Source organism: Kitasatospora sp. NPDC058218 (genome assembly GCF_042882445.1).
Lineage (GTDB): Bacteria > Actinomycetota > Actinomycetes > Streptomycetales > Streptomycetaceae > Kitasatospora.
This window is the reverse complement of record NZ_JBHVWC010000010.1, coordinates 84265-140785: the sequence shown is the minus strand read 5'-3', so window position 1 is coordinate 140785 and position 56521 is coordinate 84265. Positions and strand designations below refer to the sequence as shown.

Annotated in this window: 49 protein-coding genes and 1 pseudogene (1 of these 50 cut by a window edge); 22 read left to right on the top strand and 28 right to left on the bottom strand. The window is 72.1% G+C overall.

Annotation, left to right across the window (positions count from 1 at the left end; all coding sequences use genetic code 11):
• A protein-coding gene (locus ACFVYI_RS08955; RefSeq protein ID WP_387882518.1) for an alpha/beta hydrolase crosses the window boundary here: on the bottom strand, positions 1–545 show its 5' portion. 199 nt of this gene lie to the left of the window's left edge; the window shows 545 of its 744 coding nt (coding positions 1–545); the start codon lies at positions 543–545; its stop codon lies off the left edge, out of view.
• A 253-nt stretch (positions 546–798) separates the two neighbouring features.
• Between ACFVYI_RS08955 and ACFVYI_RS08950 the strand changes: the two genes are divergently transcribed.
• The 3 genes from ACFVYI_RS08950 (at position 799) to ACFVYI_RS08940 (ending at position 2395) form a co-directional block, all read left to right on the top strand.
• Positions 799–1332: a hypothetical protein gene (locus tag ACFVYI_RS08950; protein WP_387882516.1), complete on the top strand. Its 534-nt coding sequence runs from the start codon at positions 799–801 to the stop codon at positions 1330–1332.
• Between the two features lie 90 nt (positions 1333–1422).
• Complete coding sequence (locus ACFVYI_RS08945; RefSeq protein ID WP_387882514.1) at positions 1423–2115, top strand: hypothetical protein; 693 nt, start codon at positions 1423–1425, stop codon at positions 2113–2115.
• A 52-nt stretch (positions 2116–2167) separates the two neighbouring features.
• Positions 2168–2395 carry a DUF6458 family protein gene (locus ACFVYI_RS08940; RefSeq protein WP_387882512.1) on the top strand — a complete coding sequence of 76 codons (228 nt, stop codon included), beginning with the start codon at positions 2168–2170 and terminating at the stop codon, positions 2393–2395.
• Between the two features lie 99 nt (positions 2396–2494).
• Here the strand turns inward: ACFVYI_RS08940 and ACFVYI_RS08935 are convergent, their stop codons facing one another.
• The 4 genes and pseudogenes from ACFVYI_RS08935 to ACFVYI_RS08920 form a co-directional block, all read right to left on the bottom strand.
• Entirely contained in the window at positions 2495–2848 is a 354-nt protein-coding gene (locus ACFVYI_RS08935) for a cupin domain-containing protein (RefSeq protein ID WP_387882573.1), read from the bottom strand.
• Positions 2849–2981: 133 nt separating this feature from the next.
• The gene (locus ACFVYI_RS08930; protein ID WP_387882510.1) at positions 2982–3947 is read right to left on the bottom strand and encodes a DUF4331 family protein; all 966 of its coding nucleotides are present in this window, start codon (positions 3945–3947) and stop codon (positions 2982–2984) included.
• A gap of 143 nt (positions 3948–4090) precedes the next feature.
• Complete coding sequence (locus tag ACFVYI_RS08925; protein WP_387882509.1) at positions 4091–4324, bottom strand: DUF397 domain-containing protein; 234 nt, start codon at positions 4322–4324, stop codon at positions 4091–4093.
• Positions 4325–4326: 2 nt separating this feature from the next.
• Positions 4327–5063 (bottom strand): annotated as a pseudogene (locus tag ACFVYI_RS08920) (DUF5753 domain-containing protein).
• A 281-nt stretch (positions 5064–5344) separates the two neighbouring features.
• On the opposite strand from ACFVYI_RS08920, the gene ACFVYI_RS08915 reads away from it, so the two are divergent.
• Positions 5345–5803 carry an ATP-binding protein gene (locus ACFVYI_RS08915; protein WP_387882507.1) on the top strand — a complete coding sequence of 153 codons (459 nt, stop codon included), beginning with the start codon at positions 5345–5347 and terminating at the stop codon, positions 5801–5803.
• The gene (locus ACFVYI_RS08910) at positions 5793–5945 is read left to right on the top strand and encodes a hypothetical protein (protein WP_387882505.1); all 153 of its coding nucleotides are present in this window, start codon (positions 5793–5795) and stop codon (positions 5943–5945) included. The genes ACFVYI_RS08915 and ACFVYI_RS08910 overlap by 11 nt, the downstream gene beginning before the upstream one ends.
• Positions 5946–6002: 57 nt before the next feature.
• Here the strand turns inward: ACFVYI_RS08910 and ACFVYI_RS08905 are convergent, their stop codons facing one another.
• Entirely contained in the window at positions 6003–6992 is a 990-nt protein-coding gene (locus tag ACFVYI_RS08905; RefSeq protein WP_387882504.1) for a helix-turn-helix domain-containing protein, read from the bottom strand.
• A 72-nt stretch (positions 6993–7064) separates the two neighbouring features.
• On the opposite strand from ACFVYI_RS08905, the gene ACFVYI_RS08900 reads away from it, so the two are divergent.
• On the top strand, positions 7065–8456 hold the full coding sequence (locus ACFVYI_RS08900; protein WP_387882502.1) for an MFS transporter: 1392 nt from the start codon (positions 7065–7067) through the stop codon (positions 8454–8456).
• Positions 8457–8507: 51 nt separating this feature from the next.
• Here ACFVYI_RS08900 and ACFVYI_RS08895 read toward each other — a convergent pair whose 3' ends face one another.
• Positions 8508–9116 carry a TetR/AcrR family transcriptional regulator gene (locus ACFVYI_RS08895; RefSeq protein WP_387882501.1) on the bottom strand — a complete coding sequence of 203 codons (609 nt, stop codon included), beginning with the start codon at positions 9114–9116 and terminating at the stop codon, positions 8508–8510.
• A gap of 120 nt (positions 9117–9236) precedes the next feature.
• Between ACFVYI_RS08895 and ACFVYI_RS08890 the strand changes: the two genes are divergently transcribed.
• Positions 9237–10805: an APC family permease gene (locus tag ACFVYI_RS08890; protein ID WP_387882500.1), complete on the top strand. Its 1569-nt coding sequence runs from the start codon at positions 9237–9239 to the stop codon at positions 10803–10805.
• Positions 10806–10811: 6 nt separating this feature from the next.
• Positions 10812–11693: a carbon-nitrogen hydrolase family protein gene (locus ACFVYI_RS08885; protein WP_387882498.1), complete on the top strand. Its 882-nt coding sequence runs from the start codon at positions 10812–10814 to the stop codon at positions 11691–11693.
• Positions 11694–11826: 133 nt separating this feature from the next.
• Here ACFVYI_RS08885 and ACFVYI_RS08880 read toward each other — a convergent pair whose 3' ends face one another.
• The 3 genes from ACFVYI_RS08880 to ACFVYI_RS08870 all read right to left on the bottom strand — a co-directional run bounded on the left by ACFVYI_RS08880 (position 11827) and on the right by ACFVYI_RS08870 (position 15986).
• A complete protein-coding gene (locus ACFVYI_RS08880) occupies positions 11827–12516 on the bottom strand; it encodes an SDR family NAD(P)-dependent oxidoreductase (RefSeq protein WP_387882496.1) in 690 nt (229 codons plus the stop codon).
• Between the two features lie 105 nt (positions 12517–12621).
• Positions 12622–14259: an amidohydrolase gene (locus ACFVYI_RS08875; RefSeq protein ID WP_387882494.1), complete on the bottom strand. Its 1638-nt coding sequence runs from the start codon at positions 14257–14259 to the stop codon at positions 12622–12624.
• 179 nt (positions 14260–14438) lie between these two features.
• Positions 14439–15986: an APC family permease gene (locus ACFVYI_RS08870; protein ID WP_387882492.1), complete on the bottom strand. Its 1548-nt coding sequence runs from the start codon at positions 15984–15986 to the stop codon at positions 14439–14441.
• A gap of 201 nt (positions 15987–16187) precedes the next feature.
• Here ACFVYI_RS08870 and ACFVYI_RS08865 point away from each other — a divergent pair, with 201 nt between their 5' ends.
• On the top strand, positions 16188–16922 hold the full coding sequence (locus tag ACFVYI_RS08865; protein ID WP_387882490.1) for a TetR/AcrR family transcriptional regulator: 735 nt from the start codon (positions 16188–16190) through the stop codon (positions 16920–16922).
• A gap of 171 nt (positions 16923–17093) precedes the next feature.
• Here ACFVYI_RS08865 and ACFVYI_RS08860 read toward each other — a convergent pair whose 3' ends face one another.
• Positions 17094–18314: an MFS transporter gene (locus tag ACFVYI_RS08860; RefSeq protein WP_387882488.1), complete on the bottom strand. Its 1221-nt coding sequence runs from the start codon at positions 18312–18314 to the stop codon at positions 17094–17096.
• Between the two features lie 35 nt (positions 18315–18349).
• The gene (locus ACFVYI_RS08855; protein WP_387882486.1) at positions 18350–18727 is read right to left on the bottom strand and encodes a MerR family transcriptional regulator; all 378 of its coding nucleotides are present in this window, start codon (positions 18725–18727) and stop codon (positions 18350–18352) included.
• Between the two features lie 92 nt (positions 18728–18819).
• On the opposite strand from ACFVYI_RS08855, the gene ACFVYI_RS08850 reads away from it, so the two are divergent.
• On the top strand, positions 18820–19872 hold the full coding sequence (locus tag ACFVYI_RS08850) for an alpha/beta hydrolase (RefSeq protein WP_387882484.1): 1053 nt from the start codon (positions 18820–18822) through the stop codon (positions 19870–19872).
• Positions 19873–20004: 132 nt separating this feature from the next.
• Here the strand turns inward: ACFVYI_RS08850 and ACFVYI_RS08845 are convergent, their stop codons facing one another.
• A complete protein-coding gene (locus ACFVYI_RS08845; protein ID WP_387882483.1) occupies positions 20005–20376 on the bottom strand; it encodes a winged helix-turn-helix transcriptional regulator in 372 nt (123 codons plus the stop codon).
• A 51-nt stretch (positions 20377–20427) separates the two neighbouring features.
• Here ACFVYI_RS08845 and ACFVYI_RS08840 point away from each other — a divergent pair, with 51 nt between their 5' ends.
• Complete coding sequence (locus ACFVYI_RS08840) at positions 20428–20862, top strand: YybH family protein (protein WP_387882481.1); 435 nt, start codon at positions 20428–20430, stop codon at positions 20860–20862.
• 319 nt (positions 20863–21181) lie between these two features.
• Here the strand turns inward: ACFVYI_RS08840 and ACFVYI_RS08835 are convergent, their stop codons facing one another.
• Both ACFVYI_RS08835 and ACFVYI_RS08830 read right to left on the bottom strand, forming a co-directional pair.
• Positions 21182–21547 carry a hypothetical protein gene (locus ACFVYI_RS08835; protein ID WP_387882480.1) on the bottom strand — a complete coding sequence of 122 codons (366 nt, stop codon included), beginning with the start codon at positions 21545–21547 and terminating at the stop codon, positions 21182–21184.
• A 13-nt stretch (positions 21548–21560) separates the two neighbouring features.
• Positions 21561–28655: an RHS repeat-associated core domain-containing protein gene (locus ACFVYI_RS08830; protein ID WP_387882478.1), complete on the bottom strand. Its 7095-nt coding sequence runs from the start codon at positions 28653–28655 to the stop codon at positions 21561–21563.
• Between the two features lie 516 nt (positions 28656–29171).
• Between ACFVYI_RS08830 and ACFVYI_RS08825 the strand changes: the two genes are divergently transcribed.
• Positions 29172–33539, top strand: a complete 4368-nt coding sequence (locus ACFVYI_RS08825; RefSeq protein WP_387882572.1) for a LamG-like jellyroll fold domain-containing protein — start codon at positions 29172–29174, stop codon at positions 33537–33539.
• A gap of 66 nt (positions 33540–33605) precedes the next feature.
• On the opposite strand, the gene ACFVYI_RS08820 is transcribed toward ACFVYI_RS08825, so the two are convergent.
• Both ACFVYI_RS08820 and ACFVYI_RS08815 read right to left on the bottom strand, forming a co-directional pair.
• Positions 33606–34352, bottom strand: a complete 747-nt coding sequence (locus ACFVYI_RS08820) for a hypothetical protein (protein ID WP_387882476.1) — start codon at positions 34350–34352, stop codon at positions 33606–33608.
• 89 nt (positions 34353–34441) lie between these two features.
• On the bottom strand, positions 34442–35017 hold the full coding sequence (locus tag ACFVYI_RS08815; RefSeq protein ID WP_387882474.1) for a PadR family transcriptional regulator: 576 nt from the start codon (positions 35015–35017) through the stop codon (positions 34442–34444).
• Positions 35018–35158: 141 nt separating this feature from the next.
• Between ACFVYI_RS08815 and ACFVYI_RS08810 the strand changes: the two genes are divergently transcribed.
• A complete protein-coding gene (locus ACFVYI_RS08810; protein ID WP_387882473.1) occupies positions 35159–35617 on the top strand; it encodes a pyridoxamine 5'-phosphate oxidase family protein in 459 nt (152 codons plus the stop codon).
• Positions 35618–35639: 22 nt separating this feature from the next.
• Here ACFVYI_RS08810 and ACFVYI_RS08805 read toward each other — a convergent pair whose 3' ends face one another.
• Positions 35640–37688 carry an FAD-dependent oxidoreductase gene (locus ACFVYI_RS08805; protein WP_387882471.1) on the bottom strand — a complete coding sequence of 683 codons (2049 nt, stop codon included), beginning with the start codon at positions 37686–37688 and terminating at the stop codon, positions 35640–35642.
• 299 nt (positions 37689–37987) lie between these two features.
• Here ACFVYI_RS08805 and ACFVYI_RS08800 point away from each other — a divergent pair, with 299 nt between their 5' ends.
• Positions 37988–39286, top strand: coding sequence for an FAD-dependent monooxygenase (locus tag ACFVYI_RS08800; RefSeq protein ID WP_387882470.1), 1299 nt, complete (start codon positions 37988–37990; stop codon positions 39284–39286).
• Between the two features lie 95 nt (positions 39287–39381).
• On the opposite strand, the gene ACFVYI_RS08795 is transcribed toward ACFVYI_RS08800, so the two are convergent.
• Both ACFVYI_RS08795 and ACFVYI_RS08790 read right to left on the bottom strand, forming a co-directional pair.
• Positions 39382–39957 (bottom strand): TerD family protein, encoded by a 576-nt coding sequence (locus ACFVYI_RS08795; RefSeq protein ID WP_387882469.1) that lies wholly within the window; start codon positions 39955–39957, stop codon positions 39382–39384.
• Between the two features lie 175 nt (positions 39958–40132).
• Positions 40133–41044: a LysR substrate-binding domain-containing protein gene (locus ACFVYI_RS08790; RefSeq protein WP_387882467.1), complete on the bottom strand. Its 912-nt coding sequence runs from the start codon at positions 41042–41044 to the stop codon at positions 40133–40135.
• Between the two features lie 123 nt (positions 41045–41167).
• On the opposite strand from ACFVYI_RS08790, the gene ACFVYI_RS08785 reads away from it, so the two are divergent.
• Positions 41168–41926, top strand: coding sequence for an SDR family oxidoreductase (locus tag ACFVYI_RS08785; protein ID WP_387882465.1), 759 nt, complete (start codon positions 41168–41170; stop codon positions 41924–41926).
• A gap of 90 nt (positions 41927–42016) precedes the next feature.
• On the opposite strand, the gene ACFVYI_RS08780 is transcribed toward ACFVYI_RS08785, so the two are convergent.
• Entirely contained in the window at positions 42017–42376 is a 360-nt protein-coding gene (locus tag ACFVYI_RS08780; RefSeq protein ID WP_387882463.1) for a hypothetical protein, read from the bottom strand.
• 139 nt (positions 42377–42515) lie between these two features.
• Here ACFVYI_RS08780 and ACFVYI_RS08775 point away from each other — a divergent pair, with 139 nt between their 5' ends.
• Complete coding sequence (locus ACFVYI_RS08775) at positions 42516–42809, top strand: hypothetical protein (RefSeq protein ID WP_387882462.1); 294 nt, start codon at positions 42516–42518, stop codon at positions 42807–42809.
• A gap of 62 nt (positions 42810–42871) precedes the next feature.
• Here ACFVYI_RS08775 and ACFVYI_RS08770 read toward each other — a convergent pair whose 3' ends face one another.
• On the bottom strand, positions 42872–44428 hold the full coding sequence (locus ACFVYI_RS08770) for a glycerol-3-phosphate dehydrogenase/oxidase (RefSeq protein ID WP_387882460.1): 1557 nt from the start codon (positions 44426–44428) through the stop codon (positions 42872–42874).
• A gap of 102 nt (positions 44429–44530) precedes the next feature.
• Positions 44531–45139 carry a TetR/AcrR family transcriptional regulator gene (locus tag ACFVYI_RS08765; RefSeq protein WP_387882459.1) on the bottom strand — a complete coding sequence of 203 codons (609 nt, stop codon included), beginning with the start codon at positions 45137–45139 and terminating at the stop codon, positions 44531–44533.
• A gap of 20 nt (positions 45140–45159) precedes the next feature.
• Here ACFVYI_RS08765 and ACFVYI_RS08760 point away from each other — a divergent pair, with 20 nt between their 5' ends.
• The 5 genes from ACFVYI_RS08760 to ACFVYI_RS08740 all read left to right on the top strand — a co-directional run bounded on the left by ACFVYI_RS08760 (position 45160) and on the right by ACFVYI_RS08740 (position 51254).
• Positions 45160–46782 carry an FAD-binding oxidoreductase gene (locus tag ACFVYI_RS08760; RefSeq protein WP_387882457.1) on the top strand — a complete coding sequence of 541 codons (1623 nt, stop codon included), beginning with the start codon at positions 45160–45162 and terminating at the stop codon, positions 46780–46782.
• A 73-nt stretch (positions 46783–46855) separates the two neighbouring features.
• Positions 46856–47770, top strand: a complete 915-nt coding sequence (locus tag ACFVYI_RS08755) for a diacylglycerol kinase (RefSeq protein ID WP_387882455.1) — start codon at positions 46856–46858, stop codon at positions 47768–47770.
• A 200-nt stretch (positions 47771–47970) separates the two neighbouring features.
• Positions 47971–48354, top strand: a complete 384-nt coding sequence (locus ACFVYI_RS08750; RefSeq protein WP_387882453.1) for a hypothetical protein — start codon at positions 47971–47973, stop codon at positions 48352–48354.
• Position 48355: 1 nt separating this feature from the next.
• On the top strand, positions 48356–49672 hold the full coding sequence (locus ACFVYI_RS08745; RefSeq protein WP_387882451.1) for a tetratricopeptide repeat protein: 1317 nt from the start codon (positions 48356–48358) through the stop codon (positions 49670–49672).
• Positions 49665–51254, top strand: coding sequence for a Clp protease N-terminal domain-containing protein (locus ACFVYI_RS08740; RefSeq protein ID WP_387882449.1), 1590 nt, complete (start codon positions 49665–49667; stop codon positions 51252–51254). The genes ACFVYI_RS08745 and ACFVYI_RS08740 overlap by 8 nt, the downstream gene beginning before the upstream one ends.
• 33 nt (positions 51255–51287) lie before the next feature.
• Here ACFVYI_RS08740 and ACFVYI_RS08735 read toward each other — a convergent pair whose 3' ends face one another.
• The 3 genes from ACFVYI_RS08735 to ACFVYI_RS08725 all read right to left on the bottom strand — a co-directional run bounded on the left by ACFVYI_RS08735 (position 51288) and on the right by ACFVYI_RS08725 (position 53346).
• On the bottom strand, positions 51288–51611 hold the full coding sequence (locus ACFVYI_RS08735) for a hypothetical protein (RefSeq protein WP_387882447.1): 324 nt from the start codon (positions 51609–51611) through the stop codon (positions 51288–51290).
• 87 nt (positions 51612–51698) lie between these two features.
• Positions 51699–52613 (bottom strand): DUF6891 domain-containing protein, encoded by a 915-nt coding sequence (locus ACFVYI_RS08730; RefSeq protein WP_387882445.1) that lies wholly within the window; start codon positions 52611–52613, stop codon positions 51699–51701.
• A 76-nt stretch (positions 52614–52689) separates the two neighbouring features.
• Entirely contained in the window at positions 52690–53346 is a 657-nt protein-coding gene (locus ACFVYI_RS08725; RefSeq protein WP_387882444.1) for an ATP-binding protein, read from the bottom strand.
• 333 nt (positions 53347–53679) lie between these two features.
• On the opposite strand from ACFVYI_RS08725, the gene ACFVYI_RS08720 reads away from it, so the two are divergent.
• Positions 53680–54540, top strand: a complete 861-nt coding sequence (locus tag ACFVYI_RS08720) for a helix-turn-helix domain-containing protein (RefSeq protein WP_387882442.1) — start codon at positions 53680–53682, stop codon at positions 54538–54540.
• A gap of 79 nt (positions 54541–54619) precedes the next feature.
• Here the strand turns inward: ACFVYI_RS08720 and ACFVYI_RS08715 are convergent, their stop codons facing one another.
• Together ACFVYI_RS08715 and ACFVYI_RS08710 are read right to left on the bottom strand one after the other, a co-directional pair.
• Positions 54620–55282: a response regulator gene (locus ACFVYI_RS08715; RefSeq protein ID WP_387882441.1), complete on the bottom strand. Its 663-nt coding sequence runs from the start codon at positions 55280–55282 to the stop codon at positions 54620–54622.
• Positions 55279–56439, bottom strand: coding sequence for a sensor histidine kinase (locus ACFVYI_RS08710; RefSeq protein WP_387882439.1), 1161 nt, complete (start codon positions 56437–56439; stop codon positions 55279–55281). Before ACFVYI_RS08710 ends, ACFVYI_RS08715 begins: the two co-directional genes overlap by 4 nt.
• Positions 56440–56521 lie beyond the last annotated feature (82 nt).

Below are 56521 nucleotides of genomic sequence, written 5' to 3'. Positions count from 1 at the left end.
CGGGCCGCCGCCCCGGCCAATGAGTCGTCGCCGGCCAGGCCCAACACGGCGGCGCGGATCCGCGGTTCGGCCGCGACGAGCGGAAGGCCGATCACGCTGCCCAGCGACAGGCCCCAGTAGCCCACCGGGTGCTCCGCGCCCACGTCGTCGAGTTCGCGGAGCGCGTCCAGCACCGCCCGCCACTCGGGCACCGCCCGCGCCGCGAGGTCGGCGGTGTGGCGGACGACCTCGGGGTTCAGCGGCTCCCCCGCCGCCAGCAACGCCCCGATCTCCGTCGTGAACCACTCGTCCCGCTCGGTTCGCGGCCGGTCCCCGTGCCCGGGCGCGTCGACCGCCGCGACCGCGAAGCCGTACGCCGTCACGCAACGGCGGGCGCGGGCCACCAGACTCGCGTGCCGCTTGTGCCCGCCGCCGCCGTGGCCCAGCAGCACCAGCGGGCGGCCGCCGACCGCGCCGGCGGGCGACCAGAGCACGCCGGGAACCCCGTCGAGGGTGAAGAGGCGTTCCGAGACGCCGTCCGAGGTCGTCTCCGCGAGGAAGCGCATGGGTCGTGGCCTTTCGGGATCCCGTCGGACGCTCCCCCGGCCGCCCCGCCGGGCGAACCGGACGGCTGCGCGGAGGGGAGCAGGATCATGTGTCAGGGAACCGTACCCGACACCCCGTTCGGAGGGACAACCGTTTCCCCGCCCGGGCCGACCGGACGGCCGCCCGCTCCCCCGGCGGGTTTGGCGGGCGCCGGACGGGCAAGGCGAGGGCCCGGCGGCCCGCACCGGCGGACCGCCGACGAAAGGAGCGGAGATGGAGGTTCTCCACATCGTCATCGTCGCGGTCGTCGCGGCGGCCGCACTCTTCGCCGTCCTGACCCCCCGGCTGCGCTCGCGCAGGCTGCGCGAGCGGTTCGGGCCGGAGTACGACCGCACCGTCCTCGTCCACAACGGCGACACCCGCGCGGCCGAACACGACCTCGCCGACCGGCTGGCCCTGCGCCGCCGGGTGAAGACCGTCCCCGTCGAGGCCGCCGACCGGGACCGCTACCTGGCCGAACTGCGCGGCCTGCAAGCCCTGTTCGTCGAGGACCCGCGCCAGTCCGCCGTCCGCACGGCGCGACTGCTCGATGCGCTGCTCACCGACATGGGCTACCCGGACGAGGACCGGCCGGAGGTCCTCTCCGTCGATCACGCGGCCCGGGTGCCCGCCTACCGCGACGCCCGTCGGACCCTGGACGACCCGGGCGCCGACAGCGAGGAACTGCGCCGTTCCGTGATCGCCGTCCGCGACCTGGTCGTGGAACTGCTCCACGACGACCGCGGCGGCGTACTCACCCGCCACTGACCGGCCCCCGTCCGTACAGCGTCCGTACAGCGCCCGAACGTCGATCGATCCGCACGTCGATCCGCACGACGTCAGTCCGAGGAGGAGACGATGACCCGCATCGAGCAGCACCGCACCGGAAACGGCCCGAGCGACGACGACCGGGCCGGTCACGGCAGGGCCCACCGCGCCGATCCGCGCCACGCCGGCCCGCACCTCGGCGGCCGGGCCGGCACCGGACAGGAGCAGCGGGCTGCCCGGGCCGGCAGCCCCCGGCACGCCGCCGGCCACGAGCGCACGCCCGAGCCCGCACCGACGTCCGCTTCTGCCCCCGCTCCCGATCCCGCTCGTCCGGACGGCGCCGCGCTCCAGGTGTTCCCGGCGGTCCGCGAGCCCGAGCCGCCCACCCCGCCCGCCGTCCCCGCCGCTCCGGCCGCGCCGCCCCTGATGCCGCAGGCTCCGCAGCCCCCGACCGCCCCGAGCGGCGAGGCCGTCGCGCGGACCGCCCCCGGCCGACCGGTCGGCGGCCTCGGCCCCTGGCTGGACGCGCAGGCCGTCCAGGAGGTGCGGGCCGACTGGGAACGCGCCCAGATCGCCTTCGTGGACGACCCCGCCGGCTCCGTCGCCGCCGCCGACGGCCTGGTCGGCCGGACCGCCGACCTGGTCGCCGAGGCCGTCCGCCGACGGCTGGAGGACCTGCGCGAAGGCTGCCGCACCCCCGACGAGGAGCCCGGCGCCCGCACCGAGCAACTGCGCCTGGCGATGCGCGACTACCGCTCCGCCCTCGACCGCCTGCTCGCCTGACCGCACGCCCCAGCACGCCCCAGCACGCCCCGAGCACGGGAAGGAACTCGTCATGGGTATCGGTGGCTGCATCATCCTCTTCGCCCTGGGCGCCATCCTCGCCTTCGCCGTCGACTGGCACCTCTCGGGGGTCAACCTCGACGTGGTCGGCGTCGTCCTGATGGTGGCCGGCCTGCTCGGCCTGGTCGTCTACGCCCGCGCACTGCGCCGCCGCCGCCCGGTGAGCCCCCGCGCGGCCGACCCGGTGGTGGAGGAGCGCCGCTACTACGACGGCACCTGACCCCCTCCTGGCCCTCTTCCGCCCCCTCTGGCCGCCGGACGCCCGTACGGGTCCGGCGGCGCAAGGGCGTTCGCGGCGACGGCCGGAGCCGGGGCGGCCTCAGGAGGTCGCGCGCGGGCCGGGGGTGGCGAGGAGCAACGACGGGCCCTCCACGGCGAGGGCCGTGAGGCCGGTGGCGGTACCGGAGGTGTGGCCCTCGCCCGGCTCCCAGCGGACGCCGTCCCCGGCCGAGACCGGCACCCGGTGCCCGTCGGCACCCGCCACCCAGCCCTCGCCCGCGATCACCAGGAAGAGCTGGGCCACCGGAGCCGGATGGGCGCCGATCGTCCCGCCCGGTTCGATGACCAGGCAGGTCAGGTGGACGGTTCCCTCGCCGGCGGCGACCGGAGTGGCGGTGGCGCCCACGCTGTCGAAGCGGTCGACGACCCTCTCCGCGCGGTCGAAGCGGAACATCTCCAAGAAGGGCTCCTCGCAAGATCGGAAAACACCCGATCGTACGGGGCGCCGAACGGGGCCGGGACTGCGAGCCGTGCCGGGACGGCCCCGGGCCGGGGCTGCCCGTGGGAGAACGGGCAGCCCCGGCGGGTCAGTTGACCGGGTGCGGGTGACCCAGGTGGGGGAAGACGGGGAGCAGGTCGACGTGCGGGGGGATGTGGTCGCTGGTGATCTTGCCGCCGGAGACCATGGCCAGCCGGGCCGAGGTCACGTCGTCGACCAGCGTCCGCCCGTTGGGGTAGATCGCCGGACGGGAGCGGTCGTAGCGCAGGATGTCCGGCAGCACGAGCTTCAGCGTCTCGGTGGCCGCCTCCGTGGTGTAGTCCCCGGTGTGCTGGAGGACGGCCGTCCAGGGCTCCCGGTACTTCGCCCAGTCGTCGGCCGGCTCACCCGTGTTGTAGGCGTCCTTGACCTCCTCGGCGTTGAAGTACGCCGTCAGGGACGGATGGGCGCCCCGGTCGACGGAGATCAGCTGACCGTCCTGGTGCAGGCTGACCCGCGCCCAGACACCGATCGTCGGGTCCGGCCCCAGCTCGGCGTCCGGGACTTCGAGGGCGATGCCGAAGACGTTCGCCTCGGCCATCGCGTCCTTGCCGGTCCAGGTGAAGTTGTTGACGATCCCTTCGAGGTCGGCGAAGAAGGGGTCGCTGCGCAGCCCGACGGAGAGCTTGTAGCCGTCGGCCCCGACGACGTCGGGTGCGTCGCCGAAGGCCACCGGGACGCCCGCGAAGAGGATGTCGCCGGTGGCCTCGTGCTTGCGGGCGGCCTCGCCGGTGGCCCGGTGGACGGTGACGGTCTGGCCGCCGGTGTCGGGGTCGGAGAAGGTGAAGGAGTAGGCGACGTCCGCCTGGTCGTCGCCGTCGCTGTCGATGTTGAGCCGGTAGACGGCGTTCGGGTGGAAGGCCGTCGCCTGGGTCGGCGCGTACGGGTTCACGTTCATGATGAGCACCGTCCGGCCCGAGGCGTCGGCCGCCGGGAACGCGAACAGGTCGGTGAGGTCGAGCCGGGCGTCGCCCCGGGGAGAGCGGAGGTTGGGACCGCTGAGGTGGTGGGACATGGCTGCGCTACCTCGTCTCTGCGTTCCCCCCTGGCTGTCGGCTCTGTTGCTACCAGTGGGGCCCGTACAAGAGGGGGAGGCCACCCGTACAGAAGGCGGCCGTCCGCCGATTGGCGGACGGCCGGGAGGTGCGTGAGGGTAGGTCAGACGGAGCGGGCGAACTCGACGAAGGCCTGCCAGGCGCCCGGAGCGAAGGTGAGGTGGGGGCCGCTCCTGTCCTTGGAGTCACGGACGAGGACGGCGTCGGGGGCGCTGGCGACCTCGACGCACTCAGTACCCTCGTCTCCGCTGTAGCTGCTCTTGTGCCAAGCGATCTCGACGCAGTCGGCACCCTCGTTGCTGCTGTAGCTGCTCTTGAACCACGCCAGCTCGGTCATGCTCACCGCTCTCCCAGAATCCGCTCGATCAGGGCCAGGGACTGTCGCGTGTCAAGTGCCTGCCCCCGGATGCTGCTGTACCGTGCGGCAATCATACGGACTTCCTCCGGGTCCGTGATCAACCTGTTGACGTGCTGCACCTCCACGTAGGCGATCTGCGGCTTCCCGCTCGGCGTGAGGAGCGTGAACGGGCCACCCATGCCCGCGTCTCGGTTCGATCCAGCGGCATGACATGGAGTTCCAAGCCGCGGACCTCCCCGACCTTGACCAGATTCTCCAGCTGGCCTGCATGAACCCCCCAACCGCCGATCGGCCTCATCAGCAGGCTCTCATCGATCACCCAACTGACCACCGGCCGCGGCCAGCGAGTCAAGATCTCCTGTCGAGCCATGCGGGCAGCGACCCACTGATCGATCTGCTCGTCGGACAGCAAAGGCCTTCGCATCTCGTACAGCGCCCGAGCATAGGCTTCCGTCTGCAGCAGGCCAGGCATAGTCATGGTGCTGTAGTTGTGGATCTCTACAGCCTTCGCCTCCTCCGTCGTGAAAGCCTTCGACCAGGCAGGGTGCCGCGTACTCACCCTGACCTTGGCCCTCATGACGTCATCGGAGATGGCCTTCAACATGCCTCCAGCCCCGACCAGTTCATCAACCGCCGCCAGGAACTCCACCCTCGGGGTCCGTCGACCCCGCTCGACCGAACCGATATGGTCCTCCCCGTACCCGAGCCTTTCGGCCATCTCGCGCTGGGTCAGCCCCGCCCGCTCCCGGAACATCTTCACCAGCTTCCCCACCGCGCTGTAGAACTCCGCGACCCCCTCCGAGCCCTCCGGCAGCTCGCCGTCTTCGAAGACCACCCGCTCGTTGCCGCCCATGACAGCCTCCCCATCCTTGCTCGCCCGAGCCTTCGACCGGTTAATCCCGGGCCAGCCGCCAGACCAACAGTCCGCATCCGACCAGGCACTCTCCGTACTCGTCCGATGCATGGTCAGGGTACTTCCGAGCCACCAGGCTTTGTCACATGAAGTCCGAAATTCCCCTCGACACCGCGACCGCCCGCACTCACACCGCGCAGCTCACCGCTTCCCCCAAGGGCGCCTCGACCGGTCGCCGGATCGCGAGACAGCAACTCACCGCCTGGGGTCTCAACTCCCTTGCCACCGACGTCTTCCACTCGGCGCTGCTCGTGGTCGCCGAACTGGCCACCAATGCCAGCACCCACGGGCGGGTGCCGGGCCGCCGGTTCGAGCTCGCCCTCACCCTCACCACCACACCCCGGGGCGGCACGAAGCTGCGCATCGAGGTGTCCGACTGCCGGGGCGACCGGCACCCCGCCGTGCCCGCCTCCTGCGCCGCCCACTCCCAGTCCGGACGCGGTCTCACGCTCGTCGGTGCGCTCGCCGACCGCTGGGGCAGCATCCCCCGCCACCCCAACGCCAAGACCGTCTGGGCCGAACTCGACCTCCCCCATGCGCGCTGAAAACCCCTCCGCTCAGGCCGCCGCGCTCACCCTGCTCCCCCTCACCCTCCTCCTCGCCCTCATCGCCTGGACCTACCTCGCCCGGCCCGACGAACCGCCCACCCCAACGACCCCCCGAGCCACCGTCACCCCAACCCCCTGAACGCGACATGGGAAGTCGGCCTGGCCGACTTCCCACTCCACGCCCCCGCGTTCGCCCCTACCCGGCCTCCTCCGTGCGGAAGGTGCGCCGGTAGGCGGCGGGCGTGGTGCGCAGGGCCTCGTGGAAGCGTCGGCGCAGGTTGACGGCCGAGGAGAGGCCGACCCGGCGGGCGATGGTCTCCACCGGCAGGTCGGTCTCCTCCAGCAGCGCCCGGGTGGCGGCGAGCCGCCGGTCCAGCAGCCAGCGTCCGGGGCTGATGCCCAGCTGCTCGGTGAAGCGCCGGGTCAGCGTGCGGGCCGAGACCTGGGAGCGGACCGCCATCTCGGCGACGCTGACCGGCTGGTCCAACCGCCCGGACAGCCACTCCAGCAGCGGGGCGAGCGAGTCGGCGACCGGTCCGGAGGTGGGCAGTTCGGCGTACTGCAGCTGGCAGCCCTCGCGGTGCGGCGGCATCACCATCTGCCGGGCGATCCGCAGCGCGTACGCGGCGCCGTGGTCCTCGCGCACCAGGTGCAGGCAGAGGTCCACGCCGGCCGCCGATCCGGCGCTGGTGGCGATGTCGCCGTGGTCGACGTAGAGCACTCCGGGGTCGACCCGGACCTGCGGGTACCGGGCGGCCAGCTCGTCGGCCCGGGCCCAGTGGGCGGCGGCCCGGCGGCCGTCCAGCAGTCCGGCGGCGGCGAGGACGAAGACACCCGAGCAGAGGCTGACGATCCGCGCGCCGCGCCGGTGCGCCCGGCGGACCGCCTCGACCACCGCCGGCGGCACCTCGTCGTCGGCCGCCTGCTGCCGGCCGGGGACCAGCACGGTGTCCGCGCGCTCCAGCGCCTCCAGGCCCGCCGTGACCAGCAGGTCGTAGCCGGCCTGGGTGCGCACCGGGCCGGGGTGCTCGGTACAGACCTCGAACGCGTAGCGGGCCGGGACCGCCGGGCCGTGGTCACCGAACACCTCGGCCGCGCAGGCCAGCGGGAAGGTCGACTGCTGGGGCTGCAACACCGCCACCACCCGGTGCGGCGCCGGGGGCTTCGGCAGCGAACGTGGCGTCATGACGCGAAAGTACCCCATCATGTCGTTCAGGACACTGGGGCTGACCAATTGGTAGAGACCACTATCAATGCTGTGACCACCGCGAAGCCCCTGACCCAGTTCTCACCGCTCAGCGATCCGCCCGGCGACGGGCCCGGCGCCCCGCCCCGCGACCGGCCCACCGATCCGCCGACCGCCCGGACAGTCGCCAGGACGCCCGGCCGGCCCCCGCTGTGGGACCAGCGGTTCACGCTCTTCTTCACCGCCCGCACGGTCTCGATGTTCGGCGACGCGATGATGCCGGTGGCCGCCGCGCTCGCCGTCGGCGCGCTGTACGGGATCTCCGGGGTAGGCCTCGTCCTCGGCATCTGGACCGGGTCGTTCGTCGTCGTGGTCCTGTTCGGCGGGGTGTTCGCCGACCGGTTCGGCGCGCGCCGGATGATGGTCGGCGCGGACCTCGTCCGGGTGCTCACCCAGGGGGTGCTGGCGGCCGCGTTCTTCGCTGGTCCGCCGCCGTTCTGGCTGCTGGTGACCATGGCGGCGGTGGCCGGGGTGGCCGTCGCGATGTTCCTGCCGGGGGCGAACGGGATGGTCCCGCAGGTCGCCCGCGATCCCCAGCGGGCCAACGCCACGCTCAAGGTCGCCGACGCGCTCGCCCAACTGCTCGGCCCGGCTTTCGCGGGGCTGCTGATCGCGCTGACCGGCGCCGGGACGGTGTACGCGATCGACGCCGGCACCTTCCTGCTCAGCGCCCTGTGCCTGGCGCTCGTCCGGCTCGCCCCGGCCGTCGTGCCCGCGGGTACCCCGGCCGACGCCGCCGCCCGCACCGGCGGTGCGCTCCGTCGCGACCTGCGCCGGGGCTGGCAGGAGTTCCGCTCCCGCACCTGGATGTGGGCGGTGATCCTGATCTGGATGGGCTACGGCGTCCTGGTCTTCGGCCCGCTGGTACCGCTCAGTTCGGCGCTGGTCGGCGACCGGCTCGGCCCGAACGCCTACGGCCTGGCGGTCTCCTTCCTCGGCGCCGGGACGGTGCTCGGCGGCCTGCTCGCCCTGCGGGTGCGCCCGGCCCGACCCCTGGCCGCCGGCACGGTCGCGATGGCGCTGTACACCGTGCTGCCGCTCTGCGTGGCGCTGGACACCGGCCTGCCGGTGCTGCTGGCGGGCCACGTCCTCGGCGGCGGCGCCCTGGCGTTCTGGTCGGTGATGTGGGCGACCAGCGTGCAGACCCACACCCCGCCCGCGGTGCTCAACCGGGTCTCCGCGTACGAGCTGGGCGGCTCGGTGTCCGGCATCGCGCTCGGCCAGATCCTGGCGGGCCCGGCCATCGCGCTGGCCTCCCCGGGGCGGCTGCTGCTGGTGTCGGCGGGCGCCTGCCTGGCGGGGTGCGTGGCACTGCTCGCGATCCCGGCGATCCGCACGCTGCGCCGCGCCGCTCCCGCGGACGACGGCCGGCCGGGGGTGCCGGACGGCCCGCACGGGGAGTGAGCGGACCGACGGCCACCCCGGGGCCGGGCCCGGGACGGCGGAGAACGCCTCTCAGGCCCGGCCGGCCGGGTCGTGACCGGTGACGGCCCGGGCGTAGGAGCAGAGCGCACCGACCACCTCGGTGCGGGTGCGCCGGCCGGCGAGCACCTCCATCTGGTAACCGTCCTCCATCGCCACGAAGTTGGCGGCCAGCAGGCGCGGCGGATCCGGGAGGACGAAGTGGCCCTGCGCCTCGCCGAGGACCAGGATCCCCGAGTAGACGGCGATCTGACGTTCCGTCAAGGCGCTGTCCAGTGCGGCCGCCTTGGCATCGCGCAGGCAGCGCGGCCAGTACTCGAAGAGCAGCCTGGTCAGCGCGTCCTCGGGCCCGGTGGCGACGCCGTTGTCGATGCAGGCCCTGAGCTTGTCGCGGGCGTCGGCGAAGCCGGCCGCCGCCTCCTCGCGCCCACGGCTGTAGCGCTCGATGGCCCGTTGGTAGGTCTCGTGGACCAGTCCGTCGAGGTCGCCGTAGTAGAGCACGGCGGCCGGCGTCACTCCGGCCTCCTCCGCGATGTCGCGCAGCCGCAGGCCCTCCAGGCCGCGCACCATCAGGGCGCGCTGCACCGCCGCCCCCAGCTCGGCCCGGCGGGCCTCCTTGCCGCTGCCCTTCTTGGCCGCCACGCCCGCTCCCTCCGCCATTCCTCTTACATGCGAATTTAATAATACCTCTCCATGTCTTGACGGGCGGGGCGCAGCTCTCTTAAATCTGCGTTTAACAACTCCCTCCCCCAGGAGCCCGCCGTGACGACCGCCCCCCACGCCACCGACGTCAGACCGGTCCCACCGCCCGCCCCCGAAGGAAAGGGCCTGCGCACCGGCTCGGTCGGCCTCGCCGCCTCGATCGCGCTCGGCCTTTCCTCCGTCGCCCCGGCCTACAGCATCGCCGTCACCCTCGGCTTCGTGACGCTCGTCGCCGGGGACCTCGCCCCGGCCGCGCTGCTGCTCGGCTTCCTGCCGATCCTGCTCACCGCCTTCGCGTTCCGCGAGCTCAACCGGGAGATGCCGGACTGCGGCACCACCTTCGTCTGGACCACCCGAGCCTTCGGTCCGGCCGCGGGCTGGCTCGCCGGGGGTTGGGTCGCGCAGGCCGCCACCGTCATCGCGATGACCGCCCTCGCCAAGGTCAGCGCCGGATACCTGCTGGCCCTGCTCGGCCTGCACACGCTCGCCGACAGCAGCGCCGGCGTCACCGCCACTGCCGTCCTGCTGCTGGCCGGCCTCACCGCGATCGCCTATCGCGGCCTGCGCGTCGCGGCCGCCGTCCAGTACGCGCTGCTCGGGCTCCAGCTGCTCGCCCTGCTCGGCTTCGGCGCCGCCGCCCTCGCCCGGCCCGGCGCCGCCACCCCGTCGCTCGGCTGGCTCGACCCACTCGGCTTCGACGGCTTCGGGCCGTTCGCCCAGGCCGTCCTGCTCTGCCTCTTCATCTACTGGGGCTGGGACGCCCTGATCACCACCAACGAGGAGACCCGGGACAGCGGACGGATCCCCGGCCAGGCCGCCGTGATCTCCACCCTCGTCCTGCTGGGGACGTACCTGTTCACCGCCTTCGCCGCGCTCTCCTTCGCCGGCGCCGGCACCGACGGCCTCGGGCTCGGCAACCCCGACAACGCCGCCGACGTCCTCGCCACCCTCGCCCCGCCCGTCCTCGGCGACGCACTCGCCCGGGTGATGCAGCTGGCCGTCTGCGTCTCGGCCGCCTCCGCGCTGCTCACCTGCCTGGTCGGCACCTCACGGGGCACCCTCTCGATGGCCACCCACGGCGCTCTGCCGCGCGCCTTCGCCCGCATCCACCCCCGCCACCTGACCCCCGGCTTCGGCACCGTCTTCTTCGGCGCGACCGCGGCCGGCCTGCTCGTCCTGTTCACCCTGGTGTCGAGCCACTTCCTCGGCGACGCCATCCTCTGCATCGGCCTGCTGATCGCCTGCTACTACGGCACCACCGCACTGGCCTGCGTCTGGTACTTCCGCGACCGGCTGCGCGACTCCCCGCGCGACCTGCTGCTGCGCGGCGTCCTGCCCCTGCTCGGCGGGCTGCTGATGCTCGCGGCCTTCGCCCGCAGCGCCACCGACATGTACGACCCGGCGTACGGCAGCACGTCCTTCCACGGCGTCGGCGGGGTCTTCCTGCTCGGCGTCGGCTCCATCGCCGTGGGCGCGGTCGCCATGCTGGTCGCGCGCACCCGCCTGCCCCGCTTCTTCCACGACGGCCGCACGGCCGTCGCCCGGCTCACCGTCACCGACACCCCCGACACCCCCGACACGACCGTCTCCACCGACCTGACCATCCCGACCGACCCGACCGAGGGCTGAACCACCATGCGCACGCTCGCCATCGCCGCTCTGCAGACCTCGCCCGTCCCCCACGACCTGGAGGCGAGCTGGCAGCGCTTCGCCGACCAGGTCCGGACGACGCGCGCGCTCTTCCCGCACGTCCAGCTCGTCGTCGTCCCCGAACTGCTGCTCGCCGCCGAGGGCCCGCTCCTGCGGCCGGCGCCCGCCGACTGGATGGAGCAGGCCGCCGTCACCGTCCCCGGCCCGCTCACCGACCGGATCTGCGCACTCGCCGTGGAGACCGGCCTCTGGCTCGTCCCCGGCAGCCTCTTCGAGCGGGACCCGGAGGACGGGCTGGTCTACAACACCGCCATCGCCGTCTCCCCACAGGGCGAGATCGCGGCCCGCTACCGCAAGGTGTTCCCCTGGCAGCCGTACGAACAGACCGCCCCCGGCAGCGAGTTCACCGTCTTCGAGATCCCCGGCACCGGCCGGGTGGGCCTGGCCGTCTGCTACGACGGTTCGTTCCCCGAGACCTACCGCCAACTCGCCTGGCTGGGCGCCGAGATCGTCATCCAGCCCACCCTCACCACCACCCGCGACCGGGAGATGGAGCTGGTCTGCGCCCGCGCCAACGCCTGGACCAACCAGGTCTACGTGGTCAACGTCAACGCGGCCGACCCGGCCGGCGTCGGCGGCAGCGTCGTCGTCGACCCCGAGGGCATCGTCCGCCAACAGGCCGGCGCCGGCGAGGAGGTCCTGGTCGACGTCCTCGATCTGGACGCCGTCACCCGCGTCCGCCGCCACGGTTCGGCCGGCCTCAACCGCCCCTGGGCGCAGCTCGCCCGCTACGGCGACTCCGTCCGGCTCCCCATGTACGGCGGCACCTTCCGCACCCCGCACTGGCTGCGGGAGGAGGAGGCGTAGCCCGGGGCCCCTCCCGGTCCCCCGCGTCAGCGTCACCCCGACCCCCGACCCCTGAAAGCGACGTGGGAAGTCGGACCGGCCGACTTCCCACGTCACGCGCGCTCGTGCACACCGTCCCCGGCGGCCCCGGCGCCTACCAGGGCAGCGGGCCCGCTGCTCCGAAGTAGCCGCCGGTCGGACCGTCCGGCCCCAACTGGGCCATCCGGACGATGATCTCGGCACCCTGCTCGACGGTCTGCGTGCCCGCGTGCCGGTTCAGGTCCGTCGCGGTGTAGCCGGGCTCCACCGCGTTGATCCGCATCAGCGGGAACGACTTGGCGAACTGCACGGTGAGCATGTTGACCGCGGTCTTGGAGGCCGGGTAGGCGACCCCCGGGTACCCGTGGCCGGCCCGGGTCAGCGAAGCGAGGCCGCTGCTGACGTTGACCACGACCGGCGTGGCGGAGCGCTCCAGCAACGGCAGGAAGGCGTGGGTCACCCGGACCAGGCCGAAGACGTTGGTGTCGAACACCTCGCGCAGCACGTCAGCGGTCAGCTCCGCCGCGCCGATGATCTCACCCTCCGGTGACCGCACCTCGATTCCGGCGTTGTTGACCAGGACGTCGAGGCCGCCGTCGGCCTCGACGGTGGCCACGGCGGCGGCGACGGACACGTCGTCGGTGACGTCGAGTTGCACGAACCGGGCGCCGAGCCCGGCCGCGGCCGCCGTGCCCCGCTCGGTGTCGCGTGCGCCCAGATAGACGGTGTGGCCCGCGGCGATCAGGCGGCGGGCGGTCTCGTGGCCGAGGCCCTTGTTGGCCCCGGTGATCAAGGTTGTCGTCATGGGGCACAGCCTCGCTCCGGGGCGGTGCCGCCGACCACTGGTTTACGGCTCGGTCACCGCGACCGTGCCGCACCGGGAGGACCGGTGCGGCAACGGTGCGACGGATCAGGACTTGGCGTACACCAGCTCGCCGCCGACGTACGTCCGCTCGACCCTGGCCTCGGCGATCTCCTCGGCCGGGGCGGCGAAGAAGTCGCGGTCGAGCACCACCAGGTCCGCGAGGTGGCCGACCCGCAGGCTGCCCGCGTCGTCGAGGCCGTTCACGTGGGCGGTGCCGGCCGTGTAGGCGGCCAGGGCGGTGGCGAGGTCCAGCCGCTGCTCGGGCAGGAACACCCGGCCGTCGGTCGCCTCGGGCTCCATCCGGTTGACGGCCACGTGGATGCCGGCGATCGGGTCCGGGCTGCTGACCGGCCAGTCGCTGCCGGCCGCGAGGGTGGCACCGGCCCGCAGCAGGCCGCCGAACGGGTACTGCCAGGCCGCCCGCTCGGGGCCGAGGAACGGGATGGTGAGCTCGTCCATCTGCGGCTCGTGGGCGGCCCAGAGCGGCTGGATGTTGGCGATCGCGCCGAGCTCGGCGAAGCGCCGCAGGTCGCTCGGGTCGACGATCTGGAGGTGCGCGAGGTGGTGCCGGGTGCCGCGCCGGCCGTTGGCGGCCCGCGCGACCTCGATCGCGTCGAGCGCCTCGCGCACCGCGCGGTCCCCGAGCGCGTGGAAGTGCACCTGGAAGTCGAGCGCGTCCAGCGCCGTCACGTACGCGCACAGCGCGGCGGGGTCGACGAAGCTCAGACCGGAGTTGGCGGTGGCGCAGCCGCAGCCGTCCAGGTAGGGGGTGGAGAGCGCGGCCGTGAAGTTCTCGGCGATCCCGTCCTGCATGATCTTCACCGAACCGGCCCGGAACCGGCCTCCGGTCAACTTCTCACGCCGGGCGACGAGTTCGGCGATCTGCTCGGCTCCCCGGGCGCGGTCCCACCAGAGCGCACCGGTGACCCGCGCGGTCAGCGTCCCGGCTGCGGCGGCCGCGGCGTAGGCGTCGGACGGGTCCGGCTGACCGTTGAACTCACCGAGCAGGGCGTCCTGCCAGCCGGTGATGCCGAGCGAGTGCAGCAGTTCCTGCGCCCGGTGCAGGCCCGCCAGCCGGCCGGCGGCGTCGGACGGCGGGACGAGCCGGGCGACCAGACCGGTGGCGCCCTCCTGGAGCGTCCCGCTCGGGGTGCCGTCCGGCTCGCGCTCGATCCGGCCGTCGGCCGGGTCGAGGGTGTCCCGGGTGACCCCGGCGAGCTCGAGGGCCCTGGTGTTGGCCCACGCGCCGTGGTGGTCGCGGTTGACCAGGTAGACGGGGCGGTCGGGCACGACCGAGTCGAGCAGCTGCCGGGTGGGCACCCCGCCGTCGAAGCTCTCCATCGACCAGCCGCCGCCGGTGATCCAGGCCCGGTCGGGGTGGGCGGCGGCGAACGCGGCGATGCGGCGCAGGTACTCGTCGGCGCCGACCGTCCCGGTGAGGTCGCACTCGGCGAGTTCCATGCCGCCGAAGACGGCGTGGATGTGCGCGTCCTGGAAGCCGGGGATCAGCAACCGCCCGTCCAGGTCGACGACCTCGGTGCCGGGGCCGATCAGCTCGCGGACCTCGTCGTGACCGACGGCGGTGATCCGCTCGCCGGTCACGGCGAGGGAGGTGGCGCGGGTGCGGGCCGGGTCGCCGGTGTGGACGGGACCGTTGGTGAAGACCAGGTCGGCCTTGGGCATGGGTGGTGCTCCTGGAAATTCGGCGGCCGGGTGCGGCCGGGTACGGGGCGGCGATCGGGCCTGGGAGGCACAGGCGATCGGGCCTGGGGGCACAGGCGATCGGGCCTGGGGGCACAGGCGGTCGGGCCTGGGGACAGGCGGTCGGGCCTGGGGACAGGCGATCGGGCCTGGGTCAGGGGTCAGACGGTGCCGGTCCGGCCCGCGGCGACGGGGTCGGCGGCCGGGTCACGGTCGGCGGTGGCCGGATCGGCGCCGGCCCGGTCGGCGGCGGCCCGGTCGGCGGCGGGCGGCTCGACGGAGGCCGGGCCGGCCGGCGCGGGCCGGTCGAAGTACGCGGACCGCCGGTAGAAGCGGGACCACGCGGCGGCCACCAGCCCGGAGCCGATCATCAGCACCGGCACGGACAGCCCGAACCAGCCGTTGTCGGCCGACAGCTCGAAGTGGTCGGCGGAGTCGTAGAGCATCCAGCAGAGGTAACCGCCGACCGCCAGCAGCACCGCTGCGCCGAGCAGCGGGGCGACGACCGCGCGCAGCCCCTCCAGCGGCGCGGTGCGCAGCAGGTGCCGGAACCGCACCGCGGCGGCCACGGCGGTGAGCGCGTAGTAGAGCGCCACCACGATGCCGATCGCGTTGACCGTCGCCGAGATCAGGTCGTTCACGGTCGGGATGACCAGCGAGAGCAGGGCCAGCAGGATGGCCGCGCCCGAGATCAGCAGGGTGCCGGCGGCCGGGGTGCCGTAGCGGGGGTGGATCCGGGTCCAGACCGCGCCGAGCGTGCCGTCGCGGCCCATCGCGTACATGCCCCGGGCGGTGGGGATGACGGAGGCCTGCAACGAGGCCACCGCCGAGAAGGTGAGCGCGATCAGCGGCAGGGCGGCCAGCGGCTGCCGGGCCAGCTTCTCGCCGAGGTAGGTCAGCCCGTGCGCGCCGTTGTCGGCCAGCTCGTCGATCGGCAGCACCCGCTGGAAGGCCGTCCCGGCGACCAGGAAGAGCAGCAGCATCACCACCAGCGCGATGAAGCCGCCCCGGGAGGCGTCGCCCGGCTCGCGGACCTCCTCGCTGATGCTGAAGACCGACTCGAAGCCCCAGTAGCAGAAGACCGCCAGCACCATGCCCTGCGCCAGGGCGTCCAGCGAGGGGATCGCGAACGGGTTGTACCAGTCGAGCGAGAACGGCTGGTCGCCGGCGAACAGGCCGTAGCCGCAGAAACCCAGCAGCACCACGTACTCGAAGATCAGCAGGTACTTCTGCAGCCGGGCCGCGAGGTCCAGGCCGCGCACCGCGACCAGGGCCGCGGCCACCAGGACGACCATGCCGAGCAGGGTGGCCTGGAGCGTGGAGTCCGCGTCCAGCCGCAGCCCGGCCACCGAGCGCACCTGCGCCTGGCCGAGCAGCTGGATCAGCGCCGACCCGGTCACGGTGGTGGTGTAGGCCATGAACACCACGGTGCCGACGGTGTTCACCCAGCCGGTGAGGAAACCGAGCCAGGGGTTGAGCACCCGGCCGACCCAGGTGTAGCTGCTGCCGGAGTCCGGATCGACGCGGTTGAGCCGTCCGTACGCCCCGGCGATGCCGAGCACCGGGAGGAAGGCCAGCAGCATGATCGCCGGAAGGTGCAGGCCGACGACACCCGCCATCAGGCCGAGCCCGATGCCGATGCTGCTGGTCGCCGCGGTGCTGGAGGCGGCGAGAACGATCCCGCCGACGACGCCGACGGACTTGCGCATGGGGCCCGCAGCATCGGACGCACCGGTTCTCGGGGTGTCGCCGGGGTCCTTGACCGTCGTTGCCAACGGATCACCGCCTTGATCGTGGGGGGAGCAGGGGTGGCGGCCGGTACCTGTCCGGGCCGTGGCGGCCATGAAAGCCTGGCGCCCGCCACACGTCAATGCTGTTGTCATAAGCCTCGATACCCTAGGCTCCCCGCCATGACGGAACGCGTGGTCCCCGAACCGCAACGGCGGCGCCGGAAACCGACCAAGCAGGGCACGGTGCTGTCCGAGCAGGTCATCGTGGCCACCGCCCTGCGGCTGATCGGCCAGCACGGGGCGGCGGCCCTCACCGTGCGCCGCCTCGGCGCCGCGCTCGGCGCCGATCCGAGCGCGGTCTACCGGTACTTCCACAACACCGACGACCTGATGCTGGCCGTCGCCGACGAGCTGATCGGCCGCGCCCAGCACGGCCTGCGGCTCAGCGGCGACTGGCGCGCCGACCTGCGCGCGATCGGCATGCGCGTCCACGCCGCCTACCAGGCGCACCCCCAGGCCGCCCTGCTCGCCGCCCACCGCACCACCGGGCGGGACAACGAGATACGGGCGGTCGAGACCATCCTCGGGGTACTGCGCTCAGCCGGCTTCCCCGACCGCGAGGCCGTCCCGATCTACCACGCCTTCATCGACCAGGCCCTCGCCTTCGCCGCCCAGGACGCCGCCGCCCTCGCCCTGCCCGACCCGGCCCGGGACGCCGACCTCGCGGTCTGGCGCGTCCGCTACAGCCGCCTCGGCCCCGACACCCACCCGAACATCGCCGCCACCGTGGACCTGCTGATCACCGACATGGACCGCAGCGGCTACCCGTTCGCCCTCGACCTGCTCCTGGAGGCCGCCGCCGCCCGGCTCGCGGCGCACGGAGGCGGCGCGCCCTCAACGGCGGCCGCCCGCTGACCGGTCGGCCGCTGACCGGTCGGCCGCCGACGCCTGGTGCGCGGGTCGCCGGTGGGGGCTCTTCGCGGGGACGGGCGTTCGCGAAAGCGTCCCGGCGTGCCGCCTCGCCGTCTCGCCGTCTCGCCGTCCTGCCGTCTCGCCGGCGGCCTCGTGCTCAGCCGGCCGGGGGCGTCAGCCGACCGTCGCCCGGCGCTCCTCGCTCGGCCGGGCGGTCGGCAGGTGCGGGGTCCCGGCGGGCGGGAAGGCGTGGCGGCGGGCGAGTACGGCGGTGAGTGTGGCGGCCGCCAGGAGTGCGGCGGCCGTCCAGGGCAGCGCGGCGGTTCCGGAGGACGCCAGCACGGTGGCGCCGAGGAGGGAGCCGACGGCCATGGCGACGTTCCATCCGGTCACCCAGAGGGAGTTGGCGGTGTCGGGGTCCTTCGGGGCGGCCTTCACCCCGGCGGTCTGCATCAGGGTGGGGATGCCGCCGTGGCTGACACCCCAGAGGGCGGCGGCCGCGAGGACCGCCGGAGTACTGCGGCCGAACAGGCCGAACGCCGCCAGCGCGAGCGTGGCGAGCAGCAGCAACCCGACGGTCGCGGTGCGCAGCGCACGGTCCGCGGTGGCACCGGCGATCCAGACGCCGAGCATGGACCCGAGGCCGAAGACGAACAGCACCGTGCCGGCGCTCACCCCCAGGCCGGCACGGTCGACGAAGGGGGCGATGTAGGTGTAGAGCACGTAGAAGCCCACGACCATGGTGACCGAGGCGAGGTTGACGGCGGCGATCCCCGGGGTCCGCAGGGCGGCGAGGAGTCCCGCCCCACCGCGCGGCGGCTCGCCGGGCAGCTTCGGCAGGCCCCGGAGGGCGACGGCGGCGAGCGCCACGGCGAGGACGGTGAGCACGCCGAAGGTCCAGCGCCAGCCGATCAACCCGCCCAACGCCGTCCCGGCCGGGATGCCGAGGGAGAGGCCGACCGTCATACCGGCCAGCGCCGTGGCGATGGCCCTGCCGCTGCGCTCGGGGGCGAGCCGGGCGGCGTAGGCGGGGACCATCGCCCAGAGGAGTCCGGCGAAGACGCCCGAGGCCAGCCGCGCCGCCAGGACCAGGGGGAACGCGGCCGAGACCGCCGTGACGAGGTTGGTGGCCGCGAAGCCGAGGAGCAGGGCGACCAGCAGGGTGCGGCGGGGGCGACGCAGGGTCCAGGCCGTCATCGGGACGGCGGTGACGGCGGCGGCCAGCGCGTACACGGTGACGAGCAGGCCCGCCCGCGCCTCCGTCACACCGAGGCCGGCGCTCATCGCGGGGAGCACACCGGCCGGCAGGGCTTCGGTCAGGATGGTGATGAAGGCGGCGCCGGAGAGGACGAGCAGTCCGCCCAGCGGCCACCGGGATGCGGTAGCAGTGGTCATGCCGGGACGCTAAGACCCTCACGCATGCGTGAGGGTCAAACGACGGCCGTCTCCCGGGCCGCGCGGGCCGCACTCAGGTAGGCGTCGAGCGCGTCGCGGTTACGACTGAGGCATCGAATCCTCCGGTCCAACTGCTCGCGCTGCTGGGCGACCTGATCGAGCATCTGCTCGCACGGCACCTGCGGAAGCAGATCGGCCGGACCGTCGAGGTAGGGCAGCACGTCCCGGATGATCCGGGTGGGCAGACCGGAATCGATGAGCCCCCGGATCTGGCGGACCACCTCGTCGGCACCCTCGCAGAACTCGCGGTAACCGTTGCCGCTCCGGGCGGGCCGGATCAGGCCCTCCTCCTCGTAGTACCGCAGCGCCCGGACGGAGACGCCGGTCCGCCGGGACAGCTCGCCGATCCTCATGTGATGCACCCCACTGTGGTCCGCGTTGACCCTCACGCAACCGTGAGGCTTTTACGTTACTGCACGTCACAGCCTCGACGAAGGGAACGGACGTGTCCGATCCACGTACCGCCACCGGCCCCACCGGCATTGCTCGCCCTGCTGTCGCCGATCCGGCCGACCGCATCGACCCGGAGGTCCGCGAGGGCCTGGCCGGCCTGCACACCCTCACCGGGCCCCGCGGCCTGGTCGCCTTCGACATCCCCCGCCAGCGCGAGCTCTACGAGGAGATGAACCGCGCGGCGCTGGCCGCCCTGCCGCCCAACGACCGGGTGCAGTACGAGGACCGGACCGTCCCCGGCCCGGCCGGCAGCCCGGACGTGGCGGTGCGCGTCTACCGCCCGACGGGAAGCGGGACGGGCGAGGGCGGGGCGGGCCGCCCCGGCATCCTCTACATCCACGGCGGCGGCATGATCACCGGCAGCGTCCGGACCGATCACCGTCAGGTGCTCCCCCTCGTCGAGGCCGTCGACGCGGTCGTCGTCTCGGTCGACTACCGGCTCGCCCCCGAACACCCCCACCCGGCACCGGTCGAGGACTGCTACGCCGCCCTGTGCTGGATGGCCGACCACGCCGCCGACCTGGGCATCGACCCCGCGCGACTCGCCCTCTACGGCGGCAGCGCGGGCGGCGGGCTCGCCACCGGCGTGGCACTGCTCGCCCGGGACCGCGGCACGCCGGGCGTGGCATTCCAGATGCTGCCGTACCCGATGCTGGACGACCGCAACACGACGCCGTCCAGCCACGAGATCACCGACATCGGCATCTGGGACCGCGTCGCCAACCTCCAGGGCTGGCAGTCCCTCCTCGGCGACCGGGCCGGCACCGAGGACGTCAGCCCCTACGCGGCACCCGCCCGGGCACGGGACCTGCGCGGCCTGCCGCCGACCTTCCTGGACGTGGGGGACCTCGACCTCTTCCGCGACGAGGACATCGCCTTCGCCAACCGGCTGATGCAGGCCGGCGTCCCGGTGGAACTGCACGTCTACCCGGGCGGCATCCACGCCAGTGAACTTCTCGCGCCCGACGCCGAACTGAGCACCCGCATCACGGGCTACCGCACGGCCGCACTCCGCCGGGCACTGAACCCGACCTCGGCGCACTAGGGTCCGCCCCCGGTCGGCCCGGGTCCCGCCCCTGGGCCCGGACCTGGGCCCGGGCCGACAGTCCGAGCCGGGCGGCCCGATCGACACCGGCAGCCACGGGCAAAAGCCGATCGGCGCCGTCCGGAGTCCCAGTCACGACGCCCCTGACGCCCCGATCTCCAGGCCCGTCCGGTACAACTCCACCAGCAGCGGACGCAGAGCGCGCCCGGTTTCCGTCAACCGGTGGCTCGTCCGCACCGGGAAGCCACGCAGGCGCTCGCACACCACCAAGCCGCGCTCCTCCAGGACCCGGAGGCGGTCGGCGAGCACCTTCGGGCTGATCTCCGGGAGCCGGGTGCGCAGTTCGCCGAAGGAGAGCGGGCCGTGCATCAGCTCACGCAGCACCAGGGTCGTCCAACGCCCCGCGACGGCCGCCAGCGCCACCTCCACCGGACACCCGGCCTCCGGGCGCACCGTCCGACCGTGCTCGTCGGGGACCAGCTCGGTGTCCCACCGCCGTTGCACCGCGTCGCTTTCCGTTTGGTGACCTACGCCGCCGCCGATTTCACTGCCCTCATGACGCATCCCACCACTCTCCCCCTGACCACCGAGGTCGAACAACACCCGGCCGTCTTCGCCGCCGCCTTCAACTCCGGCGACCTCGCGGCCGTCGAGCAGGTCTACGCACCGGGCGCCGTCTTCGTCCCCGCCCCCGGCTCCCCCGTCACCGGCCCCGAACTCACCCGCGCCAGCGCCGACTTCCTCGCCCTCGGCCTCCCCATCACCGTCCGCCCCCGGCACACCTACGTCGCCGACGACATCGCCCTCCTCATCGTCGACTGGACCATCGACGGCCCCGGCCCCGACGGCACCCACCTCCACCTCGAAGGCACCGCCACCGACGTCGCCCGCCGCGACCCGGACGGCACGTGGCGGTACGTCATCGACAACCCCTTCGGCGTTGCAACCCGCGATGAAAGAGCCAGCCGCGAGAGCCAGCCGATCAGTTGAGGGCGGAACCCCTGCCACCGATTTGCGGTGCGCTCAACCAGCCCGGCTAGGTCGCAGCCAAGGCAGCCCAACAGCCGAGACACTGCCAACCTGCGGGCAGCGGCACCTTATTCCCACGAACACGGTTGATCTTATTCAAGACGCCAAACGCCATTGGGCGCCGCCTCGACCGCGTTCTTCGTGGCGAATATGCCAGCCAGTCAACCTCATTTTAGTAGAGCCACACCAATCATCGAACGCAGAGCGCCTTGCAATCCACAGGAAACAACCCCATGGATTACAAGGCGCATCCACAAATCCCCACTATGGGCTAATTCGATCAAACATCGAAAGCTCGAGCCATCCACCACGAGCGATCTACGCTCGCTTCGTCCAACTCTGCAAGACGGGCGAAGATATGGCCAATGAAATCCCTGGGAAGTCTCACAGAATGCTGAATAACATAATGCCCCAGCCCTTCTGGCCAGATGAAAGTTCCATCGGTCATTTCCGCACTACCGTTGGCACTCCCACAGAGTCGACAGCGCGAAACTCCCATAAACTGCCGAGCCACTTGCCCACGAGCCAGGTAGTCAGAGACCAAGATGCGCTCCGACTCATCCCAATCAGCATCAACCAAACGCGCAGGATCCGGAAGATTCGGCACCTCCGGCGAACTCCAGTAACCAAGAGCCGAAAGCTTCATACCACTTTCCTCATCATTGGGTTTGTGGATCGAACGTCTTCCACGTCCCCTCTACTACCTTCTGCTGATTATCCCAGAGCAGCACCTTGCCACCGTTGGTAATTCGAACATCCTCGAAGGCCGCCATTACTGGAGTTCCTAGGTCGTCTGCCAACTGCTGTGGGCCTGTCCCACACGCAGCCTTGCACGCCAGAAGCCTGACCGGCTCACCATTCCAACCGGCTCCCCTAATTTCCTGAGCGAGTTCAGCTGGCGTGACGGCGGTCAGCCCCGGCAGGTCGGGATCACGCAAGAAGCCATTAGCCTCATCTCCATGAATGGCCACGTCCCACCATCCGTCTGGTGTCTTAACTTTAGAGAACGGACTATATTGGCCACCTCGCATAGGATAGCGCATCGGATTTACGTGCCCCGACTTTCCCAGCGTCACTCCTCCCTCTTCAAGCGCCGCACCCTTCCCTGGAGCAACCGAAGCCCCCTCGCCGAGTGCCAACAGGAAATAGGTCCCCGAGGCGAAGTTGGCCGTCTCGGGGTCAACGCCCTTACTGACTGCCCACTTCATGTAGTTCTGAACTATTGAGGGCGTTTCTCCCTTGTAAGAAGAGCCCTGAACTGTCTTGTTGTGGTACAAGAACTCGAACGTTGCGGACAAAGGAGCGAGGACAGACGCCCCAAATCCCGCCAAGAAGTCCCTGTTATTCCCCTCATAGCTCCGCTTAGATGGAGGCCCGATCGGCCTGAGGGGTTTGAAGGACGGGGCGCTGTCATGGAGCCGTTCGAGTGCGGGCGCCGAGACGTTGTTAGCTGTCGTCTCCGCCGCGTTCTTCATGGTGATGGTGCCGGCTGATCCGCAGTCGTAGAGCGTGCCGCACTCCTCGGACTTGAGGCCGTTGGAGTCGGAGCGGTTGACCGGGTTGTTGTTGCTGTAGGCGTAAGCGTTCCACTGGAGTGGGTCGCCGGCGTCGAGGATCGGGTCCGGGCTCAGGAAGCGGCCAGTGCCTGGCTGGTACTGCCTCGCGCCCAGGTTGGTGAAGCCGGTGGCGTCATCCTTGAGGCCGCCGACGTAGCCCTTGTCGCCGGACCAGGAGGTGGCGAGGGAGCCGGGGCCGCGGGTGGCGCCGAAGGGGTCGAAGGTGCGGCGGGTCTCGTTGGTGGTCGCGGACTCTATGGACAGGGAGCTGGTGCCGTGGTGGTCGGAGAACTGGTACGCGAGCTTGCCCGGGCCTTCGCGGACCAGAGTGATGCCACCGGGGATGCTGTAGTAGCGCGCACCCGTGCTGGAGTGGCTGGCGATGTCGTAGGTGAGTTCGTCACCGCCGCCGAGGTTGACCGTCACCTTGCCCGGGTTGCGGCGCACCAGCTGGTTGCCGTCCGCGTCGTAGACGTACGTCGTGGTAGCCGTGCCCTGGGTGAGTGAGGCGAGCTTGCCCTCCACGTCCCAGGTGAGCGTGGTCTCGTTGGCAGCGTCGACGGCATTCCAGGTGGAGCTGTTGAACTTCGCCTGCCAACCCGGCGAGTAGACGATGAAGTTGCCGTCGTCCTGCACCGTCGCAAAGTAGCCGCTGTTGTTTCCGACCCAGGTGTTGGAGGACCAGAGCGGGACGCGCTGCGGGTCGTAGACGACGAAGTTTCCGTCGTCCTGCATCGTCGCCCAAGCGCCTTGGTGGCCCTGGGTGTTGGTGGACCAGATGACCTTCCCGGTGCGCAGCGAGCTGAGCACCAGGTTGCCGTCGGGCTGCATGGCGAGCTGGACGCTGTTGGAGCGCACCGACTCACCGGAGTTGAGGACGAAGCCCGCCTTGAGCTCCTTGCGACCCCCGGGGTTGTTGATCCTCGTGGTGTTGCCAGTAGCGTCGTACTCGTCCGTTCCCTGCGCACCGAACGCGATGCCATAGCTGGACCTGCCGGTGGACAGCGCGTGCGGGCCGCCGGTGCCGCCGCCCGTACCAGCCGCGGTAGTGGGCGTGTTGCGGGTGCCCGGGGCCGGGAAGGTCTGGTCGACTGTCAGGTCCTTGGCCGGGTCGCCGGCCGGGTCGTGATTGATCAGCTTGGTGCGGTTGCCGGCCAGGTCGTAGGCGTAGTCCTGCCAGTAGGCGGCGCCACCGCCGACAGTGGTCTTCGCCGGCGCGACCGCCCCGCTGGTGGGGGTGGCGTTGGCACAGGAACCCTGGCCACCGAGGGACGGCGTCGGCTGGTTGAGCTGCCCGGTGTCGCTCCACGCGGTGGTGAGCCGGCCCAGGTAGTCGTAGCTGAAGCACTGCAGGTCGGTCGCGGCCGGGGTGTTGTTCGGGATCGCCCTGATCGCGGTGATCTGGCCGGCCTGGTTGTAGGCGTACGCGGTGTTCTGGACGGAGCCGGTGGCCGCCGTCTGCTTGTCGATGTACTGGTTCAGCAGTCGACCGGTCGGCTCGTCGTAGGTGTTGGTGGTGACGATCTGGGTGCCCCACGGGTTCATCGTGGAGCGGATGTTGCGCCCGTAGGCATCCCAGTCGGCCTGGCGGAGGTAGCCGACCCCGGCACCACCTATGTCGTGCAGTAGGCCGTAGTCCTCATAGTTGTACGTGATCCATTCGTCGGCCAGGGTCCCGGCAGCGGCGCGGCTCTCCGAGACCAGTGCGCCGGTGATCTCGTCGTACCAAGCCCGGTAGCCGAAGGTCACCTGCCCGGTCTTGCCGATCTCACTGCCGGGGAGGGACACGGTCGTCCCGATCGGTCGGTAGGCCACGTCCAGTTCGGTGACGGCCTTGGTGTAGGCCGCACCACTGGCGCCGCCGACGTACCGGGTCGACGATGTCGCCTGCCCCTTGGCCACGGTGTCGTAGGTGTAGCCGGTCAGCTGGTTGGCCGGGGCCACCGTGCCGTTGTAGGTGCCGGTCTTGCGGCCGAGCAGGTCGTAGGTGACGGCGACCGTCTGGTTGCGCGCGTCGGTCGTGGAGGCGAGCCGGCCGGCGCTGTCGTAGCTGCGGGTCGACACGCCCGTGTCGGGGTCGTCGGCGCGGATCTGCCGGCCACGCTGGTCGTAGCCGTAGCTCCAACTGTTGCCCGCCGCGTCCGCCCGCGTCGCCGCCTGGCCGCCCGGTGTGTAGGTGTATGTGGTGACGTCCGCGTCGGCCGGGTTGCCGGTCGCGGTCGGCGTCCGGTACTGCCAGAGCTGTGCGGTGCGGCCGCGGGCGTCGTTGACGGTGCTGGTCGCGGTTGCCCCGGTGGGCGGGGTCACGTCGACCCGGTCCGCGCCGGGGTAGGCGGTGGTCGTGGTGCTCTGCAGCACGCCGAGGGCGATGAACTGCGTGCTGACCGGTCGGCCCATGCCGTCGAACTGGGTGACCGTCCGGTTCGGCACCATCGCACCGTCCGGCCTCCACCGGGTCGTGCCGGGGCCGTTGGTGTCCTCGTAGTAGGTGTTGTAGGCCTGGTTGGCACGCCCCTGTGAGTCGTAGAAGGTGTCGGTGATCAGTCGGCCGTGGTAGGCGGAGATCGCCGGCGGGCTCTGTGTCTGGACCACCCGGCCGAGGCCGTCGATGATCTGCGTCGCGGTGCCGTACTGGCCGCTCGAACGCAGCGTTCTGCTACTGATCGTGGACGGCGCGGTGGTGCCGTTGACCGCGTAGTCGTAGGTGTAGTTGGCGCTCAGCGCGGTGTCGCGGCCGGGAGTCCAGACCGCCTTGAGGCGGCCCAGCGAGTCGTAGGACTGAGTGACCTTGCGACCATTGGGGTCGGTCGTGGTGACAGGCAGGCTCCGGGCCGGGTTCACCGTCACCGTGGTCTCGCGCCGGCTACCGGCGTCCGGGGCGCCGGCCGGTGCCGGAGTCCCGGTCACCGTGCGGTTCGGCAGCTCACCCGGGTTGGCCGAGCTGTACGAGGTGGCCACTACCGCGCCGTTGGGGTTCGCGCCGTCGGAAACGGTCAGATCGGTGACGGTGACCACGCGGCCGTACACGTCGTAGGTACTGGCTCCACTGGTCACGTACTGGGCCGTGCCGGAGCCGTCGTAACGGTCGAGCACCTGGCCGCCGGTAGCCTCGCCCTTGGCCCCCGCCACCTTGAAGGCCGCGCCGTCAAAGAGGGTGCGGGCACCGGAGACGGTGTTGGTCGCCGTCGCCGTGGCGTCGCAGGCGTTGCTGCCGGAAACAGTGAGTACCTCGGACACCAGCCCCGTCATCTGCGGGTTGCTGCCGACCGCATAGGCCGTGCGGGTGCAGATGTCGGGTGTACCGTCAGCAGTGCTGAGCGAGGACTTGACCCGGTTGTTGTGGTCCTTGTCGGTCTTGGTCACCGTGGACGTGGTGCGGCTGCCGCCGGTGGTCTTCACCGTGCTGACGGAGGTCGACGTGGTCGCCGCGTAGCGGGCCACCAGGTCCGGCAGGCCGGTGCGCCGGTGCGTGGCGCTGTCGGACTCACCGGAGCTGGTGTTCACCGTGAATCCGACAGGGTCGGCGGCGTTTGCGTCCGTGTAGCTGTCCGACTCCAGCACCCGGCCGGACAGCCAGTCCTTGTCGGCCTGGACGCCGCTCTTCGGACCGGCCACCGTCACGTTCTTCGTCTGGCTGTTCGCCTTGAGGTCACCGTCCATGCCCTGGTAGTAGTACGTGGCGGACTTCGACTTGGGGCCGTCCGTACCGGAGCCGGTCACCGCGGTGACGCTGGCGTAGCCGCGGAACTGGTCCCACGTCCGGTAGTCGGAGTCGGCCAGGGCGCCGTCGTTGCGGTGCCACGCGGCCTTGCCGTACTCGTAGCTGGTGGTCTTCGGCACCGAACCCTGGACGAGGCTGCCGTTCGGGTCGACGGTGACGGACGCGACCGGATAGCGCAGGAACCAGTCGTCGGCGGTGCCCGGGATGGAACTGTCGTACCACTTGACGTTGTAGCAGCTCATCGTGTTGTCGTCGGCGGACGCCGGCATCCGGCCGTCGGTGCGCGAGCACGAGGCGAGCTTGTACGCGACGGAGATGGTTCCGCCGGTCTCGGTGGTGATGACCTCGATGCGAGGGCGGTTGTAGCGCGGGCGGGCCGGGACGAGACCGTCGACGCGGTTGGGCAGCATCGCGCTGGCGAAGGTGACCTTGGGGAGGTCCTTCTCCTCGGGACCGTTGAAGGTGTCCTTGCCGATCCGTCGGACCGACTCCAGCCACGGGATCCTGGTGTTCTCGGTCGGATTCTCGGGCGCCTTGAAGCTGTGCACGAGTTCGTAGCTGTCCACCGGACGGTACGACCCGCCGGACCGGACACTGGTAGTGATCGTGTTCAGCCACTTCGTGGACCAGTAGCTCGGACCGGTGTTGGCGCAGATGCCCGACTGGACGCACTGCTTGTCCAGCGGCACATCCTGCCAGTCGGCGGCGTTCGCCGAGGTGCGCTGCGACGGGTCGCAGTTGGCGGCGATGCACCGCTCCCCCGTCTCGAAATCGATCTTCGAGGCGGGCTGGTAGGTACCGCCCGCGGCGATCTGGTCCGAGTCCAGTTGGCCGTAGCCGATGGAGGCGAGAGTGCCACCACGGGTGTAAAGGGTGTTCACCCCCGCGCCCGGGTTCTGACCGCCACCGCGCGCGTACCAGTTGGTCTCGGGGGCGTAGCTGTAGGTGGTCAGGTTGTGGTGCGTGTCGACGACGTAGTCCAGGTTCCACCGCCACGCCATCTGGCACCAGGAGCCCTTGCCCTTGGCCGCGTCGTAGCAGGGGTCACCGGCGTTCGGCGAGTAGACCGGCACCGTCCAGACCGACTTGCTCTCGGGACCGGCCCTGCTGGGGGCACCGGCCACGGTGGGCACCTGGTTGAGCCCGAAGTAGTAGACCGTGCCCGATGTGTCGGTGACCTTCAGGTACGACTCGCTCCAGGTGCCGTTGGCGGCTCCGGTCAGGAACTCGACCTTGGTGCCGTCGTCGTTCTTCAGCCGCCAGGTGCACTTGGACTGTTCGAACCGGCTGTCCGTGGTGACGCACGAGGTGTCGTGCGGGACGAGTTCACCGGAGTGGCCGCCCAGCGAGAGCGTGAGGTTGGCACCGCCCCAGCACTGGTCGGCGGAGCCCGGGATGCCGGCCTTGGCGCACGGCTTGTAGGACCGCTCCACGAAGCCGGAACTGAGGTCCCAGCCGTCGCCAATCCAGGAGGCCTGGGAGTTGGTGGAGGCCGTCCGGCCGTCGACCGAGGCCGAGTCGTAGCCGAGGGCGAGCTGCGGCACCGCCCCGCCGAGGGTCGGCGGCGACTGGATCGGGTAGCTGTAGCTGAACGAGCCCGAGGAGCTGCCGGCCGTCCACGCTTGGCTCGACGAGAGCGAGGTCGCACTGTAGGTGCCGGTGCCGCTGGAGGGCGCGCCCTCGGTGGCCAGGACCATCGGTGCGAGCGCTGCGGGCGCGGGTCCGGCAGACGGCGCGAGGGCGGCCGACTTCCCCGCACTCTGCTCACGTGCGGTCAGCGACACCTCCACCGCCGGGAGCTCGATGTCCGCGACCAGCTTCTTCGCCTGGGCGTCGTAGCGGGACGGCACCGGGGTGCGGACCAGGCAGCTCGGCACCTCCGGCGTGGTCAGCGCACAGGAGGGCAGCGCGACCAGGCGGGCGCGCTCGGCGAAGTCACCACCGAAGCCCACACCGCCGAGGTCCAGCGCGACACGGACCTTGGCCGCGTCCGCCTGACCACTGCGGGAGAGCGCCAGCAGGGTGCCCTGGACACCGAGCGCGTCGGCCGCCTTCACGTCCGCCACGTCCACCCGCACGGAGCCGGGGGCCGGTGCGACGTCACTGGCGGGCGCTTCGGCCGAGCCCTTCGCCGGAGCCGCCTCCGGGGCCAGCGGGGCCAGCCAGACGGGCAGGTCGCCCGCCTGCCGGGAGGCGCCGGCGGCGGGCTCGCGGACCTCGGCCCCGCCCGCGTCCTTGCGCGTCGTGACGGAGCCGGCGGGCGGAGCCGCCTCCAACGTCGCCAGGGCGGCGCCGTGGGTGGCCCGCACCGGCGTCTTGGGCGGGACCCAGTTCGGCGAACCGGTGGCCGGCGGGAGCGCCTTGGGCTTCTCCGCCTTGCCGGGAACGGACGCCGTCCTCGGCAGCGGGGTGTTCGGCGGCGACCAGATCTTGTCCTTGTCCTTGTCCGCCGAGGGCGCGGCGAACGCCGGCGCCATCGGCGAAACCAGCGCCCCCAGAATCGCCAGTGAACTCACAAGGGCCACACGGGATCTCCGCCTCCCCGGCGACGGACTCCCCCTCCCGATCAACCAGGAGAAACGGACATGACGAACTGACACCTCGACCCCCCACAGGCTCAACCGCACCACACATCGGGTACGGATGGATGACTGTGGCGGAGGCTAGGCCCTCGACCGCCCTCCGGTCGAGCACATTGTCGACCTATCACCTGGGTGACCGAACTCACACGGTGCGTTAACGGGAGAGGGGGATGTAAATCGGACATGCGTACGAATAAGTGGTTGACGAACCATTGCGCCTGCGACAGCTTGCTACCTACCTCTGCGCGTGAGCTTCACAGATCTTGCACGCGCAGCTGACTCGACACGTCCGTGGGGGGACTCACCATGCCTGCCGCTCCGCCCGGGGCACGCTCCGGCGCGCGCCGTTCCAGTTACTCGTCCCGGCGATCCGTCGCCGCTGCCGTCGGTCTTCTCCTGGCGTTGACCTCGGTGGCGCCGGTCGCCTTTGCCGACTCGCCATCCGCTCCGTCGCCCGCCTCGCCGGGCGTCTCCTCGCCCGACCTCTCCGCGATCACGGCCGAACCCGATGCGAAGCGGGCTGGCGAGAAGACCGTCGTCACCGCCGTCGACAAGGCGACAGCCCAAGCCAAGGCGACCGGCAAGCCCGTCCCGGTTCCGGAACTGACCGACGAGTTCAGCGAGACCGTCGCCACTTCGCAGGGCCATCTCTCCCGGAGCCAGCACACCGAACAGCAGCGGGCAAAGCAACAGGACGGCTCCTGGGCCAAGCTCGACGCCACACTCGTCGCCGAGCCGGGAGGCGGCTTCAGGCCCAAGGTCGCCGCCTCCGGCGTCCACCTCTCCGGAGGCGGTCCCGGTCCGCTCGGCACGCTCACCAGCCCCGAGGGCGAGACCCTCGCGATCGAGTCGCCGTTCCCGCTCACCAAGCCCACCGTGGACGAGGACGGCAACGGCCTGGTCTACCCGGAGGTCTCCCCCGGTGTCGACCTCAAGGTGACCGCCGGTGCCACCGGCGGTCTCAGCACCGTCCTGATCGTCAAGACCCCGGAGGCGGCGGCCGACCCGAAGCTCCAGAAGGTCCGCTTCGGCACCACCGCCAAGGGCGTGACAGTGAAGGCCGACGCGGGCGGCAACCTCAACGCCGCCGCCACGGACGGGACCGTCAAGTGGCATGCCCCGGCCCCGCAGATGTGGGACAGCTCCGTCGCACCCACTGCCGCAGCCGGCAAGTCGGCCCAGGCCGCGCCGACCGTGGGCGGCGACGACGCCGGCTCCGTTGCGCCCGGTAAGTCGCCCCGGACCAGCAGTGCGGACGGTCCGGGGATCGACGCCAGGGTGGTCACGATGGCCACCTCAGCCACCGCGGACGGCATCGAGATGGTCCCCGACAAGTCCGTCCTCGGCAAGGGTCAGGGGCCCTGGTACATCGACCCGGTCTGGCAGCCCGACCGACGCGACGGCAACGCCTGGACCTGGACCCAGTCGGCGCATGCGACAACCTCCAACTACCTGAAGACCACCGCCAACGGCGACGAGTACTCACACCCCGGGGTCGGCTACCAGGGGTGGCAGGTCGAGAAGGGTGTCGAACGGTCCTACTTCCAGTTCGACACCCGCTGGTACAACGACATCGTCATCCACAGCGCCGTCATGTCCGTCTGGGAGTACGAGTCCTCGGACCACAACTGCGCCACGCCCTACACCGTGGACCTGTACCAGACCGGCGCCATCAACAACTGGACCACCTGGAACAACGCCCCGGGCTTCGTCGGCGGCCTCGTCGGCGCGGCCGATGTGACCGGATCCGGCAGTCCCGGCTGCCACGACAACCTCCTGTTCCAGTACGACGTCACCTCCGCCTACCAGAACTACGCGCCGTCACAGGACACGCTGACCTTCGGCCTCATCGCTCACGACGAAACGAACAAGTACGCGTTCAAGCGGATGGACTACCGGCCGGTCGTCGTGATCGAGTACGACCGCTACCCCGAAGCCCCCACGAACCCGAACGCCTGGCCGGTCCCCAACACGGCCGTACCGTGGGCGGACAACCAAGGCTGTGACGGCTCGACCCTGGGCTGGATGAACTCCTCCGCCGGGTTCAACGGAAACGTCTCGCTCAACGCCAATGTGCACAGTCCCATCCAGAACACCCTGAAGTCCTACACCCACATCTGGGATTACTCGCTGCCGGGTATCCCGGACGTCGCCAAGGGCGAGTCGTCCGAGGTCGCCAACGGCGCGGTCGCGAGCTACCAGGTACCGTCCGAGGTGCTCAAGGACGGCCACGTCTACGGCTGGGGCGCCCAGTCCTACGACACGCTGATCGACGCGAAGTCCAGCTCGACACCCACCTGCCGCTTCGGCATCGACCTCACGCCGCCGACCCTGAGCGTCCCCAACGTCTACAGCCAGCTGTCCGACGCCGACCTGGCGACCCAGTTCCCGCCGTCCGGCAACGGCCAGGTCTCCAAGAAGCGTTCCGGCGAATGGGGCCTCGTCCCGTTCTCGGCGGCGGACGCGGCACCGAACGACGGAACCGGGTCCGGCCTGGTCTGTGCCCGCTGGTCCTGGAGCCCGCAGCTGTCCGGGGCCGGCTGGTCCTGCGGTTCCTCGTTCCCGCAGGGGGGCATCGGGGTCCTGCCGACGCACTGGGGTACCAACATCCTGTACATCCAGGTGATGGACAACGCGCGCAACGTGTCGCCCATCGCCCAGTACGCCTTCTACGTTCCGTGGAACCCGGACGGGCCGCCGCCGGTCTTCGGAGACCTCACCGGGGACAGCGCGCCGGACATTCTCACCGCAGACCCGTCGGGCTACCTGCGCACCTACAATTCCCCGGGCAACCCGCACGCGACCAGCCCGGCCGTGGCAGTGGCCGCCACCGCAGCGGACTCGCCCACGGGCCAGGGCTGGAACAACGTCCAACTGGCGCACCGGGGCACCCTGATCGGTGGCCACAACGTGGACGACGTGATCGCACACGCAGCTGGGGACGCCAATCTCTGGGTCTACGGAAACCCCAACAACGACGGTGTCGTCGGCCGAATCAACACCAAGGCCAAGATCACAAAGCCCCGCTGCGCCGTGACGGCGACGGAGCCCTGTGCCTGGCTCACGACCTCCGGCTACAACGCTGCGGACTGGTCGACCACCCTGCGGATCGCCGCGCTCGGGGATCCACTGCACACCGATCTGGACGCCGGCCTGAAGTTCCGGAACAAGACCGGTCTGCTCACCGTCGAGAGCACCGACAACGGTACTGACGCCGCGCTCTGGTACTACCCCGTAACCGAGTCGAACACCCTGGGCAAGCCCGTCCGGCTGGCAGCCTCCGGATGGAAGGACAAGGAGCTCATCACCCCCGGCGACTGGGCAAAGCAGGGCCACCCCGGTCTCTGGGCGCGCAATCTGCAGGCCGCTCCCGACGGTGCCGAGGGCGACCTTCTCGCCTACACCTTCACCACCGGCACCGTGGTCGCCACCAACAAGCAGGGCCAGCCGGTCGTCGACGACGCCGGCGCCACCATCACAGTGCCGACCCTGACCCAGATCGCGACCACGGCGAAGATCGGCGCGATACCCGTGAACGCCTGGCCCGTCCTCGGCTCCGACGGGGACCTCACCGGATCCGGACACCCGACCCTGTGGGGCAAGACCGCAGAAGGTCGGGTCGACATCTGGTGGGGCCAGCCGACCGACCCCGGCACCGCCAACGCCGGTTTCACCTGGCAGGTCGGCCCCGAGGCGATCGGGAACACCGAAGTGAACCCGCTCTGGTGGGCGCTCGACGGGCGCACCGGCGGCGACACCGGTGACACCAACGCGCTGTACCCGAAGGACAACATCGCGCTCACCACCGACCACAACGGGGTCGCGAACAAGGCCACCGCGTTCGACGGCACCAAGGTCTACCGTTCGACCGCCGTTGTCGGCCCGACCGCCGAGAAACCCGGTCTGGACACGACGCAGAGCTACAGCGTGGCGGCCTGGGCGAAGCTCGACAACATCAACGACTACCAGACCGTCGTCTCGCTGGCCGGCCAGGAGCGCAGCCCGTTCTACCTCCAGTACTCGGCCCAGTTCGGCAAGTGGGCCTTCGTCTTCCCGGATTCGGACCACTACAACACCCATACGTACTACACGGTGGCGGACGGGGGCGAGCGGCCGTCGCCGCTGACCGGTGTCTGGACCCACCTGGTGGGGACGTACAACGCCGGCACCGGGGTCGCTACGCTCTTCGTCAACGGCCGGGCCGCCGGCTCGGCGAACATTCCCTCGGTCTGGAAGACCAATGGCACGGTGAACATCGGTGGCGACATCACCTCCCGCTATCCCGGCCCGAGTGACCGGTTGAACGGTGCCGTCAGCGATGTCCGGCTCTACCCGTACGCACTGACCGACCAGCAGGTCAACACGTTGGCCACCACGGCTGCCAGTGTGCAGATCCACAGCGCCTACAACCCTGCCAAGTGCGTCGACAGCTGGGGCGGCGGCCTCGGTGCCGCCGCCGCTATATACGACTGCTACAACGGCGACGCGCAGCACTTCACGCTGACCGAGAAGAACCAGCTCAAGGTCCCAGGCACCGATCGCTGCCTGGGAACCAAGGACAAGCCGGTGCACTGGGGGACCAACGTCACCTTCCAGGCCTGCGGCGACGCGGCGGCACAGACCTGGATACGGCAGTACGACGGGTCGCTCTTCAACCCCGGCTCCAGCACCTGCCTGGAACTGCCGGGGTGGAACACCGGGAACGGGACCGCGCTCGGTGTCTGGCAGTGCAATGGCAGCCCCAACCAGCGGTGGTACTTCGAGGCGCAGACGCGCTGAGCCCAGCTGAACACGCGGCCGGCCCCCGTCGAGCAGTCGCTCGGCGGGGGTTCGCCGTTCGTGGGGTCAGACGGAAGCGGGTGGGGCCGTGGCGGTGCCGGCGGGGGCGCCGAGGGTGCGTTCGGCCTTGGCGACGGCGGCGCGGTAGTAGAGGGAGGCCAACTGTGAGGAGGCGCCGTCGCGTTGGAAGAAGCCGTAGGACATGGCGACGGTGCCGAAGCGCTCGACGGCGATGTAGCCGTTGAGGGGGACGCCGGCGATGGTGCCGTCGAGGCGGACGGCGGGGGCTTCCTGGCGGTCGCCGAGGGTGACGGGGGTGACGGTGAAGGTCACGGAGGCGTCGGTGCCGTCGTTGAAGGTCAGGCTGTGGCAGTCGGCGAACGCGTCGGTGACGACGGTGAAGTCACTGGTGAGTTGGGCGGCGTCCTCGGCGGTGAGGGATTCGGTCACCATGGGGTTGCCGTCCGGGCCGTCGAATTCGACTTCCTGGTGCGGAAGTTGGGAGGAGGGCCCGGCTTCGTTCCCGTTGAGCAGGGCGCGGAGCGCGTCGCAGCCCGCGACCGGGGAGGCTCCGCCGGTCGATGCGGAGCTCTGGCCGACCGGGACTTCGGTGAAGTTCGGGCCGAGTTCGGTGTTGCTCAGCAGGGCCGCCTTCAGCTGGTCGGCGGTGGGAAGCTGGTCGGCCGGGGCGGCCGCGCGGAGGGAGACGGCCGCTGGGGCGGCGGTGCCGGTGGCGATGCCGGCCGTCCCGAGGGTGACCACGGTGACCACGGCTGCGGCGGTGAGGGCGAGGAGAGGCCTCGGGTGCGACATACGGCCCCCGATCGGGAGTCGGGCAGGGACAGGCACTCAGTGTCCCACCGGGTCTGCCGCCCCGCCCGTCCGCGCGGCATCGTCGCAGGTCAGGAAGGATCCGGCGAGAGGGCGGCGCGGGTCTCGGTAAGCCACTCGACCCAGAAGGACTCCAGCCCGATGCCGGCCCGCAGCACGGCGTGCTGGAGCCGGTCGCCCTGGGCTGCCCGGTCGCCCTCGGCGGCGTGCTCACCCCCCGCCGCGCCGTCCGCCGGGAAGTCCCGCCGCTCGATCTCCTGGTAGTCGGCCAACTGCGCACGGTGCAGGGCGAGGTGGCGGGACAGCTCGGCGTCCAGACCGGCCGTGCCGACCACCGCCGCCGCGCGCAGCCGCAGCAGCAGGGGTTCGCGGACGGCCTTCGGGTCGTCCCCGCCGGCCGTCCACCGTTCGAGCTCGGCGCGGCCGGCGGGCAGGACCTCGTACTCCTTCTTCTGCCCGCGCACCGGGCCGTCCTGCGGGAGCGCCCGGATCAGTCCGGCGGTCTCCAGCCGGCCCAGTTCGCGGTAGATCTGCTGGTGGGTGGCGGGCCAGAAGAAGCCGATCGACCTGTCGAACCGCCGGGTCAGCTCCAGCCCCGAGGACGGCTTCTCCAGCAGGGCGGTGAGGATGGCGTGCGGCAGGGACATGGACCGATCGTAGGCCGGGCCGGACGACGGCAGCGCCGGGGGCCGGACGCAGGACGCAGCACACCGGCCACGGCCAAAAGTAGTCCACATAAAGGTAATCCAGTACGGAACATTTGCGCGCGCCGAGCGGTTGTACCGGTCATGACTCAACGACCGACCCCCCGCCCGCTCTCCGACCAGGCCGCCTCGGACCTGCTCGCCACCCAGCAGTTCGGTACCCTCGCCTCCGTCAAGGCCGGCGGCCACCCGCACCTGACCACCATGCTCTACCGCTGGGACCCGGCCGAACGGACGGTACGGTTCTCCACCACCGCCGACCGCGTCAAGGTCCGCCACCTGCGGCGCGATCCCCGAGCTGCGCTGCACGTCCAGGGGCCGGACCCGTTCTCCTTCGCCGTCGCGGAGGGCGAGGCGGAGGTCTCCGAGGAGTCGGCCGAGCCCGGTGACGCGGTCGGGCAGGAGCTGCTGGCGATGCTTCCGGCGGAGTTCCGGCCGGCGGACCCTCGGCAGTTCCTGGCCGAACAGGTCACCGAACGGCGCCTGGTGGTCAGGCTGCGAGTCCACCGGCTCTACGGCACCGCACTGGACGTCAGCCCCTGAACCGGCGCCGCCGGGCGGCCGGTCAGATCGTGGCCGCCAGCTCGGTGCCCTGCTTGACGGCCCGCTTGGCGTCCAGTTCGGCGGCCACGTCGGCGCCGCCGATCAGGTGCGGGGTGATGCCGAGCTCGCGCAGGGCGGTGTCGAGCTCGCGGCGGGGCTCCTGGCCGGTGCAGAGGACGACGGTGTCGACGGGCAGGAGCTGCCGCTCGCCGTCCACCACGAAGTGCAGGCCGGCGTCGTCGATCAGCTCGTAGCTCGCGCCGGCGACCATGGTGACGCCGCGGTGTTTGAGCTCGGTGCGGTGGATCCAGCCGGTGGTCTTGCCGAGGCCGGCGCCGACCTTGGTGGTCTTGCGCTGCAGCAGGTGGACGCTGCGCGGGGGCCGGGGCGGCTCGGGGCGGGTGAGGCCGCCGCGCTCGCGGTACTCGGGGTCGATGCCCCACTTGCGGTGGAACACCGGCGGGTTGAGGCTGGCCGCGTCGCCCTGGTCGGTGAGGTACTCGGCGACGTCGAAGCCGATGCCGCCCGCGCCGAGGACGGCGACGCGCTCGCCGACGGGCGCGCCGTCGCGCAGTACGTCCAGGTAGCCGAGGACGCTGGGGTGGTCGACGCCCGGGAGGTCGGCCGGGCGTCGCGGGGTGACGCCGGTGGCGAGCACGATCTCGTCGAAGCCCTCGGCGGCGAGCTGCTCGGCCGCCACCGGTGCGCCGAGCCGCAGCTCGACCGCCAACTCGGCCAGCCGGGTGCGGTAGTAGCGCAGGGTCTCGTCGAACTCCTCCTTGCCGGGGATGCGCCGGGCGATGTTCAGCTGCCCGCCGACGGTGTCGGCGGCGTCGAACAGGGTGACGGCGTGGCCGCGTTCGGCGGCGGAGACGGTGAAGGCGAGGCCGGCCGGCCCGGCGCCGACGACGCCGATCCGCTTGCGCAGCTTGGTGGGCGCGAGCACGAGCTCGGTCTCGTGGCAGGCGCGCGGGTTGACCAGGCAGGAGGTGATCTGACCGCTGAAGGTGTGGTCCAGGCAGGCCTGGTTGCAGCCGATGCAGGTGTTGATGGACGCGGAACGGCCGTCCTGCGCCTTGGCGACGAAGTCGGCGTCGGCGAGCAGCGGACGGGCCAGCGAGACCAGATCGGCGCAGCCGTCGGCGAGCAACTGCTCAGCGATCTCCGGGGTGTTGATGCGGTTGCTGGTGACGAGCGGGACGGTGACCGAGCCCATCACCTTCTTGGTGACCCAGGCATAGGCGCCGCGCGGGACGGAGGTGGCGATGGTGGGGATCCGTGCCTCGTGCCAGCCGATGCCCGAGTTGATGATGGTCGCGCCGGCCGCCTCGACGGCCTGGGCGAGCCGGACGACCTCGGGGAGGGTGGAGCCGCCGGGGACGAGGTCGAGCATGGAGAGGCGGTAGATCAGGATGAAGTCGGGGCCGACCCGCTCGCGGACCCGGCGGACGATCTCGACCGGGAAGCGCATCCGGTTCTCGTACGCGCCGCCCCACTCGTCCTCGCGCTGGTTGGTGGCGGCGGCGGTGAACTCGTTGATCAGGTAGCCCTCGGAGCCCATGATCTCGACGCCGTCGTAGCCGGCCCGCCGGGCGAGGGCGGCGCAGCGGGCGAAGTCCTCGATGGTCTGCTCGACCTGCTCCGCGGTGAGGGCGTTCGGCACGTACGGGCTGATCGGGGCCTGGAGGGCGCTGGGTGCGACCAGGTCGGGGTGGTAGGCGTAGCGGCCGAAGTGCAGGATCTGCATCGCGATCCGGCCGCCGGCGGCGTGCACGGCGTCGGTGACGACGCGGTGGCGGTCGGCCTCCGCCTCGGTGGTGAGCATGGCGCCGCCGCCCCAGGGCCGGCCGGCCTCGTTGGGGGCGATGCCGCCGGTGACGATCAGGCCGACGCCGCCGCGGGCGCGCTCTCCGTAGAAGGCGGCCATCCGCTCGAAGCCGTTCGGTGCCTCTTCCAGGCCGACGTGCATCGATCCCATGATCACGCGGTTCGGGAGGGTGGTGAAACCGAGGTCGAGCGGGCTCAGCAGGTGCGGGTACGGCTTCCGGTCCCGCTGGGGGTCGGTGCTCATCGGCTTCTCCTGTACAGCGTGCGGCGGCTCGTTGTTACCACACGGTAGGGGACGCGGCGCAGCATGTGCAACTAGTTGCATAACCCCGGCGCCCCGGACGGCGTCGCCGCGCCGCCGGCCACCGGCCCGTCCGCCCCGCGCCCAGCGCTCCCCCGACGGCCGCCCTGACCCGTCCGCCCCGCCCCGGCAGCCCGACGGTCGCCGGCAATTTGCCTGACCGCCCGTCAGATCGATACGGAATGTGCGTATGGTCGTTCCCCGAAGGGGGGTTCGGAGGAATCCCCGGGGAGGGGACGGCAGTGCGAGGCGGAGAGATAGCCGTGGTCGGCGGCAGCATCGCGGGGTGCGCGTTCGCGCGGGCGGCCGCCCGCGGCGGGGCGGACCGGGTGGTGGTACTGGAACGCAGCCCCGGCCGACTGGAGGACCGCGGCGTCGGCCTCTGCGTGCTCGACGACCGCTACACCGAACTGGCCCGTGCCGGCCACCTCGACGACGGCATCCGCTGGCACCGGCTCACCCAGCGGCACTGGCTGGCCCACGACCCGGACGGCGGGGGCGGCCCGCGCGGACGGCTGCTCTGGGCACAGGAGATGCCGTTCCGCTCCTACCACTGGGGCGTGCTCTGGCAGGCCCTGCGCGAACGCACCCCCGACAACGTGGAGTTCCGGCTCGGCGGGGCGGTCACCACCGTGTCCGGCGACGACGAGCACGCCTGGCTGACGGGCCCGGACGGCGGAACGGAGAGCGGAACGGACCGCGGAACGAACGGCGGAACGGACCGCGGACCGGACCGGTACGACCTGGTGATCGGCGCCGACGGCTACCGCTCGGTGGTGCGCGAGGCCGTCTGCCCCGAGGCCCGGCCCGAGTACGCCGGCTACGTCTGCTGGCGCGGCAGCTTCGACGCCCGGCTGCTGGCGGAACTGCCCGGCGGCGCGACACTCTGGCCGGAGCACGAGGTGATCACGGTCTGCTACCCCGGCGGCCAGGTCGTGCTGTACCGCATCCCCGGTCTGACTCCGGGCTCCACCCAGGTCAACTTCGTCTTCTACGCGCCCACGCCGGCCTGGCTGCGCCCCGGCGACCCGACCAGTGTCCCCGCCGGCGCACTCACCACCGGGCAGTTCGAGGAACTGGCCGAGCTCGCCGAGCGGCACCTGCCGCCCTACTGGGCCGGGGTCATCACCCTCAGCCCCCGCGAGCGGACGTTCATCCAGCCGATCTACGACCTGGCGGCTCCGCGCCGCACCGCCGGGCGCCTGCTGCTCGCCGGCGACGCGGCCACCGTGGTCCGCCCGCACAACACCAGCGGCGCGGTCAAGGCCGTGCAGGACGCCTGCGCCTTCGAGGGCGCCTGGCGGACAGCCGACTCCTGGGCGGAGCTGCTGCCCGCGTACGACCGCGAACGCGGCGCGGTGGGGCGGGAGATGGTCGAGGTCGGCCGGCGGCTCGGGCGGGCCCAGGTGACCGAGGCGCCGAACTGGTCGGCCATGGACGAGGACGCGATGACCGCCTGGTGGCGCCAACAGGTCGCCGGGACGGGCGGGTTCGGCGGGCACGCGCTCGGACGCCCGCCGACCGACCGTCAGGCCGACTGACCAGACGGGGGGGTCGCCCCGGCCGCACGGTTTCACGACCCCACGGCCGTCCTAGGACGTTGACGCCGTAGTCGGTCACGACCCCACGGCCGTCCTCAGACGTTGACGCCGTAGTCGGTCGCGATGCCGCGCAGGCCGGAGGCGTACCCCTGGCCGATGGCCCGGAACTTCCACTCGGCGCCGTTGCGGTACAGCTCGCCGAAGACCATCGCGGTCTCGGTCGAGGCGTCCTCGGAGAGGTCGTACCGGGCGATCTCCTGGCCGTTGGCCTGGTTGACGATCCGGATGAACGCGTTGCGGACCTGGCCGAAGCTCTGCAGGCGGGCGTCGGCGTCGTAGATCGACACCGGGAACACCACCTTGGCCACCCCGGCCGGCACGGCGTCCAGGTCGACCTTGATCTGCTCGTCGTCACCGTCGCCGCCACCGGTCAGGTTGTCGCCGCTGTGCTCGACCGAACCCTCGGGACTGCGCAGGTTGTTGAAGAAGACGAAGTGCTGGTCCGAGACCACCTTGCCGAGCGCGTTGCAGAGCAGCGCGCTCGCGTCCAGGTCGTAGTCGGCCCCGGTGGTGGTCCGCACGTCCCAGCCGAGACCGACGATGACGGCCGTCAGACCCGGCGCCTCCTTGGTCAGCGAGACATTGCCACCCTTGGCCAGCGAAACTCCCACGATGCCCTCCTCGGTTGCTCTCCCTCCCTAAGAATCTACAACACTGTAGAGATAACGAGAATCCATCCGACCCGATGCGCCCCCGGCGTGCGCCAGACCACTGCGCGCCGCACGTCGCCGACCCGCTCGCCGAAGCCGCCCGCCGAGGCCGCCCGCCCACGCTGCCCGTCGACGCTCACCGCCCCGCGAGCAGGTCGGCGACGTGCGGCGGCAGCAGGCAGGCCTGCCGCGCCAACAGGTCGACGAAGGCCGCCGTCAGCGGATCCGGCCGGGTCCGGGTGTACGCCGCGAGCGGGCGCCGCACGGGCGGCTCGGGGCGGCGGACCAGACCGTCGAAGTCCGGCGGGACGATGTTGGCGGGCACCAGCGCCGGCCCCAGCCCGGCCGCGGCCAGCAGCGGCGCGGCCGCCGTCTGCTCGGTCCGCACCGCGACCCGCGGCCGGAACCCGGCCTCGCCGCAGGCTTCGTCGAGCAGGTCGGCGAGGCCGTTGCCGGGCGCGTAGTGCACCCAGTCCCGCCCGGACAGGTCAGCCAGCCGGACGATCTGACGATCAGTCATATCATCCGGCTCGGCGGGCAGTACCAGCACGAACTCCTCCACGCCCAGCTCCCGGATCGGCCCCTCCCAGTCCGGCGGCGGCGTGCCGACCGCGACGTCCGCCTGCCCGGCCGCCATCGCCGCGCGCAACTCGTCGTTGTGGGCGTACTCGCGCAGCCGGATCCGCACCCGCGGGTGGAGCCGGCGCCAGGCCCGCAGCACCGGCGGCAGGATACCGAGGCTGATCGAGTAGACCGTGGCGAGTTCGAGCTCGCCGGCGTCCAGGCCGGCCGTGAGACGGGCCGCGGTGCGCAGGCGCTCGGCATCGGCGAGCGCGGCACGGGCGTGCGGGAGCACCGCCCGGCCCATCGGCGTCAGCCGGACGGCGCGCGGCAGCCGCTCCAACAACGTGCCGCCGACGGCCCGCTCCAGCGCCCGCACCTGGTGCGAGAGCGCGGGCTGGGTGACGTGCAGCAGCTCGGCGGCCCGGGTGAACGAGCCGGTGTCGACGACGGTCACCAGGTATTCGAGCTGTCGAAGAGTGGCCATGCACAGAGTTTATGGCTTGCCCAAAAGACAAGCCTTGGACGCATCACCGCTGCTCGGCGCAGGGTGGTCGGCGTAGACACCCGTCTTCCCAGATCACCCGCCCGCCTCCCGAGGAGCCGCAGAATGACCGCCCAGACGCCCACGCCCACCCCCGCCGCCGCCCTCGAAGGCCGCCGCATCGTCGTCGTCGGCGCCGGCTCGAACACCGGCCGCGCGCTCGCCCACGCCGCCTCCGCCGCCGGCGCCGAGCTGATCCTGGCCGGCCCCGACCCGCGCAAGCTGGAGTGGACGGCCGGTGAACTGTCCGGCCCCACCCGGGTCGTCCCGGTAGACCTCGCCGACGAGGCGTCGATCGCCGCCCTCGCCACCGCCACCGGCCGCTTCGACCATCTGGTCTCCACCGCCGCGATGCCCGCCAACGGTCCGCTCGCCGAACTCGAACTCGCCGATGTCCAGCGCGCGTTCGCGGCCAAGGTGGTCGGCCCGCTGCTGCTCGCGAAGCACCTGGCCGGCCAGGCCGCGACCGAGGGACCCGACGGCGCCTCGTTCACCTTCTTCTCCGGCGTCGCCGCCTGGCGTCCGGCCCCCGCCCGCACGGTGATGGCCGCCACCAACGGCGCGCTCGCCTTCCTCGTCCAGGCCCTCGCCGTCGAGATCGCCCCGGTCCGGGTCAACGCCGTCTCCCCCGGCATCGTGGACAGCGGCTCCTGGGACCGGATGGGCACCGACAAGGAGCCGTTCCTGCGCGCGGTCGCCGAGCGCAACCCCGCCCGCCGGGTCGGCAGCACGGACGACCTGGTCCGCGCCGTCCTCTTCTCGATGGCCAGCCCATTCGTCACGGGGACGGTCCTGCACGTGGACGGCGGCGGCCGCCTGGTGTGACCGGCGGCGGGGGCGGGCCGGGGACGGCACCGGCCCGGAAGGCGCCGGGACGGAAGGCGCCGGGACGGCACCGGGCCAGGAAGCGTCCGGTCAGAAAGCGCCGGAGAAGCGTATGCGCAGCGCCCCGCCTTCGGCCCGCGACCGGTGTCCCCACCCCAGCAGCAGGCGGAGCACCTCGCGCTCACGCTCCGGCAGCCGCCCGAGGTCCAGCCGCTCGATGTCCCGGACCAGGGCGGCGACGGCCGGGCCCTTGAGCGTCCGGGAGTGCTCGGTGTGCGGGTCGAAGTCCGCGAGGGTCGGCAGCCCCTGCGCACCGAGGCGCCGGAGGACCGCGTCCAGCGCCCCGCCGTCCTCCCGGCGCTCGACCACGCCGAGCTCCGGCGCCGGCCCGCTGCGCCGCCCGGTCCGGGCGGTGACCGGCACCCGAGCCAGCACCAGCACGTACTCCATTCCGGCCTCCCTCGCACAGGTCCTGTCCTGTCCTGCGGGTGACCGTACCGGCCGGCCCACCCCGGGCCCGTCCCGGCGGTCACTGCGGGACCCGACCTAGACTGGCCGTGCGGGCGAAGGGCCCCGCGCGGGAGGTGTCATGCGCCGCCGGTACAGCTTCCACCTCGACCGGGCCGGTCGGTCCGTCACGGTGAACGTCCGCTCGGGCTGGATCACCGAGACCGAACTGCTGGTGGACGGCAGGGAGTGCGCCTTCCACCGCGTCCACGGCCACGGTGTCTACCCGCTCACCCTGGCCGCCCGGATCCCCGAGGAGCCCGCGCTGCCGCTCTCGGTCCGGCTGGAGCGGACCGGCTCGGCGGAGCACCCGCTCGCCTGCACGGTGGACCTGGGCGGCACGGTCCGCCCGGTGCCGGAGCGCGTCGACCGCTGACGTCCAGGGTGGCGACCCGCACCCCCCTTTGACGCCCGGGACGACGGCGCACGCCCCCGCGTCTACCGCGTCCGGCTCTGCGCGACGATCTCCTCCACCGCGGCACGGGCGCGGGCGGCGTCCGCCGCCACCAGGCCGATCCGGGTCCGGCGGTCGAGCACGTCGGAGGCGTCCAGGGCGCCCTCGTGCGTCACGGCGTAGGCGATCTCGGCGCGGGTCACGTCGATGCCCTCGGCGATCGGCTCGGCGCCGCCCGCCGCGAGGACCTCGCGTGCCGCGCCGCCGTGCCGGGCGAGCAGCGAGGCGGGCACGCCGCCCTCCGGCGCCGGGCGGCTGTCCCGGTGCCCCGGTGCGCCGACCAGGGGCAGGCGGGCCGTCCAGCAGGCGCGGGCCGGCAGGCGGCGCAGACGGACGGCGGTGTCCACCGCGTCCTCGGCCATCCGCCGGTAGGTGGTGAGCTTGCCGCCGACGACCGTGATCACCCCGGACGGGGATTCCAGCACCGCGTGCTGCCGGGAGATGTCGGCCGTGCTGCCGCCGCCGGTGTCGATCAGCGGCCGCAGCCCGGCGTACGCGCCGCGGACGTCCGCCCTGGTCAGCGCGGTGGTGAGGGCGGCGTTGACGGTGTCGAGGAGGAAGTCGAGCTCCGCCTCGGTCGGCTGCGGTTCGTCCGGGATCGGCCCGGGCGCGTCCTCGTCGGTCAGCCCGATCGCCACCCGGCCGAGCTGCTGCGGCAGCGCGAAGACGAACCGGCTGGTGGAGCCCGGCACGGGCACGGTGAGTGCGGCGACCGGGTGGCCGAGCGCGGCCGCGTCGACGAGCAGGTGGGTGCCCCGGCTGGGCCGCAGCCGGATGGACGGGTCCACCTCGCCCGCCCAGACGCCGGTGGCGTTCACGACCGCGCCGGCGGTGAGGGCGAGGGACTGCCCGGTGAGGCTGTCGACCAGCCGGGCCGAGGTGCCGGTGACCTCCTCCGCCCGGACGCGGGTGAGCACGGTGGCGCCGTACTGCGCGGCCGTCCGGGCCAGGGCCACCACCAGCCGTGCGTCGTCGACCAGTTGGCCGTCGTGCGCGACCAGTGCGCCCGCCAGCCCCGCCGCCCGTACACCGGGCACCAGCTGGCGGGCCCGGGCGGCGTCGACGCGGCGCATCCGGGGCAGCACCGCGCCCGGCGTCCGGGCGCTCAGTCGCAGCGCGTCCCCGGCGAGGAAGCCGGCCCGGACCAGCGACGCCTGCCCGGGGCGCAGCAACCCCGGCAGCAGCGGGACGAGTTGAGGCAGCGGGCGGACCAGGTGCGGGGCGGTGCGGGTCATCAGCACGCCGCGCTCGACGGCGCTCTCCCGGGCCACGCCGATCCGCCCGGAGGCGAGGTAGCGCAGACCGCCGTGGACCAGTTTGGAGCTCCACCGACTGGTGCCGAAGGCCAGGTCGCGCGCCTCGACGAGGACGACGCGGAGGCCGCGCGCGGCCGCGTCCAGCGCGACCCCGGCGCCGGTCACCCCGCCGCCGACGACCAGCAGATCGACGGCCGGGGCGACGGCGAGCGCGTCCAGCTCCACCTCCCGCCGCCGGGAGGTGAGTCGGGTGGTTCCGGCGAAAGGCCCGGCGTTGATCGTCATGGCGCGAGGTATCCGTTCGTCACGGCGGGCAGGGTCAGGGCGCGAGGCGTCCGTTCGTCGCGGCGGGCACGGTGGTGGCACGGGGCCGCCACCCGCGTGCGCTCACGGCGCGAGGTATCCGTCCAGTGCCCTGGCCAGTTCGCGCCGCCAGGCCGCCTCGGGCAGCAGGTGCGCGACCATGCGGTGCGACTGGACGGTGGACTGGGCGATCAGCAGCACCATGGCGGCCAGTTCGACGGGCTCGCCGGTCCGGACCGAGCCGTGCGCCTGGCCCTGCTCGATGCCCGCGCGCAGCGCCTCCAGCAGGCCGAGCTGGCTGGCGCCGAGCCGCTCGACGACGTACTCGAAGAGCGCGTCCGAGTCGGCCGAGCGCAGCAGTGCGCCGAGCACCGGGTGGTCACGCAGCCGGACGGCGACCTCGACAACGCCTTCGACGAAGGCGGCGCGGTCCTCGCCCGTGAGCCGGACGGTGGCCTGGGTCGCGAGGATCTCGCGGGTGAGCAGCGCCCCGATCACCGCCCGGACGTCCGGCCAGCGCCGGTAGACGGTCGGCCGGCTGACCCCGGCACGTCGGGCGATTTCGGCCAACTGTGTTCGGCGCACGCCGAGTTGGACGATCAGCTCGGCGGCGGCGTCGAGGATGGCGTCATCGGTGCTGCGGGGCTCGGGGGTCGCCTCGGGGTCGACCGGGCCAGCGTTACTACTTGACATGATGTGTGAAACTGTAACGCATGGCACCTGAGACGCAAGCGGGACCGGCCAACGCCGCGCTGCCGCTCCCCCCGATGAAGTGGGACGCCTGGGGCGACCCGGCCCTCGCCAAGGAGCTGTCCGCCGACATCAAGGCCCTGCTGGCCGCCGCCCTCGGCGTCACCGGCGACGCGGCCCCCGGACCGGCCGCCGACGAGGTCTCCCTGCGGCCCTCGCAGCTGACCGAGGCGGACCTGAAGGCGCTGGCCGCCGTGGTCGGCGAGGCGCACGTCAGCGCCGCCCCCGCGGACCGCCTCCCCCGGGCCGGCGGCAAGTCCACCCCGGACCTGCTGCGCCGCCGCGGCCGCGAGCCGCAGGACGCGCCGGACGCCGTCGTGCTGCCGGGCAGTGAGGACGAGATCGCCGCACTGCTCGCCCTCTGCGCCGAACGCCGCATCGCCGTCGTCCCGTTCGGCGGCGGCACCAGCGTGGTCGGCGGGCTGGACCCGGAGCGCGGGGGCCTCATCGCCGTCGTCTCGCTCGACCTGCGCCGCTTCGACCGGCTGCTCGACCTGGACACCACCTCCGGCGAGGCCGTCCTGGGCGCGGGCCTCACCGGTCCGGCCGCCGAGGCGTTGCTGGCCGGGCACGGCTTCGAACTCGGCCACTATCCGCAGAGCTTCCGCTTCGCCACCATCGGCGGTTTCGCGGCCACCCGCTCCTCCGGCCAGGACTCCGCCGGGTACGGGCGCTTCGACGAGATGGTGCGCGGCCTGCGCGTCGTCACCCCGGTGGGCGTGCTGGACCTCGGCCGCGCCCCCGCCTCCGCCGCCGGCCCCGACCTGCGCGAGATCTTCCTCGGCTCGGAGGGCACGCTGGGCGTGATCACCGCCGTCCGGGTCCGCATCCACCCGGTGCCCGCCGTGAAGGCCTACGAGGCGTGGTCCTTCCCCGACTTCGCCACCGGCGCGGCCGCCCTGCGCGCGGTGGAGCAGCAGGACACCGGGCCGACGGTGATCCGACTCTCCGACGAGGCCGAGACCATGGTCAACCTCGCGATGACGGAGAAGATCGGCGGCGAACCCGCCGTCACCGGCTGCCTGGCGGTGACCGTCTTCGAGGGCTCCGCCGAGCAGGTCGCCACTCGTCACCAGCTGACCCGGGCCGTCCTGCTGGCGGCCGGCGGCACGTCCCTGGGCGAGGCGCCGGCCCGGGCCTGGGAGCACGGCCGGTTCAACGCGCCCTACCTGCGGGACTCCCTGCTGAGCGCGGGGGCGCTCTGCGAGACCCTGGAGACGGCGACCGACTGGCGCCGGCTCGCCGACCTCCGCCTCGCGGTCACCTCCGCGCTGACCACCGCCCTGCCCGGCGCCCTCGTGCTCTGCCACATTTCGCACGTCTACCCGACCGGCGCCTCGCTCTACTTCACCGTCGTCGCCGCCCTCGGCGAGGAGCCGCTCGCCCGGTGGGCCGTCGCCAAGCGCGCCGCAGGTGACGCCATCGTGGCCAACGGCGGCACCATCACCCACCACCACGCCGTCGGCGCCGACCACCGGCCCTGGATGGCCGAGGAGATCGGCGAGTTGGGCGTCCGCATCCTGCGCGCGGTCAAGGCCGAACTGGACCCGGCGGGCATCCTCAACCCCGGCAAGCTGATCCCGTGAGCGAGCGGAGCGAGCGAGCCGTCGGACGGCGTGCGCGGGCGAACGCCCCCGCCGAGCGGAGCGGGGTGGGCGCGTGAACGAGCGGAGAACCATCGCCCGGGTCGTTCTCCTCACCAACCCGGCCGCGGCCGCCGGCCACGCCGAGCCGGCGGCCCGCCGTGCCACCGCCCGCCTGCGCGCCCTGGGCGTCGAGGTCGACGAACGGGCCGGCTCGTCGGCGGCGGAGTCGCTCGCCCTGGCCGGCGCGGCCGTCGCCGACGGTTCCTGCGACGCCCTGGTGGTGGTCGGCGGGGACGGCATGATCAACCTCGGCCTCCAGGCGGCCGCCGGGACGGGCATCCCGCTCGGCGTCGTCCCGGCGGGCACCGGCAACGACCACGCCCGCGCCTACGGGCTGCCGCGCGGCGAACCGGAGGCCGCCGCCGAGGTCGTCGCCGCCGGCCACACCCGAACGGTGGACCTCGGCCGGGTCACCGCGGCCGACGGGACGCAGCGCTGGTTCGGCTCCGTCCTCGCCAGCGGCTTCGACTCCCTCGTCAGCGACCGCACCAACCGGCTCCGCTGGCCGCGCGGCCGGATGCGCTACAACCTCGCCATCCTGGTCGAGTTCGCCAACCTCCGCCCGCTCCCGTTCCGGATCACCCTCGCCGACGGCACCGTCATCGCCCGCGACCTCACCCTCGCCGCCGTCGGCAACACCACCAGCTACGGCGGCGGCATGCTCATCTGCCCCACCGCCGACCCCGCCGACGGCCTGCTCGACGTCACCCTCGTCGACGCCATGCCCCGCCACCGCGTCGCCCGGTTCTTCCCCACCCTCTTCAAGGGCACCCACGTCGAACGCCCTGAGGTCAGCACCCACCGCACGCCCTCGCTGCGGATCGACTCCCCCGGCATCACCGCCTACGCCGACGGCGAGTTCATGGCCGCCCTGCCGATCGACGTCGCGGCCGTCCCGGGCGCCCTGCACCTGCTCACCCCGGCCTGAGGCACGCGTCCCCGCACAGGAAGTCGGCCGGGCCGACTTCCTGTGCAGCCGGGTCGGCCGTCGTCACCACTCCGAACTTTGCAAAGTCCTCCACGCAGGCACATCCGTATCCCGCATTCGCCGGGCATCGTCCACACCGCCTTCAGTAGACTCCTGGCCTCAACTCCTTTCGTTTCCAGGTGAATTTCGGGGGACAAGCCGTGGACCTGCACCTCTCGGTGGCCGGCGGGCAGCCCGCCGCGGACGCGGAATCGCTCACCGACTGGCTCCGGGGCGAGCCCGAGCTCGCCGGCACCGTGGGCCTCACCGGCGCGGCGCCCAGGCCCGGTGAGCTGGGCTCGGCCCTGGACGTCCTGACGGTCGCGGTCGGCGCCGGCGGCGGCCTCTCGGTGCTGGCCGCCTCGCTGCGCACCTGGTTCGCCCACCCCCGGCGCAGCGACGTCCGGCTCAAGATCCGGCGCCCGGACGGCGAGTCGGTGGAACTCGACGCGAAACGGGTGAGCGCCGCCGAGCTGGAGGCCGTCCTGCGCCAGGTCCTGGAGCACGGTCCGGTGCCGGACAGCGCCGCCCCCGAGCAGGAGTGACGTGCGCCTTCCGGACCCGCAACGCTCCCGGATCGTCCTCATCGGTGCCGGCACCTACCGCGATCCGCACCTGCTCGACCTCCCCGCCGTCCCCCGGACGATCACCGATCTCGCGGCGCTCCTCACCGACCCGACACACGGACTCGTCCCCGAGGACCACTGCACCGTCCTGCTGGACGACGGCGACCTGCGGACGGTCGGCCAACGGCTGCGCACCGCCGTGCAGGAGGCGGAGGACCTCCTGCTGGTCTACTACACCGGGCACGGCCTGGTCGCCGGACGCCGCCACGACCTCTACCTCGCCCTGCCGGACAGCGAGTTCGTGGCACCCGAGTTCAGCGCCCTGGAGTACGACAAGCTGCGCGGCGCCGTGCTCGACAGCCCCGCCGCCGCCAAGCTCATCGTCCTGGACTGCTGCTTCTCCGGCCGCGTCGTCACCGACTCGATGGCCGCGGACACCGTCGACCTCAGCCGGCTCGACATCGCGGGCACCTATGTCCTCACCTCCGCCCATCGCGACCAGGTGGCGCTCTCGCTGCCCGGGGAGGACCACACCGCCTTCTCCGGGCGGCTGATCCGCCTCCTCCGGGAAGGCGTCGTCGGCGGCCCCGAGCTCCTCACCGTCGACGACCTCTACCAGCGGCTCACCAGCACCATGGCGGCCGAGGGCCTGCCGACCCCGCTCAACCGGGCCACCCGGACCGCCAGCCTGATCGCGCTCGGCGTCAACCGGGCCTTCGCCGCGACCGCCGGCCCCGAACTGCGCGAGCGGCGCGTCGCGGCGGTGGAGCGGGGCAAGGACGGCCATTGGAAGGAGGCGGCGGAGACGCTGCAGGGCATCGTCGAGGAGTCGACCCGGGTGCTCGGCGCCGAAGACGCCGACACCCTGCTCAGCCGCCAGTCCCATGCCCACGGCCTCGGCGCCGCCGGGGACCCCGCCGAGGCCGCGCGCCTCCTGCGGCAGCTCCTCGCCGACCAGGCCCGCCTGCTCGGCCCCGACCACCAGGACTCCCTGCGCACCCGGCAGTTCCTCGCCGTCAACCTCGGCGAGGCCGGCCACCGGGAGGAGGCGGTCGCCCTGCTGCGCGTGTTGCTCGCCGACCGCAGCCGTCTCCTGGGCGCCGAGGACACGCACACCCTGCGTACCCGCCACATGCTCGCCCGCAACCTCGCGCTCAGCGGGAGCGCCGACGAGGCGGTGGCGCTGCTGCGGCAACTGGCGGCGGAGCGGGAACGGATCCTGGGGGACGAGCACCCGCACACGCAGCGGGCACGGGCTGATCTGGCGGCGGCAGAAGGTGGACGGGACCGTGTTTGAGAGATTCAACGACCCCGCGCGGCGGGCCGTCGTCCTGGCTCAGGAAGAAGCCCGGATGCTCCACCACGGCCACATCGGCACCGAGCACGTCCTGCTGGGCCTGATTCACGAGGGTGAGGGTGTCGCCGCCCAAGCCCTGAAGAACCTCGGGATCTCTCTTGAGGCCGTTCGCCAGCAGGTCGAGGTGGTCATCGGCCGGGGCCAGCAGGCCCCGGCCGGTCACATTCCTATGACCCCTCGGGTGAAGAAAGTCTGGGAGCTGTCACTCCGGGAGGCATTGCTGCTCGGTCACAACTACATCGGCCCCGAGCACATCCTGCTCGGCGTAATCCGCGAGGGCGAGGGCGTCGCCGCCCATATCGTGGTGAACAGGCTCGGAACCGACCTCAACCGGGTGCGCCAGGAGGTCATCACGATCCTGGCCGGCCCCGCGCCCGCCCCGAAGCCGGCCCCGAAGCCGGCCCCGAAGCCGGCCCCGAAGCCGGCCCCGCGCGCCACCCCGCGACTGAACCGGCTCGCCCGGAACCTCAGTCAGGCGGCGGCCACCGGTGAACTCGACCCCGTAATCGGACGGAGACGGGAGATCGAGCGACTCACCCACATCCTCGCCCGGCGGCAGCGGAACGTCCCCCTACTCGTCGGCGAGCCGGGCGTCGGCAAGACCAGCATCGTCACGGGCCTGGTCCACGCCATTGCCACCGAAACCGTCCCGGCGGCGTTCGCCCGCCGGGCCGTCCACTCCCTCGACCTCGGCTCCGTCTTCACCAACCCGCAGAACCACGGACGCTTCGCGGAACTCATGACCGGCCTGCTCACCGAGATCAAGCACAGCGATGGCCTCGTTCTCTTCCTCGACAACGCACTCACCGTCCTGCACACGCAGGAGGGCCGAGGCGAAGCACTCGCCTTCCTCCGGTCCGTCCTCGGTCACCCGGGCGTCCACGTCATCGCCGCCTGCACCACCGCCGAGTTCCGTCGTCGGACACCTGATCCGGGCCTCGACCGGCTGCTCCAGCGGTTGGAGATCGGCGAACCCCCGCTGGAGGACGTCCTGGAGATCCTGCGCGTCGTCCGGCCCCGGCTGGAGGAGCACCATGACGTGGTGATCACCGACGACGCACTCGACGCCGCGGCCGTACTGGCGCGGGACCACCTCCCCGGCCAGGCGCTACCGGGATCGGCCATCGAGCTACTCGACGAGGCGAGCGCCCAGGCCGGCGCCCGCAGCGCAGCTGTGCGGACCGACGCCCTCGCCGAAGAGTACGAAGAGCGGATCGACCAGCAGCGGATACACCGCGATGCCGCGATTGCCAACCAGGAACTCGAAGCGGCGGCCCATCACGAGCGCGAGTCGGCACAGTTGGTCCTGGCACTCGCCGACCACCGGAAAGCGCTGATCGAGAACGAAGGCCCGGGCCGCCGGGTCGACGAAGCCGACGTGGCGAACGCCCTGGCCCTGCACACCGGCCTTCCGCCGGTCCCCTCGGACGACGCCCACGACCGGCCGCCCCACTCCGCTCCCGGCACCACCGTGCCGCGACCGACCGTCCCCCACGACCCCTCGGTCTGGGCGATGAGCTGACGGGACCTGCCGTGCACTCACCGCCCGGGGAGCTCACCAGCCGCGGGACCGGTCCGCCGCCGCCCGCAGGCGCCTGACCTCGGCGATCAGACGGGGCACGTCCTGGCGGGCGGCCGCGATGAAGTCGATGTCCGCGTCGAGCCTCGGGTCCCGCCCGGCCAGTTGGGCGCCTTCGACGAACCGGCTGACGTAGATCTCGTCGTCCTGGTCCGCCTCGGGCCGGATCTGGATGAAGCTGTCGCCGCCGATGCCGTGCCGCCCCTCCAGCCAGGCGGCCCACGGGCCCGGTGCCGCCGCGGCGGCCCGTCGTTCCATCGCGCTGAGGTCTTCCTCGGTCAACGGTCCGTCAGCAGTCATGGGGCGATCCTCCCGGTACCGCGCTTGGATGTCCACGCGCCCGGCCCGCCGACGGCGTCATCCGGCCGGTCCGGGCAGCGGGTGGCGTCACCCGACGAGCCGCCGGCGCCAGTCCAGCGGCCGCACCTCGACGGCCTGGGCCGGATCTCCGTCCCAGTCCGCCGGCAGACCGACTGCCGCCAGCGCCGCCACCACCTCCCGGCCGACGGCGGCCGTCGTGTCCGCCGAGCCGTCGAAGCCACCGTAGAGCAGCGTCAGCCCGTGGCCGGCGGCAGCCGCATCGGTGCACTGCGTGTGGAAGTAGACGAAGCCGCGGGCCTCCGACGAGCCCGCGCCGCCGATCTCGGACTCTCCGCAGGAGCGGCAACAGGTGAAGTTCTCACGGGCCGTGATCCCGGCCGCCTCCAGTGCCGCGAACGCGCGGGTGAGCCGGTCCGGGTCCGTCTCGCCCTCCCAGCCGGCCTGCTCCTCGACGCGCTCGCGCCACATCCGGTCGGCCAACTCCCGTGCCTGCGCGGGCGAGACCGGCCGGCGGCCGCCGGCGACGAGGTAGTCCTCGGCGAGTTCGGCGAGTTCCGCACGCGTCGGGTAGCCGCCGACGAGGGTCTGCCGGAGTCGCCCCTCCAGTTGCCCGCGGTCGTCCTCGCCCAGGACCAGCGGCGGGACGGGCTCCTCGGTCAGAGCAAGTCGCGTCCAGTCCACTCCGTCGTCCCAGCCGTCCTGGAGGCGGGCCCAGCCCGTCATCGCCGCGATCACCGGCCCGGGACCGTCGAGCAGCACCTGGAAGTGCCGGTCGGCGGAACCGGCGCGGTGCTGCAACGTGTACTCGCCCCCGGTCTCGTGCCACACCTGGATGTAGAAGTCCGGGACCTCCGGCATCCGCTCGACGATGAGGAAGTGGTTGTCCGGCCCGCCGATGCCGTGGATCAGCTCGGCCAGTGTCTCCGCGGTCACCCGAGGGTGCCGCGCGCCGTTCTCCGTGTGCACCGTGATCGCCAACATGCCGTCACTCTGCCACGGGCCACTGACACCCCGGCCGCCCCGGCAGTGCACCGGGGCGGCCGGGGAACACAGGCCCTCAGGCCGGGCGCACCGAGACGAGGTGTGCCCGGCCGTCCATGGCGAAGGACATGGTCAGGCCACCCTCCCGCCGGATCACCCGGGCTGCCCGCTCGGCGGCGCCCGGACCGGAGAGCACGTGACCGAAGGCGTCGTACTGGACGGCGCCGAGGGGCAGCACCCGGAGGGAGTCCCAGACGGCGGCGATCGCGTCGGGCAGGCGGCCGAAGGTGGCCGGGACGGTGACTCCCTCGATCTCGACGACCACCGCGCAGGAGATGTCCGGGCGGTGTCCCCGCTTCGGGAGACCCAGCGGGATGTCACCCTCTGTAGGGGTGATCAGGCACCAGACCACCTTGCCGATGGCGTCCGGGCGGGGAGAACAGCCCCACTCTCTGGAGAGCTGGTCGACCAGCCAAAGTCCACGCCCGGACTCGTCACCCTCCTCGGGAGTGCGGAGCGCCGGTCGGACGGCGCTCGCGTCGTGCACCTCGATGCGGAGGCTGTCGTCGGCGAGAAGGAAGCGGGTCTGGATCAGCCGGTCGCTGGGGACGTGGGCGTGGTCCACGGCGTTGGCGACCAGTTCGGTGAGCAGCAACTCGCCGACGTCGGTGAAGCGTTCGCCGCCCGCAAGGCCGGCGAGGAACGCTCGGAGGTCGAGCCTGGCTATGGTCACGGACTTCCGCTGACGCGGCAGCCAGCACGAGTGCTCGGCGGGGTCGACTGAAGAGGTCTTCAACGCTCCGGACACGACGCCTCCCTGGGGCACGTGGTCACCATCCGCGGCAACCAGACCGGCCACACCCCGATGGCTGGCGAAACAGGCATAGGAATGCCCGGCCACCGACCACCGAAGTCACTGACAGTGAGTCAATGGACTGCTCTCGGTAGCATGCCCGGCCCACAGGGCTTGTTGCAAGCGATGCGAGTTGCAATCGTTGCAGATCTGTCGCTGGCTCCGACACCCTCCCAGAGGGCAGACTCTGAGCGGATCAAGGGAGGGACGAGGATGCCCGACGAAGCGAGGCCGAGCGTGCGCGGTCGCCGTCTCGGCGCCGAGCTGCGCAGACTTCGCAGCGTGGCAGGCAAGACGACCGAGGATGCAGCGAACGCCCTCAGGTGCTCCCGCGCGAAGATCAGCCGGATCGAGACCGGCGTTTCGGGCATCCGTCAGCTGGACCTGAGCGTGCTGCTCGATCTCTACGACATCACTGAGCCGGAGTACCGCGGCACACTCGAAGCCCTGGCGCAGGGAAGCAAGAAGCAGGACTGGTGGGAGGCGTACCGCGACATCGTCGCACCCACATATATCGACTACATGGTCCTTGAGAGCGACGCGCGGCACATTCACCACTGGGCCACGACGCTCATCCCCGGACTCCTGCAGACCGAGGCCTACGCCCGCGCGGTACTTGAAGCCGTGCCCGCCGTGGTCGACGCCGAACGTGTGGGCCAACTGGTGAAGATCCGCATGGAACGACAGGTGCTGCTGACCAGGACCGACCCTCCCCGGCTCCAGGCGATTCTCTGGGAACCCATCGTGAGGTGCCCTGTTGGAGGCCGGGAGGCTTGGCGCGCTCAGCTTGGCCGCATCATCGACCTCGCTCGGCTTCCCCACGTCACGGTCCAGATTGTCCCACTCACCGCCGGAGTGACAGCGGGCGCGTCCGGCCCCTTCACGACGATCAGCTTCACGGACTCGCCGTCCCCTGCTGCCGTCTACCTGGAGACCATGACGAGCAGCCATTACTTCATCGAAAGCGACTCCGAGTTGGGCGGCTACGGGCCCGTGTTCGAGAGTCTCAAGGAGTCGGCCCTCAGCCCCGAGGGGTCCTTGGAACTCATCCAGGTGATCGCGGCGGAGGCCTGAGCGCATCACATGTCTCCCGCCCCGGCCCCGGGGACGCCGGGGGCCGGGGACGTCGCCGTCGGCTCCGGAGGCGGCGGGGTCATGCCGGGTGGACGAGGCGGCTTTCGTAGGCGAAGACCACGGCCTGGATCCGGTCGCGGAGTTCGAGCTTGTGCAGGATTCGCCCCAGATGGGACTTCACGGTCGCCTCCGCGAGGTACAGGGTGGCCGCGATCTCGCTGTTGGACAGGCCGCAGCCCACCTGGACGAGCACCTCGCGTTCACGGGCGCTGAGCCGGCTCAGCAGTTCGTCGCGGCCGGAACCGCTGCCGTCGGGGATGTGCGGGCGGAGGTGTTCCAGCAGGCGTCGGGTGATCCGCGGGGAGACCACCGCGTCGCCCGCGGCGACGCTGCGTATCGCGGTGAGGAGCTCCTCGGGCCTGGTGTTCTTCAGCAGGAAGCCCGAGGCTCCGGCACTGAGCCCGGCGAAGGCGTATTCGTCCAGGTCGAAGGTGGTGAGGATCAGCACTCTGCTCTGCGGGGAGATCCCGATGATCTGGCGGGTCGCCTCGATCCCGTCGGTCCCGGGCATCCGGACGTCCATGAGGACGACATCGGGGCGCAGCTCCCGGGCGAGGCGTACGGCCTGTGCGCCGTCGGCGGCCTCGCCGACCGGTGCCATGTCGGGCTGGGCCTCCAGGACGGTGCTGAAGGCCATCCGGAGCAGCGCTTCGTCGTCGGCGATCAGGATGCGGATCGTCATGCGGACTCCGCTCCGCTGCTGTCGAGGAGGAGGCGGGTACGGACTCCCCAGCCACCGCCCGGAAGCGGTCCGGCCTGCAACTTGCCCCCGTAGGCGGCCGCGCGCTCGCGCATGCCGGGGATGCCGTGGCCGGACGGTGTGGCGGCGGGAAGCGGCGGGCGGGGACCGCTGTCGGTGACGTCCACGGTGACGGTCCCGGTCGAGCAGCGGATCCGGACCGTCGCGCGGGTGCCGGTGGGAGTGTGCTTGAGGGCGTTGGTCAAGGCTTCCTGTACCAGGCGGTAGACGGTGAGTTGTGCGCTGGCGGGTATGTGGGTGCGGTCGCCGTGGACCTCCAGGCGGGTCGGCAGACCGGCGGCGCACATCTGGTCGGCGAGGGTCTCCAGTTGTCCGATGCCGGGCAACGGGTGGCGCTGGGCGTCCGGTTCGTCGGTCCGCAGGATGCCCAGCGAGCGCCGCATGTCGGTCAGGGCCTGTCGGCCTGTCTCGGAGACCTGGAGCATCGCGGTGGTGGTCCTGTCGGGCGACCGGTGCTGCGCGTAGACGGCGGCGTCGGTGAGCGCGACCATGACGGACAGGTTGTGGGTGACGATGTCGTGCATCTCCCGGGTGATGCGTGCCCTCTCCTCGGCGACGGCCAGTCGCGCCTGCTGTTCCTGCTCCCGCTCCAGGCGTGCGGCCCGTTCCTCCACGGCCGCGAGGTAGGCGCGCGTGGTCCGCACGTTCACACCGAGGACGGCGGCGGCGACGGCCATCGCGGTGACCGCGACGAAGGGGGTCAGGAACGCGCCTTCCGGTGCCCAGCGCAGGCAGGCCAGCAGGACCCCCGCCTCCACGACGGCACCGGCGACGAGCGCGCCGCGCCGGCCCGAGTTCGCGGCCGCCGTGTAGAGGGCCACCAGCAGGGCGACGTCCGCCGGCAGTTGGACGTCCGTCAGCCACTGGACGAAGGCCGCGGCCGCCACGGCGCCGAACACCGCGAGCGGGGCCCGGCGCCGCCACACCAGGGGCAGCGCGAGGGCGGCGGTGAGGGCCACGGCCACCGGCAGCTCCTGCGGCGCGCGCGTGGTCACGACGTTGAGGAGGAGGAGCGCCGGCAGCAGCGAGTCCCACACCACGGGCGGCAGTCGGGAGCCCCGGCGCGTGGCGGCTCTCACCAGTCGCACCGCTCGTCCGGAAACCAGGTCGGCGTACCTCGTCAGCCGTGGGGCTGCCCCCGCCCACCGCACCCCGCCCTCG

Coding starts and splice junctions, on each gene's coding strand:
- ACFVYI_RS08785 (WP_387882465.1), top strand. CDS start 41,168: ATGACCGCCCAGACGCCCACGCCCACCCCCGCCGCCGCCCTCGAAGGC.
- ACFVYI_RS08830 (WP_387882478.1), bottom strand. CDS start 28,655: ATGGCGCCGGCGTTCGCCGCGCCCTCGGCGGACAAGGACAAGGACAAG.
- ACFVYI_RS08780 (WP_387882463.1), bottom strand. CDS start 42,376: ATGGAGTACGTGCTGGTGCTGGCTCGGGTGCCGGTCACCGCCCGGACC.
- ACFVYI_RS08855 (WP_387882486.1), bottom strand. CDS start 18,727: ATGAGGATCGGCGAGCTGTCCCGGCGGACCGGCGTCTCCGTCCGGGCG.
- ACFVYI_RS08910 (WP_387882505.1), top strand. CDS start 5,793: ATGCGCGCTGAAAACCCCTCCGCTCAGGCCGCCGCGCTCACCCTGCTC.
- ACFVYI_RS08835 (WP_387882480.1), bottom strand. CDS start 21,547: ATGAAGCTTTCGGCTCTTGGTTACTGGAGTTCGCCGGAGGTGCCGAAT.
- ACFVYI_RS08810 (WP_387882473.1), top strand. CDS start 35,159: ATGACTCAACGACCGACCCCCCGCCCGCTCTCCGACCAGGCCGCCTCG.
- ACFVYI_RS08880 (WP_387882496.1), bottom strand. CDS start 12,516: ATGACGACAACCTTGATCACCGGGGCCAACAAGGGCCTCGGCCACGAG.
- ACFVYI_RS08805 (WP_387882471.1), bottom strand. CDS start 37,688: ATGAGCACCGACCCCCAGCGGGACCGGAAGCCGTACCCGCACCTGCTG.
- ACFVYI_RS08870 (WP_387882492.1), bottom strand. CDS start 15,986: ATGCGCAAGTCCGTCGGCGTCGTCGGCGGGATCGTTCTCGCCGCCTCC.
- ACFVYI_RS08885 (WP_387882498.1), top strand. CDS start 10,812: ATGCGCACGCTCGCCATCGCCGCTCTGCAGACCTCGCCCGTCCCCCAC.
- ACFVYI_RS08735 (WP_387882447.1), bottom strand. CDS start 51,611: ATGACTGCTGACGGACCGTTGACCGAGGAAGACCTCAGCGCGATGGAA.
- ACFVYI_RS08775 (WP_387882462.1), top strand. CDS start 42,516: ATGCGCCGCCGGTACAGCTTCCACCTCGACCGGGCCGGTCGGTCCGTC.
- ACFVYI_RS08715 (WP_387882441.1), bottom strand. CDS start 55,282: ATGACGATCCGCATCCTGATCGCCGACGACGAAGCGCTGCTCCGGATG.
- ACFVYI_RS08935 (WP_387882573.1), bottom strand. CDS start 2,848: ATGTTCCGCTTCGACCGCGCGGAGAGGGTCGTCGACCGCTTCGACAGC.
- ACFVYI_RS08875 (WP_387882494.1), bottom strand. CDS start 14,259: ATGCCCAAGGCCGACCTGGTCTTCACCAACGGTCCCGTCCACACCGGC.
- ACFVYI_RS08730 (WP_387882445.1), bottom strand. CDS start 52,613: ATGTTGGCGATCACGGTGCACACGGAGAACGGCGCGCGGCACCCTCGG.
- ACFVYI_RS08915 (WP_387882507.1), top strand. CDS start 5,345: ATGAAGTCCGAAATTCCCCTCGACACCGCGACCGCCCGCACTCACACC.
- ACFVYI_RS08940 (WP_387882512.1), top strand. CDS start 2,168: ATGGGTATCGGTGGCTGCATCATCCTCTTCGCCCTGGGCGCCATCCTC.
- ACFVYI_RS08720 (WP_387882442.1), top strand. CDS start 53,680: ATGCCCGACGAAGCGAGGCCGAGCGTGCGCGGTCGCCGTCTCGGCGCC.
- ACFVYI_RS08760 (WP_387882457.1), top strand. CDS start 45,160: ATGGCACCTGAGACGCAAGCGGGACCGGCCAACGCCGCGCTGCCGCTC.
- ACFVYI_RS08950 (WP_387882516.1), top strand. CDS start 799: ATGGAGGTTCTCCACATCGTCATCGTCGCGGTCGTCGCGGCGGCCGCA.
- ACFVYI_RS08770 (WP_387882460.1), bottom strand. CDS start 44,428: ATGACGATCAACGCCGGGCCTTTCGCCGGAACCACCCGACTCACCTCC.
- ACFVYI_RS08930 (WP_387882510.1), bottom strand. CDS start 3,947: ATGTCCCACCACCTCAGCGGTCCCAACCTCCGCTCTCCCCGGGGCGAC.
- ACFVYI_RS08925 (WP_387882509.1), bottom strand. CDS start 4,324: ATGACCGAGCTGGCGTGGTTCAAGAGCAGCTACAGCAGCAACGAGGGT.
- ACFVYI_RS08905 (WP_387882504.1), bottom strand. CDS start 6,992: ATGACGCCACGTTCGCTGCCGAAGCCCCCGGCGCCGCACCGGGTGGTG.
- ACFVYI_RS08820 (WP_387882476.1), bottom strand. CDS start 34,352: ATGTCGCACCCGAGGCCTCTCCTCGCCCTCACCGCCGCAGCCGTGGTC.
- ACFVYI_RS08815 (WP_387882474.1), bottom strand. CDS start 35,017: ATGTCCCTGCCGCACGCCATCCTCACCGCCCTGCTGGAGAAGCCGTCC.
- ACFVYI_RS08860 (WP_387882488.1), bottom strand. CDS start 18,314: ATGACCACTGCTACCGCATCCCGGTGGCCGCTGGGCGGACTGCTCGTC.
- ACFVYI_RS08790 (WP_387882467.1), bottom strand. CDS start 41,044: ATGGCCACTCTTCGACAGCTCGAATACCTGGTGACCGTCGTCGACACC.
- ACFVYI_RS08945 (WP_387882514.1), top strand. CDS start 1,423: ATGACCCGCATCGAGCAGCACCGCACCGGAAACGGCCCGAGCGACGAC.
- ACFVYI_RS08865 (WP_387882490.1), top strand. CDS start 16,188: ATGACGGAACGCGTGGTCCCCGAACCGCAACGGCGGCGCCGGAAACCG.
- ACFVYI_RS08765 (WP_387882459.1), bottom strand. CDS start 45,139: ATGTCAAGTAGTAACGCTGGCCCGGTCGACCCCGAGGCGACCCCCGAG.
- ACFVYI_RS08840 (WP_387882481.1), top strand. CDS start 20,428: ATGACGCATCCCACCACTCTCCCCCTGACCACCGAGGTCGAACAACAC.